At 67.6% G+C, this 57,671-nt stretch carries 46 protein-coding genes (1 of these 46 running past the window's edge); 25 read left to right on the plus strand and 21 right to left on the minus strand.

Features of this window, described 5'->3' with window-relative positions; genetic code table 11:
• Positions 1-166 precede the first annotated feature (166 nt).
• The 3 genes from phbB to ABD767_RS11660 form a co-directional block, all read right to left on the minus strand.
• Complete coding sequence (gene phbB, locus ABD767_RS11650; protein WP_103046094.1) at positions 167-904, minus strand: acetoacetyl-CoA reductase; 738 nt, start codon at positions 902-904, stop codon at positions 167-169.
• Between the two features lie 113 nt (positions 905-1,017).
• On the minus strand, positions 1,018-2,196 hold the full coding sequence (locus tag ABD767_RS11655; protein WP_103046093.1) for an acetyl-CoA C-acyltransferase: 1,179 nt from the start codon (positions 2,194-2,196) through the stop codon (positions 1,018-1,020).
• Positions 2,197-2,236: 40 nt separating this feature from the next.
• Entirely contained in the window at positions 2,237-3,961 is a 1,725-nt protein-coding gene (locus ABD767_RS11660; RefSeq protein WP_103046092.1) for a class I poly(R)-hydroxyalkanoic acid synthase, read from the minus strand.
• Between the two features lie 102 nt (positions 3,962-4,063).
• Here ABD767_RS11660 and ABD767_RS11665 point away from each other — a divergent pair, with 102 nt between their 5' ends.
• A complete protein-coding gene (locus ABD767_RS11665; RefSeq protein WP_103046091.1) occupies positions 4,064-4,339 on the plus strand; it encodes a hypothetical protein in 276 nt (91 codons plus the stop codon).
• Here the strand turns inward: ABD767_RS11665 and pgeF are convergent.
• Complete coding sequence (gene pgeF, locus ABD767_RS11670; RefSeq protein ID WP_103046090.1) at positions 4,259-5,086, minus strand: peptidoglycan editing factor PgeF; 828 nt, start codon at positions 5,084-5,086, stop codon at positions 4,259-4,261. The two genes, ABD767_RS11665 and pgeF, sit on opposite strands and share 81 nt — an antisense overlap.
• Positions 5,087-5,151: 65 nt before the next feature.
• Here pgeF and ABD767_RS11675 point away from each other — a divergent pair, with 65 nt between their 5' ends.
• Positions 5,152-5,847, plus strand: coding sequence for a fumarylacetoacetate hydrolase family protein (locus ABD767_RS11675; RefSeq protein ID WP_103046089.1), 696 nt, complete (start codon positions 5,152-5,154; stop codon positions 5,845-5,847).
• A 32-nt stretch (positions 5,848-5,879) separates the two neighbouring features.
• Complete coding sequence (locus ABD767_RS11680) at positions 5,880-6,428, plus strand: zinc ribbon domain-containing protein (RefSeq protein WP_103046088.1); 549 nt, start codon at positions 5,880-5,882, stop codon at positions 6,426-6,428.
• Between the two features lie 32 nt (positions 6,429-6,460).
• Here the strand turns inward: ABD767_RS11680 and rng are convergent, their stop codons facing one another.
• Both rng and cobA read right to left on the minus strand, forming a co-directional pair.
• Positions 6,461-7,951 carry a ribonuclease G gene (gene rng, locus ABD767_RS11685; RefSeq protein ID WP_103046095.1) on the minus strand — a complete coding sequence of 497 codons (1,491 nt, stop codon included), beginning with the start codon at positions 7,949-7,951 and terminating at the stop codon, positions 6,461-6,463.
• 82 nt (positions 7,952-8,033) lie between these two features.
• The gene (gene cobA / locus ABD767_RS11690; RefSeq protein ID WP_103046087.1) at positions 8,034-8,864 is read right to left on the minus strand and encodes a uroporphyrinogen-III C-methyltransferase; all 831 of its coding nucleotides are present in this window, start codon (positions 8,862-8,864) and stop codon (positions 8,034-8,036) included.
• Positions 8,865-9,266: 402 nt separating this feature from the next.
• On the opposite strand from cobA, the gene ABD767_RS11695 reads away from it, so the two are divergent.
• From ABD767_RS11695 to ABD767_RS11735, 9 genes are all read left to right on the plus strand, one after another.
• Positions 9,267-10,856, plus strand: a complete 1,590-nt coding sequence (locus tag ABD767_RS11695) for a cytochrome D1 domain-containing protein (RefSeq protein WP_425549918.1) — start codon at positions 9,267-9,269, stop codon at positions 10,854-10,856.
• Between the two features lie 12 nt (positions 10,857-10,868).
• Positions 10,869-11,234 (plus strand): c-type cytochrome, encoded by a 366-nt coding sequence (locus ABD767_RS11700; protein WP_344869702.1) that lies wholly within the window; start codon positions 10,869-10,871, stop codon positions 11,232-11,234.
• On the plus strand, positions 11,231-12,439 hold the full coding sequence (locus ABD767_RS11705) for a cytochrome D1 domain-containing protein (protein WP_103046084.1): 1,209 nt from the start codon (positions 11,231-11,233) through the stop codon (positions 12,437-12,439). Before ABD767_RS11700 ends, ABD767_RS11705 begins: the two co-directional genes overlap by 4 nt.
• A gap of 3 nt (positions 12,440-12,442) precedes the next feature.
• On the plus strand, positions 12,443-13,462 hold the full coding sequence (gene ahbB, locus ABD767_RS11710; protein ID WP_103046083.1) for a siroheme decarboxylase subunit beta: 1,020 nt from the start codon (positions 12,443-12,445) through the stop codon (positions 13,460-13,462).
• Positions 13,449-13,934 carry an Lrp/AsnC family transcriptional regulator gene (locus tag ABD767_RS11715; RefSeq protein ID WP_103046082.1) on the plus strand — a complete coding sequence of 162 codons (486 nt, stop codon included), beginning with the start codon at positions 13,449-13,451 and terminating at the stop codon, positions 13,932-13,934. Before ahbB (ABD767_RS11710) ends, ABD767_RS11715 begins: the two co-directional genes overlap by 14 nt.
• A 155-nt stretch (positions 13,935-14,089) precedes the next feature.
• On the plus strand, positions 14,090-14,572 hold the full coding sequence (gene ahbB / locus ABD767_RS11720; protein WP_103045875.1) for a siroheme decarboxylase subunit beta: 483 nt from the start codon (positions 14,090-14,092) through the stop codon (positions 14,570-14,572).
• A gap of 55 nt (positions 14,573-14,627) precedes the next feature.
• Positions 14,628-15,851: a heme d1 biosynthesis radical SAM protein NirJ gene (gene nirJ / locus ABD767_RS11725; RefSeq protein WP_103045874.1), complete on the plus strand. Its 1,224-nt coding sequence runs from the start codon at positions 14,628-14,630 to the stop codon at positions 15,849-15,851.
• Between the two features lie 41 nt (positions 15,852-15,892).
• Positions 15,893-17,506, plus strand: a complete 1,614-nt coding sequence (locus ABD767_RS11730; protein ID WP_103045873.1) for a cytochrome D1 domain-containing protein — start codon at positions 15,893-15,895, stop codon at positions 17,504-17,506.
• A gap of 76 nt (positions 17,507-17,582) precedes the next feature.
• A complete protein-coding gene (locus ABD767_RS11735) occupies positions 17,583-18,293 on the plus strand; it encodes a cyclic nucleotide-binding domain-containing protein (protein WP_103045872.1) in 711 nt (236 codons plus the stop codon).
• 25 nt (positions 18,294-18,318) lie between these two features.
• On the opposite strand, the gene ABD767_RS11740 is transcribed toward ABD767_RS11735, so the two are convergent.
• The 6 genes from ABD767_RS11740 to ABD767_RS11765 all read right to left on the minus strand — a co-directional run bounded on the left by ABD767_RS11740 (position 18,319) and on the right by ABD767_RS11765 (position 23,369).
• A complete protein-coding gene (locus tag ABD767_RS11740; RefSeq protein ID WP_103045871.1) occupies positions 18,319-18,924 on the minus strand; it encodes a Maf family nucleotide pyrophosphatase in 606 nt (201 codons plus the stop codon).
• Positions 18,925-18,953: 29 nt separating this feature from the next.
• Positions 18,954-19,421: a 23S rRNA (pseudouridine(1915)-N(3))-methyltransferase RlmH gene (rlmH, locus tag ABD767_RS11745; RefSeq protein WP_103045870.1), complete on the minus strand. Its 468-nt coding sequence runs from the start codon at positions 19,419-19,421 to the stop codon at positions 18,954-18,956.
• A gap of 21 nt (positions 19,422-19,442) precedes the next feature.
• Positions 19,443-20,198, minus strand: coding sequence for a ribosome silencing factor (gene rsfS, locus ABD767_RS11750; protein ID WP_103045869.1), 756 nt, complete (start codon positions 20,196-20,198; stop codon positions 19,443-19,445).
• A gap of 96 nt (positions 20,199-20,294) precedes the next feature.
• The gene (hemF, locus tag ABD767_RS11755) at positions 20,295-21,242 is read right to left on the minus strand and encodes an oxygen-dependent coproporphyrinogen oxidase (RefSeq protein ID WP_103045868.1); all 948 of its coding nucleotides are present in this window, start codon (positions 21,240-21,242) and stop codon (positions 20,295-20,297) included.
• Between the two features lie 12 nt (positions 21,243-21,254).
• Positions 21,255-22,538 carry a phosphoribosylamine--glycine ligase gene (gene purD, locus ABD767_RS11760; protein WP_103045876.1) on the minus strand — a complete coding sequence of 428 codons (1,284 nt, stop codon included), beginning with the start codon at positions 22,536-22,538 and terminating at the stop codon, positions 21,255-21,257.
• A 111-nt stretch (positions 22,539-22,649) separates the two neighbouring features.
• The gene (locus tag ABD767_RS11765; protein ID WP_103045867.1) at positions 22,650-23,369 is read right to left on the minus strand and encodes a YebC/PmpR family DNA-binding transcriptional regulator; all 720 of its coding nucleotides are present in this window, start codon (positions 23,367-23,369) and stop codon (positions 22,650-22,652) included.
• A gap of 64 nt (positions 23,370-23,433) precedes the next feature.
• Here ABD767_RS11765 and ABD767_RS11770 point away from each other — a divergent pair, with 64 nt between their 5' ends.
• The 5 genes from ABD767_RS11770 to ABD767_RS11790 all read left to right on the plus strand — a co-directional run bounded on the left by ABD767_RS11770 (position 23,434) and on the right by ABD767_RS11790 (position 33,278).
• On the plus strand, positions 23,434-24,954 hold the full coding sequence (locus tag ABD767_RS11770) for a helicase HerA-like domain-containing protein (protein WP_103045866.1): 1,521 nt from the start codon (positions 23,434-23,436) through the stop codon (positions 24,952-24,954).
• Between the two features lie 54 nt (positions 24,955-25,008).
• Entirely contained in the window at positions 25,009-27,639 is a 2,631-nt protein-coding gene (gene mprF / locus ABD767_RS11775; protein WP_103045865.1) for a bifunctional lysylphosphatidylglycerol flippase/synthetase MprF, read from the plus strand.
• 98 nt (positions 27,640-27,737) lie between these two features.
• On the plus strand, positions 27,738-28,367 hold the full coding sequence (gene upp / locus ABD767_RS11780; RefSeq protein WP_103045864.1) for a uracil phosphoribosyltransferase: 630 nt from the start codon (positions 27,738-27,740) through the stop codon (positions 28,365-28,367).
• 54 nt (positions 28,368-28,421) lie between these two features.
• Positions 28,422-30,713, plus strand: a complete 2,292-nt coding sequence (locus ABD767_RS11785) for a TonB-dependent hemoglobin/transferrin/lactoferrin family receptor (RefSeq protein WP_103045863.1) — start codon at positions 28,422-28,424, stop codon at positions 30,711-30,713.
• Positions 30,714-30,980: 267 nt separating this feature from the next.
• A complete protein-coding gene (locus ABD767_RS11790; RefSeq protein WP_103044831.1) occupies positions 30,981-33,278 on the plus strand; it encodes an EAL domain-containing protein in 2,298 nt (765 codons plus the stop codon).
• A gap of 23 nt (positions 33,279-33,301) precedes the next feature.
• Here the strand turns inward: ABD767_RS11790 and sbcB are convergent, their stop codons facing one another.
• The gene (gene sbcB, locus ABD767_RS11795) at positions 33,302-34,738 is read right to left on the minus strand and encodes an exodeoxyribonuclease I (RefSeq protein WP_103044832.1); all 1,437 of its coding nucleotides are present in this window, start codon (positions 34,736-34,738) and stop codon (positions 33,302-33,304) included.
• Positions 34,739-34,822: 84 nt separating this feature from the next.
• Here sbcB and ABD767_RS11800 point away from each other — a divergent pair, with 84 nt between their 5' ends.
• The 4 genes from ABD767_RS11800 (at position 34,823) to ABD767_RS11815 (ending at position 42,966) form a co-directional block, all read left to right on the plus strand.
• Positions 34,823-36,178, plus strand: a complete 1,356-nt coding sequence (locus ABD767_RS11800) for a lytic murein transglycosylase (protein ID WP_344869703.1) — start codon at positions 34,823-34,825, stop codon at positions 36,176-36,178.
• A 114-nt stretch (positions 36,179-36,292) separates the two neighbouring features.
• On the plus strand, positions 36,293-40,282 hold the full coding sequence (putA, locus tag ABD767_RS11805; RefSeq protein ID WP_103044834.1) for a trifunctional transcriptional regulator/proline dehydrogenase/L-glutamate gamma-semialdehyde dehydrogenase: 3,990 nt from the start codon (positions 36,293-36,295) through the stop codon (positions 40,280-40,282).
• 266 nt (positions 40,283-40,548) lie between these two features.
• Positions 40,549-42,051: a sodium/proline symporter PutP gene (gene putP / locus ABD767_RS11810; protein ID WP_103044835.1), complete on the plus strand. Its 1,503-nt coding sequence runs from the start codon at positions 40,549-40,551 to the stop codon at positions 42,049-42,051.
• 111 nt (positions 42,052-42,162) lie between these two features.
• Positions 42,163-42,966 (plus strand): IclR family transcriptional regulator domain-containing protein, encoded by an 804-nt coding sequence (locus ABD767_RS11815; RefSeq protein WP_103044836.1) that lies wholly within the window; start codon positions 42,163-42,165, stop codon positions 42,964-42,966.
• Between the two features lie 97 nt (positions 42,967-43,063).
• On the opposite strand, the gene pbpG is transcribed toward ABD767_RS11815, so the two are convergent.
• The 3 genes from pbpG to leuA all read right to left on the minus strand — a co-directional run bounded on the left by pbpG (position 43,064) and on the right by leuA (position 47,600).
• The gene (gene pbpG / locus ABD767_RS11820) at positions 43,064-44,179 is read right to left on the minus strand and encodes a D-alanyl-D-alanine endopeptidase (protein WP_103044837.1); all 1,116 of its coding nucleotides are present in this window, start codon (positions 44,177-44,179) and stop codon (positions 43,064-43,066) included.
• A gap of 182 nt (positions 44,180-44,361) precedes the next feature.
• Positions 44,362-45,906: a 2-isopropylmalate synthase gene (locus tag ABD767_RS11825; RefSeq protein WP_103044838.1), complete on the minus strand. Its 1,545-nt coding sequence runs from the start codon at positions 45,904-45,906 to the stop codon at positions 44,362-44,364.
• Between the two features lie 32 nt (positions 45,907-45,938).
• Positions 45,939-47,600, minus strand: coding sequence for a 2-isopropylmalate synthase (leuA, locus tag ABD767_RS11830; RefSeq protein WP_103044839.1), 1,662 nt, complete (start codon positions 47,598-47,600; stop codon positions 45,939-45,941).
• A 318-nt stretch (positions 47,601-47,918) separates the two neighbouring features.
• Between leuA and ABD767_RS11835 the strand changes: the two genes are divergently transcribed.
• Both ABD767_RS11835 and maiA read left to right on the plus strand, forming a co-directional pair.
• The gene (locus ABD767_RS11835; protein WP_103044852.1) at positions 47,919-48,932 is read left to right on the plus strand and encodes a fumarylacetoacetate hydrolase family protein; all 1,014 of its coding nucleotides are present in this window, start codon (positions 47,919-47,921) and stop codon (positions 48,930-48,932) included.
• Positions 48,933-48,960: 28 nt separating this feature from the next.
• Positions 48,961-49,611: a maleylacetoacetate isomerase gene (gene maiA, locus ABD767_RS11840; protein WP_344869707.1), complete on the plus strand. Its 651-nt coding sequence runs from the start codon at positions 48,961-48,963 to the stop codon at positions 49,609-49,611.
• 67 nt (positions 49,612-49,678) lie between these two features.
• Here the strand turns inward: maiA and pssA are convergent, their stop codons facing one another.
• The 4 genes from pssA to ABD767_RS11860 all read right to left on the minus strand — a co-directional run bounded on the left by pssA (position 49,679) and on the right by ABD767_RS11860 (position 54,186).
• Positions 49,679-50,518, minus strand: a complete 840-nt coding sequence (gene pssA, locus ABD767_RS11845) for a CDP-diacylglycerol--serine O-phosphatidyltransferase (protein ID WP_103044853.1) — start codon at positions 50,516-50,518, stop codon at positions 49,679-49,681.
• 114 nt (positions 50,519-50,632) lie between these two features.
• On the minus strand, positions 50,633-51,649 hold the full coding sequence (gene ilvC, locus ABD767_RS11850) for a ketol-acid reductoisomerase (protein WP_103044841.1): 1,017 nt from the start codon (positions 51,647-51,649) through the stop codon (positions 50,633-50,635).
• Between the two features lie 92 nt (positions 51,650-51,741).
• Positions 51,742-52,233: an acetolactate synthase small subunit gene (gene ilvN, locus ABD767_RS11855; RefSeq protein WP_103044842.1), complete on the minus strand. Its 492-nt coding sequence runs from the start codon at positions 52,231-52,233 to the stop codon at positions 51,742-51,744.
• Positions 52,234-52,395: 162 nt separating this feature from the next.
• Entirely contained in the window at positions 52,396-54,186 is a 1,791-nt protein-coding gene (locus ABD767_RS11860) for an acetolactate synthase 3 catalytic subunit (RefSeq protein ID WP_103044843.1), read from the minus strand.
• 301 nt (positions 54,187-54,487) lie between these two features.
• On the opposite strand from ABD767_RS11860, the gene ABD767_RS11865 reads away from it, so the two are divergent.
• Together ABD767_RS11865 and ABD767_RS11870 are read left to right on the plus strand one after the other, a co-directional pair.
• Entirely contained in the window at positions 54,488-56,536 is a 2,049-nt protein-coding gene (locus tag ABD767_RS11865; RefSeq protein ID WP_103044844.1) for a M3 family metallopeptidase, read from the plus strand.
• A 50-nt stretch (positions 56,537-56,586) separates the two neighbouring features.
• Entirely contained in the window at positions 56,587-57,165 is a 579-nt protein-coding gene (locus tag ABD767_RS11870; protein WP_103044845.1) for a glutaredoxin domain-containing protein, read from the plus strand.
• 89 nt (positions 57,166-57,254) lie between these two features.
• Here ABD767_RS11870 and rpiA read toward each other — a convergent pair whose 3' ends face one another.
• Positions 57,255-57,671: the 3' portion of a ribose-5-phosphate isomerase RpiA gene (rpiA, locus tag ABD767_RS11875; RefSeq protein ID WP_103044846.1), read on the minus strand. Its footprint extends 276 nt past the window's final position; only the last 417 of its 693 coding nucleotides appear in the window; its start codon lies beyond the right edge, outside the window; its stop codon occupies positions 57,255-57,257.

A 57,671-nucleotide genomic window follows, 5' to 3' on the forward strand; every position in this document is an offset into this window, starting at 1 on the left:
CGGCAAAACATTCGCCGCTTTGTGCTGCCACCTCGCAGACCCGACAGACGTTACCCGCGTGAGGTGCGCATGACCAAGACTCACTACCCCATCAAGAAAAATGCCGCTCAGGCTTAACTGAGCGGCACTGCGCCAAGGCGGGGTTTGTCTTTTCAAGCCGCAGGGCTTACTTCATGTGGAGACCACCGTTGACCGAGAACTCGGAGCCGGTGGCGTAGCCGCCCTCATCGCTGGCCAGCCAGGCAACGATGGAGGCGATCTCGCTGGGCTCGCCCAGGCGCTTGACCGGCACGGTGCCGACGATTTTCTCAAGCACGTCGGGGCGGATGGCCTTGACCATGTCGGTGCCGATGTAGCCCGGCGCCACCGTATTTACCGTGACGCCCTTGGTGGCCATCTCTTGCGCCAGCGCCATCGTGAAGCCGTGCATGCCGGCCTTGGCTGCCGAATAGTTGGTCTGGCCCGCCTGGCCCTTCTCACCGTTGACGCTGGAGATGTTGATGATGCGGCCCCAGCCCTTGTCCACCATGTCGGCGACCACTTGCTTGGTCACGTTGAACATGGAGTTGAGGTTGGTGTCGATCACCCCGTCCCAATCCTCGCGCGTCATCTTCACGAACATGCGATCGCGCGTGATGCCGGCGTTGTTGACCAGCACGTCGATGTTGCCGTGCTCCTCCTTGGCCTTGACGAAGGCGTCGACCGTCGAATCCCAGTCGCTGACATTGCCGACCGACGCGTAGAACGTGTAGCCCAGCGCCTTTTGCTCATCCAGCCATTTCTGGTAATCACGCGTGGGGCCGCAGCCGGCAATGACCTTGAAGCCTTCCTTGTGCAGGCGCTGGCAGATGGCGGTACCGATGCCACCCATGCCTCCGGTGACGTATGCAACTCGCTGACTCATGGCGTTTCTCCTCGTTGGCCTGAAAATACTTGCTCTCTTGCACTGTAGCGGGGTTTGCTGACGCGCCATTTACGGGTAAACCGCCAGTGGCGCGCTCTTGCCAAAGCCGCCCGTCAGCGCTCCAGGGCCAGCGACACACCCATGCCGCCGCCGATGCACAGTGCGGCCAGGCCCTTCTTGGCATCGCGGCGCTGCATCTCGTGCAGCAGCGTCACCAGGATGCGGCAGCCCGAAGCGCCAATCGGGTGGCCAATGGCGATCGCGCCGCCGTTGACGTTGACCTTGGACGGATCGACGCCCAGTTCCTGATTGACCGCACAGGCCTGTGCGGCGAACGCCTCGTTGAGCTCGAACAGATCGACGTCGCCCACGCTCCAGCCCGCACGTGACAGGGCCTTGCGCGAGGCCGGCACCGGCCCCATGCCCATCGTCGCCGGATCGAGCCCGCTGGTGGCGTAGCCGGCGATGCGCGCCAGCGGCTTCAAGCCCAGTGCGGCGGCCTTGGCTGCGCTCATCACCACAACGGCGGCGGCGCCATCGTTGATGCCCGAGGCATTGCCCGCGGTCACGCTGCCTGCCTTGTCGAACGCCGGGCGCAGGCCGGCCAGCGCGTCGGCGCTGGTCTTGCGGTTGAGGTATTCATCGGCATCAAAGACGACCGGATCGCCCTTGCGCTGCGGGATGCTGACCGGGACGATCTCGTCCTTGAAGCGGCCCGCGTCCTGCGCGGCCGCGGCCTTTTGCTGGCTGGCCAGCGCCAGCGCGTCCTGCATCTCGCGCGTGATGGCGTGCTGCTTGGCGACGTTCTCGGCCGTGATGCCCATGTGGTACTGGTTGTATACGTCCCACAGGCCGTCGACGATCATCGAGTCGACCATCTTCCAGTCGCCCATGCGCTGGCCTTCGCGCGAGCCGTTGAGAACGTGCGGCGCCAGGCTCATGTTCTCCTGGCCGCCGGCAACGACGATCTCGCTGTCACCCGCGGCAACCGCCTGCGCTGCCAGCATCACGGCCTTCAGGCCCGAGCCGCAGACTGCGTTGATCGTCAGCGCCGGTGTATGCCGGTCGACGCCGGCGGCCATCATGGCTTGGCGCGCCGGGTTCTGCCCGCAGCCCGCGGCCAGAACCTGGCCCATGATGACCTCGCCGACCTGGTCGAGCCCCACGCCCGCGCGCGCCAGCGCCTCCTTGATGACGATGGAGCCCAGTGTCGTGGCGGGCGTCTTGGCCAGCGCTCCACCGAATTTACCGACGGCCGTGCGCACGGCCGAAACAATGACGATGTCTTGCATGATGGTTCTCTCCTTTGTAAAAATCAACAACGGCGTGCCGTCAGGATTTCTGCTTGACGTAGCGGCCCGGCGCCGGCTCGATCGCCTGGTATTGCGGCGCACGCCCATAGTCCTTGGGAGCGGTTTTTTGCTTGCCCGCATGGCTGGCCAGCCATGCGGCCCAATCGTCCCACCAGCTGCCCGGGTGCTCGGCTGCGCCGTCCACCCAGTCCTGCAGCGCTGCGGGAAATTTGCCGTCCTCGCGCAACCAGTGGCTGCGCTTGTTGGCCGCCGGCGGGTTGATCACGCCGGCGATGTGGCCCGAGGCCCCCATGACGAAACGCTTCTTGCCCGCCAGCACCTGGGTGGACGCGTATGCCGCATCGATGGGCACGATGTGATCCTCGCGCGAGCCGTAGAGATAGACCGGCAGCTTGACCTTGCCCAGATCGAGCTTTTCGCCGCACACGGTCAGCGCGCCGGGCTGCACCAGCTTGTTCTCAAGGTAGAAATTGCGCAGATACCAAGCGTAGAACGGGCCAGGCAGGTTGGTGCTGTCGCAGTTCCAGTACAGCAGGTCGAAGGCCGGCGGCGTCTCGCCCTTGAGGTAGTTGCCGACGACGTAGTTCCACACCAGGTCGTTGGGGCGCAGAAAACTGAACGTGGCGGCCATGTCCTGGCCCTTCATCAGCCCGCCCTGTCCCATTTGCGTCTCGCGCAGCTGCACGAAGGCCTTGTCGATGAACACGTCCAGCACACCGGTTTCGGTGAAGTCCATCAGCGTCGTCAGGAAGGTGGCGCTGGCCACCGTGTCATCGCCGCGCGCGGCCAGCACGGCCAGCGCATTGGCCAGCATGGTGCCGCCCACGCAAAAGCCCAGGGCGTTGATCTGCTTGGCACCGCCGATGCGCTGCACCACGGCGATGGCGTCGAGCACCGCGGCGCCGATGTAATCGTCCCAGGTCTTGTCGGCAAGCGACGCATCGGGATTGCGCCAGCTTACGACAAAGGTGCGCTGGCCCTGCGAGACCGCGTAGCGGATCAGCGAGTTGGACGGCTGCAAGTCCATGATGTAGTACTTGTTGATGCACGGTGGCACCATCAGCAGCGGCCGCTCGTACACCTTGTCGGTCAGCGGCTTGTACTCCAGCAGCTGGAACAGTTCGTTCTCGTAGACCACCGCGCCTTCAGTGGTGGCGACGTTGCGCCCCACCTCGAAATTGCTCTCGTCGGTCATCGAGATATAGCCCTGGCGCATGTCGTGCAGCAGGTTGGCCACGCCCTTGGCCAGGCTGGCGCCCCGGGTCTGCACCGCTTTCTCCAGCGCATCGGGGTTGAGCGCAAGGAAGTTGCTCGGCGCCATTGCGGCCAGCCACTGATCCACGCCAAAGTGGATGCGCGCGCGCGTCTTCTCGTCGGTCTGCACCGCATCGGCCAGGCCTTTGAGTACGCGCTCATTCGTCTGGTAGAGCGCCAGCGCGAAGGAAGCCATAGGATTGGACGCCCAGCCCTGACCCGCAAAACGCCTGTCACGGCTCTTCGCGTCGGGCTCTGGCTGTCCGCTCTGGCTCCACAGGTTTCGGGCGTCCTCCAGATACTGCTGGTGCAACTGGGCCAGCCGCTCAGGGGCGAAAGTAATGGACGGCAGCGGCGGCTGCGCCGACGCTGACCCGCCCGCCTGTGCACTGGTCATCGGCTGCAGCGCCTGCAGCATGCGGCCCCAGTTGTCCTGCACCATGGCCTGGAATTGGCGTGCGCTCTCTTGCCAGTCTGCATCAGAATGCATGGCTTCTCCTCCGACACTTTCTGTTGTTGATCGGGTCATGATATCCGGTGTCACTCCTGAGACAGGGGTTGTGATTAGTATCTTTGACCTATTCCCGTATCCATGTACCTCGTTGCCATTGGCTGGCTCTACATCACCGTGATGATGGCCCTCGCGGAAGCCTTTTCTCCCCACGGTTCGCTGCTGGGTGCGGCCATCACGCTGGTGTTCTACGGCATCCTGCCGCTGTCCATCGTGCTCTACATTCTGGGTACGCCGGCGCGCAAGCGGGCGCTGCGCGCACGCAGCCAGCAGCAGTCACGCCATCCAGATGCTGGCGGCCATGCGCCCGGTGCTGCCGAGCCGGACGCTGTCGCGCCGGTGCGAGAAGAACCGTAGCGGCGCGCCCACCGTGCACCAGTCGGCGCTGCTGTCGTTGCCATAGAGCGCGGTGACGCCTGCGCGCACCAGGTGCTGGCGCGCCAGCGCCGCCAGGTCGGCCAGGTATTTGCCCGGCCGCGCGCCCGGCGCGAAGTGCCGATCCGCCTGCGCGTCCTGCGCGATGAATGCCTGCCGCACCTCGGGCCCCACCTCGAAGGCAGTCGGCCCGATGCAGGGGCCCAGCCACGCCATCAGCGCCAGCGACCCGGGCGATGTCGCGCGCAGGCGCGCCACCACCTCTTCAAGCACGCCGCCCGCCAGCCCACGCCAGCCCGCGTGGGCCGCTGCGACGCAGCTACCCTCTTGATCCGTCAGCAGCACCGCCAGGCAGTCGGCGGCCATGACCGTGCAGGCCACATGGCGCGAGCGCGTCATGCACGCATCGGCCTCCTGGCCCGACGGCGTATTTCCATCCAGCACCTGTACCCGCGTGCCATGCACCTGGCGCAGCCAGGGCAGCCGCACCTGTTCGCCTGCGCCGGCGACGGCCCGCGCCAGGGCGCGCCAGTTGGCCTCGACAGCGGCCGGATCGTCGCCCACGGAGCGCCCCAGGTTGAAGCTGTCCCAGGGTGGTGCGCTGCAGCCGCCCTGGCGCGTGGTGTGCAGCGCATGCACATGGGCGGGGGCCGGCCAGTCGGGGGGCAGCCAATCGCTGGGGATGGAGCCGGGAGTGGCGCTGAAGGCAGGGCTGGAAATGGGTTGCATGGCTGCAAAGCATACGCGGGGCGTGGCACACTGCAAGGCATTGCCCTCTCACGCCCACCCCGCCCATGTCCTACGTGATCGCCCCCCTGCCCCAGGCCTGTGTGCCCGTGCGCGGCAGTGATGCCCTCTTCCCCGTGCATCGCATCTACTGCGTGGGCCGCAACTACGCGGCGCATGCGCGCGAGATGGGATTCACAGGCCGCGAGCCGCCGTTCTTCTTCATGAAACCGGCTGACGCAGTCGTTCCCGCGGGGCCGGACAGCAGCGCACGCATGGCCTATCCGCCACTGACGCAAGACCTGCACCACGAGGTGGAGCTGGTCGTGGCCATCGGCAAGGGCGGGCGCGACATTGCCGCGGCCGACGCGCCCAGCCATGTCTGGGGCTATGCGGTGGGGCTGGACATGACGCGCCGCGATCTGCAGGCCGAGATGAAGAAGCAGGGCCGGCCCTGGTGCATCGCCAAGGGCTTCGACGCCAGCGCACCGATTGGAGCGCTCACGCCCGCGGCCCAGGCGGGCGCCATCGACAAGGCGGGCATCTGGCTGCAGGTCAACGGCCAGGAGCGCCAGCGCAGCAGCATCGATCAGCTGATCTGGAGCGTGGCCGAAACCATCGAACACCTCTCGCGCGCCTGGCAGCTGCAGCCCGGCGACCTGATCTTCACCGGCACGCCCGAGGGCGTCGCCGCGGTGCAGCCGGGCGACACGCTCGAAGCCGGCATCGACGGCCTGGCGCCTCTGCGCCTGCACGTCGCCTGACTCCCGCCCCTTGCGCCCCACTGTCCTCCTGCATGCTCTATCGCCCCCATATTCAGTTTTGCAACCAATGCGGCGCGCCCGTGCAATACCGCGTTCCCGACGACGGCGACACGCGCGAGCGTGCCATCTGCACCGCCTGCGGCACCATCCAGTATGAAAACCCGCTGACCGTGGTCGGCACCGTGCCGGTGCTCGGCGATCAGGTGCTGCTGTGCCAGCGCAACATCGAGCCGCGCAAATACAAGTGGACGCTGCCCGCGGGCTTCATGGAGCTGGGCGAGACCGTGGCCGAAGGCGCGGCGCGCGAAACCGTGGAAGAAGCAGGTGCGCAGTTCACGCTGGGCGCGCTGTTTACGGTGATGAGCGTGCCGCTGGTCGGCCAGGTGCACATCTACCACCTGGCCAGGCTGCACAACGACCGGTTCGACCCCGGGCACGAAACCATCGAGGCGCGCCTGTTCGACGAGCAAGACATCCCCTGGGAAGCACTGGCGTTTCGCACCGTGCGCCACACGCTGGAATGTTTTTTTGCCGACCGCCGCGCCGGCCACTTTGGCGTGCACACGGCGGACATGCGCTGACCGCGGCGGGGCGCCACCGCGCGCAGCGCCTGCTATAGCAGCACGATGTCGTACTGATCCTGTGCCATCACCGTCTCGGCCTGCAGCGAGATCGGCTTGCCGATGAAGTCCGACAGCCCGGCCAGGTGCTGGCTTTCCTCATCCAGGAACAGGTCGATGACCTGCGGCGCCGCGATCACGCGGAACTCGCGCGGATTGAACTGGCGCGCCTCGCGCAGCAGCTCGCGCAGGACGTCGTAGCAGACGCTGCGCGCGGTGCGGATCTCGCCCACGCCGTGACAGGTCGGGCAGGGCTCGCTCAGTATGTGCGCCAGCGACTCGCGCGTGCGCTTGCGCGTGAGCTCGACCAGCCCCAGCGGCGAGAAGCCGCCAACCATGGTCTTGACCCGGTCGCGCGCCAGCTGCTTGCGAAACTCGGCCAGCACCTGCTGCTGATGGTCTTCGCGCAGCATGTCGATGAAGTCGGCAATGATGATGCCGCCCAGGTTGCGCAACCGCAGCTGGCGGGCAATCGCGCCGGCCGCCTCCAGGTTGGTCTTGAAGATGGTGTCGTCGAAGTTGCGCGCACCGACGAAGCCGCCGGTGTTCACGTCCACCGTGGTGAGCGCCTCGGTCTGGTCGATGATCAGGTAGCCACCCGATTTGAGCTCGACGCGCCGCCCCAGCGCCCGCGCGATCTCCTCGTCGATCGCGTACAGGTCGAAGATCGGCCGCTCTCCCTTGTACAGCTGCAGCTTGGCCGCCGCCGCGGGCATGAACTCGCTGCCAAAGAGCTGCAGCGCGGCAAACTGCTCGCGCGAGTCGATGCGGATGCTCTGCGTGGCCTCGCCCACCAGATCGCGCAGCACGCGGCGCAGCAAATCCAGGTCCTGGTGCAGCAGCGACTTGGCCGGCAGGCGCTGCGCCGCCTCCTTGATGCGCAGCCAGGTCTTGCGCAGATAGGCGATGTCCTCGGACAGCTCGGCGTCGCTGGCGTCCTCGCCGTTGGTGCGCAAAATGAAACCGCCGCCCACGCCGCCGTGCGCCTCGTCGCCTACCAGCGCCTGCAGGCGCGCGCGCAGCGCGTCGCGCTCGCCGGACGGTATTTTTTGCGAAATACCGACGTGGTCGTCCTGCGGCAAAAACACCAGCAGCCGCCCGGCAATGCTGATTTGCGTGGACAGGCGCGCGCCCTTGCTGCCAATCGGATCCTTGATGACCTGCACCATCAGCGACTGGCCCTCGAAGACCTGTTTCTCGATGGGCACGGCCGGCTCGCCCTTGCGCGCGAACATCGGCGCTTCGCCGCCTTCCTGGCGCTGCCAGACGTCGGCCACGTGCAGAAAGGCGGCGCGCTCCAGGCCGATGTCGACAAAGGCCGACTGCATGCCGGGCAGCACGCGCGAGACCTTGCCAAGATAGACGTTGCCGACCAGGCCGCGCTCGAGCGCACGCTCGACGTGCAGTTCCTGGATCGCGCCGTTTTCGACCACGGCCACCCGCGTCTCCTGCGGAGACCAATTGATGAGGATGTCTTGTTGCATGGGATCGTGGTGGCTGGGCGCAATGCCGGCCACCTGGGAAATTTCAGGCATTGATCATGCCCGAAACTCGCCCATGCCGGGATTACGCCAGGCCGTGCTCCAGCGCCCGCTGCGCCATGCCAGCGGCCAGCTGCGGCTGCAGCGAGACGACGGAGCCAATCACGATCAGCGCCGGCGCGCGCACGCGCTGCTCGCGCGCCAGCGCCGGCAGCCGCTCCAGCGTGCCGGCGACGGTGCGCTGGCTGGGCAGCGACGCCTGTTCGACCAGCGCGGCCGGCGTGTCGCCGGGCAGGCCGTGGCGCTGCAATTCGCTGCAGATCACCGGCAGATTGCCCACGCCCATGTAGATCACCACGGTCTGGTTGAGCCGCGCCAGCGCCGGCCAGTCCAGCTCCACCTGGCGCCCGGCGCGCAGGTGGCCAGTGGCAAACACCAGCGTGCAGGCATGGTCGCGGTGGGTGAGTGGAATGCCGGCGCAGGCGCCGGCGGCCTGCGCGGCGGTGATGCCGGGCACCACGTCGAACGCGATGCCGGCCTGCGCCAGCGCCATGGCCTCCTCGCCGCCGCGCCCGAAGATGAAGCCGTCGCCGCCCTTGAGGCGCACCAGGCTGCGGCCGCTGCGCGCCAGGCGCAGCATCAGGTCGATGATCGACTCCTGCGGCAAGGTGTGGTGCGAGGCCTCCTTGCCAACGTAGATCAGGTCTGCGTCCTCGGCCACGTAGCGCAGCACGTCCTTGCTCACCAGATGGTCGTAGAGCACCATGCGCGCGCCGCGCAGCGCCTTCACGGCGCGCAGCGTCAACAATTCCGGGTCGCCCGGGCCTGCCCCCACCAGGGTCACGCGCCCGGGACGGGTGGCGGTCTCGGGGGTGTCGGTGGTGCCGAACCAGCGCGCTTGTTCAATAAAGCTCATCGTGATCTCTCTCGTGGCAAGCCTGGAAAGACTGCCCGTGCGGGCTGCCAGTTGTGGGTTTTCCCCGATTGTTCTGACAGCCGATGCGTGCGTCCTTGACCTGGTTCAAGGACATCGCCCTATTGACACTGCGACGATAGGGTCACTCGCAAGAAGAGGGAATGGACAGCTACCTCGGCGAGGGGGTCAGGGCAGCAGCCCGAACCCGCCCAACCGCTGATCCGTGATGCAGAGGACCCACAAATGAAAGACAAGAGGATTGCCAAACTGGTCGCACTGGCCGCCGCCGCTGTCGTGTCCGCGACCGCGCTGACCGCCGTGGCGCAGCAGCCGGCCGAGCCAGGCGCCCCCACCACCGACGTCAAGAGTCCGGAGGCGCAGTTCCGCGGCGCACCGTATTCGATGTCCGGCGAGGAAATGCACCGTGCCGACGATCCGAAGATGCCGGCCATGACGCAAGCCGAGTTCGACCGCGCGCGCCAGATCTACTTCGAGCGCTGCGCCGGCTGCCACGGCGTGCTGCGCAAGGGCGCTACCGGCAAGGCACTGACTCCGGACATCACGCTGGAGCGCGGCACCGAGTACCTCAAGACCTTCATCGCCTACGGCTCGCCGGCGGGCATGCCCAACTGGCTGACCTCGGGTGACTTCGACGAGGCGACCGTGGATCTGATGGCGCGCTACGTGCAGCACACGCCGCCGACGCCGCCCGAGTTCTCGCTCGAGGACATGGAGAAGACCCGCAAGGAGTACATCCCCGTCGCCGAGCGCCCGACCAAGAAGATGAACAAGTACAACATCGAGAACATCTTCTCGGTGACGCTGCGCGACGACGGCACGATCGCGCTGATCGACGGCGATACGAAAGAAATCATCAACATCGTCAAGACCGGCTACGCAGTGCACATCTCGCGCATGGGCGCCAACGGGCGCTACCTGTACGTGATCGGCCGCGACGCACGCGTGAACCTGATCGACCTGTGGATGGAGAAGCCCGACAACGTCGCCGAGATCAAGGTCGGCCTGGAGGCGCGCTCGATCGAGACCAGCAAGTTCAAGGGCTGGGAAGACAAGATCGCGATTGCCGGCACCTACTGGCCGCCCCAGTTCGTGCTGATGGACGGCGATACGCTCAAGCCGCGCAAGGTCGTCGGCACGCGCGGCATGGACATCGACAACGTGTACCACCCCGAGCCGCGCGTGGCCGCCATCGTCTCCAGCCACGAGAAGCCCGAGTTCCTGGTCAACGCCAAGGAAACCGGCAAGATCTGGATGGTCGACTACACCGACCTGACGAACCTGAAGATGACGAAGATCGCCACCTCCAAGTTCCTGCACGACGGTGGCTTCGACAGCACACAGCGCTACTTCCTGACGGCGGCCAACTCGTCCAACCAGATCGTGGTGATCGACACCAAGAAGAGCAAGCTGGAGGCGATCATCGACGTGGGCAAGATCCCGCACCCGGGCCGCGGCGCCAACTTCAAGCACCCCAAGTTCGGCCCGGTGTGGGCTACCTCTGGCTTGGGTGACGAGAGCATCGCCATCATCGGCACCGATCCCAAGGGCCACAAGAGCAACGCCTGGAAGGTCGTGCAGACGCTGGAAGGCCAGGGCGGCGGCTCGCTGTTCATCAAGACGCACCCCAAGTCCAACAACCTGTGGGTCGACACCACGCTCAACCCCGATCCCAAGCTCAGCCAGAGCGTGGCCGTGTTCGACATCCGCGACCTGACCAAGGCACCGCAGATCATCGACATTGCCGCCTGCGCCAACATCAAGGACGACGGTGCCAAGCGCGTGGTGCAGCCCGAGTACAACAAGGCGGGCGACGAGGTCTGGTTCTCGGTGTGGAGTGCCAAGGACAAGCAGTCGGCCATCGTGGTCGTCGACGACAAGACGCGCACCTGCAAGACCGTGCTCGACGACAAGCGCCTGGTCACGCCGACGGGCAAGTTCAACGTCTACAACACCCAGCACGACGTCTACTAAGCCCTAGCTGCCATGCCTGACATGACGCCCATCCTGACCCGCCTGCTGCTGTGCCTGGCCCTGCCCCTGGCGGCGGCGGGCACTGCCAGCGCCCAGACCGAGCCCGCGCCCGAGCGCCAGGCCCAGCTGGTGCACATGGTGCGCCAGGACTGCGGCTCATGCCACGGCATGCAACTGACCGGCGGCCTGGGCCCTGCGCTCACGCGCGAGGCGCTGGCCACCAAACCCGCCGACTACGTCAGCGCCGTCATCCTGCACGGCCTGCCGGACACCCCCATGCCCCCGTGGAGCGCCATGCTCAACGAAGACGAGGCCGCATGGATCGCCCGGCAACTGGTCGGCGGCTTTCCCCTCGAATCCCGGAGTTCTCCCCAATGAAGCGGCGCGCCCTTCTGTCCCTCACGGCCGGCGTCTCCGCGCTGGCCAGCGGCTGCGCGGCCGTCTCCTCCCCCGCTTCCGCGCCCTCCCCGGCCGCCGTGCAAGGCACGGGCGACCTGGGGGTGGTCATCGAGCGCGCCGCCGGCGCGCTCACGCTGGTCAACACCAGCAGCCGCAGCATCTACGGCCGCGTCACGGGTCTTGGCGACCTGTCGCACGCCTCGGTCGTGTTCTCGCGCGATGCGCGCTTTGCCTACATCTTCGGCCGCGACGGCGCGGTCACGCGCGTCGACATCCTCACCCAGCGCATCACCCACCGCGTGCTGCAGGCGGGCAACTCGATCGGCGGCGCCATCAGCGCCGACGGCACGCTCATCGTCGCGCAGAACTACACGCCCGGCGGCATCAAGGTGTTCGACGCCGCCACACTGGAGCTGCTGGCCGACGTTCCGGCCGCCATGGCCGACGGCAAGCGCTCGCGCGTCGTCGGCCTGGCCGACCTGCCCCAGCGCCGCTTCGTCTACAGCCTGTTCGACGCCGGCGCCATCTGCATTGCCGACCTGAGCGATCCGCGCAAGCCGCAGATCACCACGCTGCCCGACATCGGCAAGCAGCCCTACGACGCGCTGGTCTCTCCCAACGGCCGCCACTACATCGCCGGCCTGTTTGGCGAGGACGGCCTGGCCATGGTCGACCTGTGGCAGAGCGAGCCGCGGGTAGCGCGCATCCTGGCCGACTACGGCCGCGGTGAAAAACCGCTGCCGGTCTACAAGATGCCTCACCTGCGCGGCTGGGCGATTGCCGGGCGCCACGCCTACCTGCCCGCCGTCGGGCGCCACGAAGTGCTCATCGTCGACACCAGCACCTGGGCCGAGGTCGGCCGCATTGCCGTGGCGGGTCAGCCGGTATTCGTCATGGCGCGCCCCGACGGGCGCCAGGTCTGGGTCAACTTCTCCGTGCCCGACTACCACCGCGTGCAGGTCATCGACACGCCCAGCCAGCAGGTGGTGCAGACCATCGAGCCGGGCCGCGCCGTGCTGCACATGGAGTTCACGCCGCGCGGCGAATCGGTGTGGATCAGCTGCCGCGACGACAACCGCGTGCAGGTCTACGACACGCACACGCTCACGCTCCAGGCGTCGCTGGCGGTCGACGCGCCCAGCGGCATCTTCTTTACCGCGCGCGCCCAGCGCATGGGGTTCTGAGCCATGGCGGCCCAGGTACGCGCGCACGCCCCGGACCTCGACCTGCTCAACCGCTGGCAGCGCGGCTTTCCGCTGGTCGAGCGCCCGTTCGCCGCGCTGGGCGACGCGCTGGATCTGCCCTGCCCCGCCGTGCGCGACCGCCTCGCCGCGCTGCAGCGCGCGGGCGCGGTCAGCCGCGTCGGAGCGGTCTTTGCGCCGGGCGCGGGCGGCGCCTCCACGCTTGCGGCCATGGCCGTACCGCCCGAGCGGCTCGACGCGGTGGCCGCCGTCGTCTCCAGTCACCCGGGCGTCAACCACAACTACCAACGTGAGCACCAGGTCAACCTGTGGTTCGTCGCCACCGGCGCAGATAGATCCCAGGTCGAGCGGCTGCTGCAGCACATCGAGCGCGATACCGGCCTTGCCGTGCTGCGCCTGCCCATGCTGCGGCCCTACCGCATCGACACCGCCTTCAACCTGCGCGACGAGGGCAGCGAGCACGCACGCCCCACGCGCGCTGCGCCGTCGCAGCTGTCGCCCGGCGACTGGCCACTGGCCGCGCTGGCCGAGCAGGGTCTGCCGCTGGTCGAGCGCCCCTACGGCGCCTGGGCCGAGCAGCTGGGCTGCGGCGCGGGCGAGGTGCTGCAGCGGCTGCAGCAGTGGCTGGATGGCGGCCTGCTGGCGCGTTTTGGCGTCGTCGTACGCCACCACGAGCTGGGTTTTTCCGCCAACGCCATGACCGTGTTCGACGTGCCCGACGACGCGGCCGACCGCTATGGCGACGCGCTGGCGCACCTGAGTGGCGTGACGCTGGCCTACCGACGCGCGCGCGCACCCGGCTGGCACTACAACCTGTACTGCATGATCCACGGGCGCGACCGCGACGCCGTCGCCCGGCGCGTGCGCGAGACCGTCGCCGCCGCCGGTCTGCAGCACACGCCCCACGCGGTGCTGTTCTCGCTGCGCCGCTTCAAGCAGACCGGCGCGCGCCGGTTTGCCGCGCACGCGCCCGTCACTTCGGAGTCCTGCGATGCTCACCCATGAAGACGCCCAGCTGATCGACTACCTGCACGGCGGCTTCCCGCTGGACGACCGCCCGTTCACCGTCGTCGGCCAGGCGCTGGGCTGGAGTGAGGAGCGTGTGATCGAGCGCCTGCAGCAGCTGCTGGCGCACGGCGTGCTCACGCGCTTTGGCCCGCTGTTCCAGATCGAGCGCGCGGGCGGCCAGTTCGTGCTGGCGGCGCTGAGCGTGCCCGAGGAGCGCTTCGACGCGGTCAACGCCGTGGTCAACAGCTTTCCCGAGGTGGCGCACAACTACCGGCGCACGCACCGGCTGAACATGTGGTTCGTCATCGGCGCCGAGTCGCCGGCGCTTGCCAGCGACGCGCTGGCGCGCATCGAAGACGCAGTGGGCCTGCCGGTCTATGCCTTCCCCAAGGAAGAAGAGTATTTCGTCGAGCTGCGCCTGTCGGCGCAGCAGGCATTGGTACAGCAACCTGGAAATATCGAAACATGAAAGCGTGTCTTCGCACCCATGGCGGCGTTGCAAATCCTCGCGATAGCTACGGCTATCGCTGCGGTTTGCGCCTTGCCCTGAGCGCGAATCCATCGCTTTCATTGTGTTCCTCTACTTCCAGGTTGCTGTACTAGCCCAACACAGCGGAGAAACCCATGCAGCAACTGGATCGCTTTGACCGCGACCTGATCGCCGCCACCCAGGGCGGCCTGCCCCTGGTCGCACGCCCCTACGAGGCAGTCGGCGCCATGCTGGGCGTCAGTGGCGAGCAGGTGCGCCAGCGCCTGCAGGCCATGCAGCGCAGCGGGCTGATCCGGCGCATCGGGGCCGTGCCCAACCACTATCGCCTGGGCTATACCGCCAACGGCATGAGCGTGTGGGACGTGGACGACGAGCAGGTCTCGGCACTGGGCCGCCAGGTGGCCGCGCTGCCCGGCGTGTCGCACTGCTACCGCCGCCCGCGCCACCTGCCCGACTGGCCCTACAACCTGTTCGCCATGCTGCACGGCACCGGCCGCGAGGCGGTCGAGCAGCAGGCCGGCGAAGTCGCCGCGCTGCTGGGCGCGGCCTGCCGCGGCCACGACATCCTGTACTCCACGGCCATTCTCAAAAAAACCGGCCTGCGCATCAAAGACTAACCCCACATGCGCCGCCTGCCCTACGCCGGCTGCGCCCCTCACCGATCCGATTGCCATGTTCCGAATCAGCCAGTACATGCGCGAACTCGCGCAAGCCGAGCAAACCGGCCAATACCCCCAGGTGCGCGACCGCCAGGCGCGCGGCCCCGTCGTCATCTGGAACCTGATCCGCCGCTGCAACCTCACCTGCAAGCACTGCTACGCGCTGTCGGCCGACCACGACTACGAGGGCGAGCTCACCTTGCCCGAGGTCTATACCGTCATGGACGACCTCAAGGCCTTTGGCGTGCCGGCGCTCATTCTGTCCGGCGGCGAGCCGCTCCTGCGCCCGGACATCTTCGAAATCTCCGCCCGCGCGCGGGAAATGGGCTTCTACACCGGCCTGTCAAGCAACGGCACGCTGATCGACGCGCCGCTGGCCGAGCGCATCGCCGGCGCCGGCTTCGACTACGTCGGCATCAGCCTGGACGGCCTCAAGCCCACGCACGACAAATTCAGGCGTCTGGACGGCGCCTTCGACCGCAGCCTGGCCGCCATCCGCCACCTGGCGCGCCACGGCGTCAAGGTGGGGCTGCGCTTCACGATGACCGCGCTCAACGCCCACGACCTGCCCAATCTGCTGCAGCTGATGAAGGACGAAGGCGCCAACAAGTTCTACTTCTCGCACCTGAATTACGCCGGGCGCGGCAACATCCACCGCGACAAGGACGCGCACCACCAGAGCACGCGCGCGGCCATGGATCTGCTGTTCGAGCACGCCTGGCGCGACGCGCAGGCCGGCTGCATGGACGACTACGTGAGCGGCAACAACGACGCCGACGGCCCCTACCTGCTGCAGTGGGTGCGCCGCAACCTGCCGCAGTGGGAGAGCGCCCTGCACGAGCGCCTGGTGCGCTGGGGCGGCAACGCCAGCGGCCAGATGGTGGCCAACATCGACAACCTGGGCCATGTGCACCCCGACACCATGTGGTGGCACCACGACCTGGGCTGTGTGCGCGACCGCCCGTTCTCCGAGATCTGGAACGACACCAGCGACCCGTTGATGGCCGGCCTCAAGCAACACCCGCGCCCGGTGCAGGGGCGCTGCCGCGATTGCCAGTATCTGGCGATCTGCAACGGCAACACCCGCGTGCGCGCCCAGCAGCTGACGGGCAACCCCTGGTTCGAAGACCCGGGCTGCTACCTGAGCGACGAGGAAGTCGGCGCGCCCAGCACCCCGTTCACGCCCTCCAAGGGCAAGAGCCGGCGCACCATCAACGTCGCGCCCGCCACTGCCTGACCCTGCATTCCGCACGGCCCCCGCCGGCCGTCACGCACCCGATGAAGACCTTGAAGAACACCCTGCGCCGCGGCGCGCTGGCCCTTGCCGCCGCCTTGCTGCCCCTGGGCGCCGTCCACGCGCAGGCGCCGGTGCCCGATGCAGGCACGGCGCTCGCGCAAGCACCCCGGCTCTACCAGCAGCACTGCGCCAGTTGCCACGGCGAGCAGCGCACCGGCCTGATGGGCCCGGCGCTGCTGCCCGAGAGCCTGGCGCGCATCCGCGCGCCCGAGGTGCTGCGCGTGATCCGCGAAGGCCGTCAGGCCACGCAGATGGGCGGCTTTGCCGACCAGCTCAGCGACGCCGAAATGCAGACGCTGGCCGACTGGGTGCGCACGCCGGTCGTGCCCGCGCCGCGCTGGGAAGAAGCCGATATCCGCGCATCGCGCGAGAGCACGCCGCTGCCCGCCGGCGAACCCGCCACGCCGCTGTGGCAGGCCGACCCGATGAACCTGTTCGTCGTCGTCGAGGCGGGCGACCATCACGTCACGCTGCTCGACGGCGACACCTTCGAGCCGATCACGCGCTTCCAGAGCCGCTTTGCGCTGCACGGCGGCCCCAAGTTCACGCCCGACGGGCGCTACGTCTTCTTCGGCTCGCGCGACGGCTGGATCACCAAGTACGACCTGTACCGCCTGCGCGTCGTCGCCGAGGTGCGCGCCGGCCTGAACATGCGCAACGTCGCCGTCAGTGGCGACGGGCGCTGGGTGATCGCGGCCAACTACCTGCCGCACACGCTGGCGCTGTTCGACGCCGACCTCAACCTGGTCAAGACCTACGACGCGACGACGCTGGACGGCAAGGCCAGCTCGCGCGTGTCGGCCGTCTACGACGCAACGCCGCGCCACAGCTTCATCGTGGCGCTCAAGGACATCCCCGAGGTCTGGGAGATCTCCTACGACGAAAAGGCCGAGCCGATCTATGACGGCCTGGTGCACGACTACAAGATGGGCGAAGGCATTGCCAGGCCCGGCTACCTGAACGTGCGCCGCACGCCGCTGCAAGATCCGCTGGACGACTTTTTCTTCGACCAGCCCTACCGCCACGTGCTGGGCGCCACTCGCCCGGCCAAGGGCAGCCAGGCAGCCAGCGCCCAGGTGGTCAACCTGGACGCACGCGTCAAGGTGGCCGACCTGCCGATCGCCGGCATGCCCCACCTGGGCTCGGGCATCACGTTCGCCTGGAACGGCACCACCGTGCTCGCCAGCCCCAACCTGGGCGGCGGCGCCATCGACGTGATCGACATGAAGACCTGGAAGACGGTGCGCACCATTCCCACGCCCGGCCCCGGCTTCTTCATGCGCAGCCATGAAGACACGCCCTACGCCTGGACCGACTCGATGATGAGCCCCAGCGCGCGCGACACATTGACCGTCATCGACAAGCGCACCCTGGAGCCCGTGGCCCAGGTGCGCGAGCCGGGCAAGACGCTGGCGCACATCGAGTTCACCCGCGACGGCCGCTACGCGCTGGCCAGCGTATCGGAGGCGGACGGCGCGCTCATCGTCTACGACGCAGGCACCTTCAAGGAGGTCAAGCGCCTGCCGATGAACAAGCCCGTGGGCAAATACAACGTATGGAACAAGATCACGCGCAGCGAGGGGACGTCGCACTGAGACGGAGCGCGACAGCGCTGGCAGTTTGACATTTACCAAGGGGGACCACTGGGTTTTCCCTGTACAGTGCGCACCCATGGACGCCGCGCACTTCGACATCCCCCGCTACCTCAGCGCCCTGCCCCTGTTCCAGGAGATGACGCCGCAGGAAATGCAGCGCATCTCCACGGGCTGCCGGTTGCGCAAATACGGCCGCAGCGATCACGTGTTCCACGTCGGCACGCCGTGCGAGGAGTTCCACGTCGTCGTCACCGGCCGCATCAAGCTCTACGCCATCTCGCCGACCGGGCAGGAAAAAGTGATCGAGCTGATCGGCCCCGGCATGTCGTTTGCCGAGGCGCTGATGTTCACCGACCGCCCCTACATCGTGAACGCCCAGGCGCTGGCCGACTCGCTGCTGCTGAGCGTGTCCAAGGACGCGGTGGTGCGCGAGATCGAGAACGACCCGCGCTTTGCCATGCACATGCTCGCCGGCATCTCGCGGCGCCTGCACGGCCTGGTGCACGACGTACAGACCTACACGCTGCACAACGGCACGCAGCGCGTGATCGGCTACCTGCTCAACGCCTTGCCTGAGGAAACGCAAGGCCACCCGGCCAGCCCCAGCCAGGGCATGCGCAGCGTCTCGCTGCCGGTGAGCAAGGCGACGATCGCCTCGCGCCTGTCGATCACGCCCGAATACTTCTCGCGCGTGTTGCACGAGCTGGAGTCCGCCGGCCTGATCCGCATCGACAAGCGCGACATCCACATCCCCGACACCGCCAGGCTGGCCAGCCACACGCTCTGAGTGGCCGCCGGCCGGACTCAGGCCGTCACGGCTCCAGCACCCCCGCAGCGCGCAACAGCTGCGCCGTCTCGAACAAGGGCAAACCCATGATGGCGCTGTAGCTGCCGCTGATGTGCTGCACGAACTGCCCTGCCCGTCCCTGGATGCCGTAGGCGCCGGCCTTGCCCAGCGGCTCGCCGCTGGCGACGTAGGCGTCGATCTGCGCGTGCGACAGCACACCGAAGTGCACCTGCGAGACCGACAGCGCCGCGCTGCGCCGCGCCCCGTGCTGCAGCGCCACGGCGGTCAGCACCTGGTGCGCGCGCCCGGACAGTGCGGCCAGCACGCGCGCTGCGTCCTGCGCATCCTCGGGCTTGCCGAGGATGGCATCGTCCAACGCCACCGTGGTATCGGCACACAGAATGGGCGCGGGCGGCAGGCCGCGGCGCGCGTGGCGGGCAACGGCAGCGTCGAGCTTGAGCGCCGTGACGCGCTGCACATAGGCGGCCGGCGCCTCGCCGGGCAGCACGGCCTCCAGCGCCTCGGCGTCCTCGCCGGCCTCGGCCAGCAGCAGTTCATGGCGCACGCCGATCTGGTCGAGCAACTGGCGCCGGCGCGGGCTTTGCGAGGCGAGGTAGATGAAATCAGGCATGGCGTGCGGGCGATCCGGACGGTGATTTTTCACTCGCGGTGGTAGGGATGGCCGGCATTGACCGACCAGGCGCGGTACAGCTGCTCGATCAGCAGCACGCGCACCATGGCGTGCGGCAGCGTCAGGTCGGACAGGCGGATGCGCTCGTGCGCCGCTTGGCGAAACGCGGGCTCCAGGCCATCGGGCCCGCCAATGACCAGGGCCACGTCGTCGCCGCCCAACTGCCAGTCCTTCAGGCGCACGGCCAGCGCCTTGGTCGTCAGGCTGGTGCCGCGCTCGTCGAGCACGACCACGCGCGTGCCGCGGGGAATGGCCGCCTCGATGCGCGCGCGCTCGGCCGCGTACAGGGTGTCCAGGCTCTTGGAGCCGCGCGGCTCGGTCTTGACCGCCTTGAGCTCCACCTTCAGTTCGGGCGGGAAACGCTTGGCGTAGTCGTCGTACGCCGTTTGCGCCCAGTCGGGCACGCGCTGGCCGACGGCGACGATGAGCAGCTTCATCGGACAGCGTCAGCCGGCGCCCTATTTGCGCGCGGCAGATTTCTTGGCGGCGGGCTTGCCTGCAGCGGTGCGTACCGGCGCCTTCTTGGCCGCAGGTTTTGCAGCAGACTTGGCCCCTGCCTTCTTGGCGACCGGCTTGTTGACCACGACCTTCTTGATCGGTGCCTTGGTTGCTGGGGTCTTTGCTGCAGTCTTGGCGGCAGTCTTTGCCGCGGGCTTGGCCGTGCCGCGCTTGCCGGTGGCTGCCGTGGCCGCTGCCTTCTTTGCCGCAGCCGGGCGGGCCGGGCTCTTCTTTGTGGGGCTCTTTGCCGTGACCTTCTTCGCCGGCGCCTTTTTGGCGGGAGCCCTGGCCGGCGCGCTCGCGTCTTCGGACGCGGTGATCTTGCGCGGCTTGGCGCTGCCCAGCTTCAAGCGCACCGGCTTGTCGCCCCAGATCTCCTCCAGACGGTAGTACTGGCGGATGGCCGGCTGCATCACGTGCACCACGGCCTGGCCGCAGTCGACGATGATCCACTCGCCGTTTTCCTCGCCCTCGGTGCGCGGCTTGTCGAAGCCCGCGTCACGCACCGCGTCGCGCACGCTGGCGGCCAGCGCCTTGGTCTGGCGGTTGGAGCCGCCGGTGGCAACGATCACGCGCTCGAACAGCGGCGACAGGTGCTCGGTATTGAAAACCTGGATGTCTTGTGCCTTGACGTCCTCCAGGCCATCGACGATGGCGCGCTGGAGTTTGGTCACGTCGCGCTTGGCGGCGGCGTCCGATCGGGTCGTGGTGGTCATCGGCGATATGTAGTGCGAGTGGGAAAGAAGGAGCAAAAGGCCGGCAGTGGCTGCAGGCCTTTCATTATGGAGGAAGCATTGCGCCTGTCGTACGGGCTAGAGCCAGTCGCGGCGCGGCAGAAAGCGGCGGGTCAGCTCGGCCTCGGGCGAGCCGTCCTCCCATTGGCGCTGGTAGCTCCAGGCCGCCTGCGGCGGCATGGACAGCAAGATGGACTCGGTGCGCCCGCCCGACTGCAGGCCGAAGTGCGTGCCGCGGTCGATCACCAGGTTGAACTCGACATAGCGCCCGCGCCGGTACAGCTGGAAGTCGCGCTCGCGCTCGCCCCAGGCCATGTCTTGGCGCCGCTCGACGATGGGCAGGTAGGCGCCAAGAAAGGCGTCGCCCACGCTTTGCGTCATCGCCAGGCTGCGCTCCAGGCCAAGCTCGGAAAAATCGTCGAAGAAGATGCCGCCGATGCCGCGCTGCTCGTCGCGGTGCTTCAGGTAGAAATACTCGTCGCACCACTGCTTGAAGCGCGGGTACAGATCCTGGCCAAACGGCGCCAGCGCATCGCGGCAGCTTTTGTGGAAGTGCACCGCGTCCTCTTCGAACGCGTAATACGGCGTCAGATCCATGCCGCCGCCAAACCAGCACACCGCCTCCTGCCCCGGGTGGCCTGCGGCCAGCATGCGCACGTTCATGTGAACCGTTGGCACGTAGGGGTTGCGCGGGTGGAACACCAGTGACACGCCCATGGCCTCGAACGGCGCGCCCGCCAGTTGCGGGCGGTGCTGCGTGGCCGACGCCGGAAGGCGTGCGCCGCGCACGTGCGAGAAGCCGCAGCCGGCGCGCTCGAACACGCGCCCACCTTCGATGATGCGGGTGATGCCGTCGCCCTGCAGCGGCTCGCCCGGCTCCTTGCGCCAGGCGTCGACCAGCGCGCGGGCGCCGCCCTCGCCTTCGGCGGTTTCCAGCGCAGCCATGATGCGCGCCTGCAGCTCTTCAAGATAGGAGCGCACCTGGGCGGTGGTGGCGCTGCTGTGAAACGGGGGAGTGCTCGTCATCGATCGCCGCCTTCAGCCGTTCTTGATGGCGCGATGGCCAATGTCGCTGCGCCACTGCGCACCGTCGAAATGGATGGCGCGCACCACGTCGTAGGCACGCTGCTGCGCCTGGCGCACGTTGTCGGCCAGCGCTGTCACGCACAGCACGCGCCCGCCGCTGGCCTGAAGCTGCCCGCCCACGAGCTGCGTGCCGGCGTGGAACACCATGGCGTCGTCCGCCTCGGGCGCAATGCCGGTGATCGCGTCGCCCTTGCGCGGCGCTTCGGGGTAGCCGGCCGCGGCCATCACCACGCCCAGCGCGGTGCGCCGGTCCCACTGCAGCTCGACCTGGTCAAGCCTGCCGTCCACGGCCGCCAGCAGCACCTCGACGAGGTCGCTCTTCAAGCGCATCAGGATGGGCTGGGTCTCGGGGTCGCCCATGCGGCAGTTGAACTCCAGCGTCTTCAAATGGCCTTGGGCGTCGATCATCAGGCCGGCGTACAGAAAGCCGGTGTACGGAATGCCGTCTTTTTCCATGCCACGGATGGTCGGCAAAATGATCTCGCGCATCGCGCGCGCATGCACATCGGCCGTCACCACCGGCGCCGGCGAATACGCTCCCATGCCGCCGGTGTTGGGGCCGGCGTCGCCGTCCTTGAGCCGCTTGTGATCCTGGCTGGTGGCCAGCGCGCAGACGTTCTTGCCGTCGCACAGCACGATGAAGCTGGCTTCCTCGCCTTCGAGGAATTCCTCGATGACCACGCGCGCGCCGCCTTCGTTGTGCGCCACGCCGTATTTGTTGTCCACCAGCATGAAGTCGACCGCGTCGTGGGCTTCCTTGGCAGTAGCGGCCACGACCACGCCCTTGCCCGCGGCCAGTCCGTCGGCCTTGACGACGATGGGCGCGCCCAGGCGGTCGACGTAGGCGTGCGCGGCCTGCGCGTCGGTGAAGCTCTGGTAGGCGGCCGTCGGAATGCCGTGGCGCTGCATGAAGTCCTTGGAGAAGGCCTTGGAGCTCTCCAGTTGCGCGGCCGCCTGGGTGGGGCCGAAGATCTTCAGCCCGTGGGCGCGGAACTCGTCGACCACGCCTGCGGCCAGCGGCGCCTCGGGACCGACGACGGTCAGTGCAATCTTTTCCTGCTGCGCCCAGGCGCGCAGCTGCTGCACGTCGGTGATGGGCAGGTTCTCCAGGCGCGGCGACAGCGCCGTGCCGCCGTTGCCCGGCGCCACGTAGACCTTGGTCGCGCGCGGCGACTGGGCCAGCCGCCAGGCCAGTGCGTGTTCACGGCCGCCGCCTCCGATCACCAGAATTTTCATCGCGGGCTCCATGCGCCGTCGTCAAAAGAACAAGGCCCCCATGCGGGGGCAGTCAAAAAAGGCCGCGCCATGCGCGGCAGTGCCTGCTGCATTTAGAACGTGTTCAAGGTCTTACAGCGCGGCGTTGTGGTAGACCGCCTGCACGTCGTCCAGGTCTTCGATCACGTCCAGCAGTTTTTGCATGCGCTCTGCGTCCTCGCCTTCAAGCTCGATCGTGTTGTCGGCGCGCATCGTCACCTCGGCCAGCTCCGGCGCCAGGCCCGCGGCGGCCAGCGCATCGCGCACTACTTCGAAGTCTCCGGGCGCGGTCAGCACCTCGATGGCGCCCTCGTCGTCGGCGACCACGTCCTCGGCACCCGCCTCCAGCGCCACCTCCATCACCTGCTCCTCGCTGGTGCCGGGGGCAAAGACGAGCTGGCCGCAGTGCTTGAACTGAAAGGCCACCGAACCCTCGGTGCCCATGTTGCCGCCGTATTTGCTGAAGGCGTGGCGCACCTCGGCCACGGTGCGCACGCGGTTGTCGGTCATGGTGTCGACGATGATGGCCGCGCCGCCAATGCCGTAGCCCTCGTAGCGGATTTCCTCGTACACCAGGCCGTCCACGTTGCCGCAGGCCTTGTCGATGTTGTATTTGATGCGGTCGGCCGGCATGTTGGCCGCCTTGGCCTTGTCCACCGCCAGGCGCAGGCGCGGGTTGGCGTTCAGGTCGCCGCCGCCCTGGCGCGCGGCCACCGAGATTTCACGGATGATGCGGGTCCAGATCTTGCCGCGCTTCTCGTCCTGGCGCCCCTTGCGGTGCTGGATGTTGGCCCATTTGCTGTGTCCTGCCACTGCAGCGTCCTTTATTCATGGAATGATCTAACCTCCGGATTCTACTTTTGACACACCCTCTGCCATGGCCGATCCCCTACTGATTGCACGCAATGCCGCCACTACCTGCCAGCTGCTGCCCCAGCTGGCCAACCGCCACGGTCTGATCACCGGCGCCACCGGCACCGGCAAGACGGTGACGCTGCAAACGCTTGCCGAGCAGTTCTCGCGTATCGGCGTGCCGGTCTTCATGGCCGACGTCAAGGGCGACCTGTCGGGCATCAGCCAGGCCGGGCGCATCGATGGCAAGCTGGCCCAGGTGCTGGCCGAGCGCGGCATAGAGCCGCCCGCGCCGCTGGCCTGCCCCACCACGCTGTGGGACGTGTTCGGCCAGCAGGGTCACCCGGTGCGCGCCACCATCAGCGACATGGGGCCGCTCTTGCTGGCGCGCATGCTGGGGCTGAACGACACGCAGGCCGGCGTGCTCAACTTGGTGTTCAAGATTGCCGACGACAACGGCCTGCTGCTGCTGGACATGAAGGACTTGCGCTCCATGCTGCAGCACGTGGGCGACAACGCCAAGCAGTTCACCACCGGCTACGGCAACATCTCGGCGGCCAGCGTCGGCGCCATCCAGCGCGGGCTGCTGCAGATCGAGCAACAGGGAGGCGACCAGTTCTTCGGCGAGCCCATGCTCGACATCGAGGACTTCATGCAGACCGTGGACGGCCGGGGCGTCGTCAACATCCTGGCGGCCGACAAGCTGATGAACGCGCCGCGCCTGTACGCCAGCTTTCTGCTGTGGATGCTGTCCGAGCTGTTCGAGCGCCTGCCCGAGATCGGCGACCCGGAGGTTCCGAAGCTGGTGTTTTTCTTCGACGAGGCCCACCTGCTGTTCGCCGACGCGCCCAAGGTGCTCGTCGAGCGCATCGAGCTGGTCGTGCGTCTGGTGCGCTCCAAGGGCGTGGGCGTGTACTTCGTCACGCAAAACCCCATGGACATCCCCGACAGCGTGCTGGCCCAGCTGGGCAACCGCGTGCAGCACGCGCTGCGCGCCTTCACCCCGCGCGACCAGAAGGCGGTCAAGGCCACGGCCACCACGATGCGCCCCAACCCGGGGCTGGACATCGAGGCCGCCATCACCGAACTCGCCGTCGGCGAGGCGCTGGTCAGCCTGCTGGACGCCAAGGGCCGGCCGCAGCCGACCGAGCGCGCCTACGTCGTCCCGCCGGGCAGCCAGATCGGCCCGATCACCGACGCCCAGCGCCGCGCGCTGATGGCGCAGTCGCTGGTCGCCGGCGTCTACGACCAGGCGGTGGATCGCGAGTCGGCATATGAGGTACTGCTGCAGCGCAACGCAGCGCCCGCCAGTGCTGCGCCAGGCACCGCAGCGGGCACGCCGGCCCAAGACCCTGCAGCCGGCGGCGGCCTGCTGGGCGACATGGGCACTGCGGTCAAGGAGGCGCTGTTTGGCCGCACCGGCCCGCGCGGCGGCCAGTACGACGGGCTGGTGCAAAGCGTCGTCAAGGGCGAGGCGCGGCGCCTGGGCCGCGAGCTGCTGCGCGGCGCGCTGGGCAGCCTGATGGGCGGCAGCAAGCGCCGCTGAGCGCGTCGCGCGACCCACGCACCCGGCATACCGCGGCGCCTCGTCTTCGTTGCCATGCCCGGCGAGCAAACCACCCCACGCACGCCCGGCCCGCTGCCCGCCAACGGCCCGGGTGCGCAGTCCCACCGCATCGCGCGCCTGCTCGAACCCCATGTACTGGGGCCGATCGTCGGCGCCGTGGCGAGCGTGCTGGCGCTGCTGGCCGTCCACACGATCGGCGCACGCATCCATTTGCGCGACATCCGCGCCGATCTGCTGGCCATGCCGGCAGCATCCATCGTCGAGGCGCTGCTGCTCACGGCCGCCGGCTTTGTGGCGCTCTCCCTGTACGACGTACTGGCCGTGCGCCGCGTGGCGCCGGGCAGGGTGTCGCTGCGCCTGGCGGCGTTTGCCGGCGCCGTCGGCTACAGCTTCTCCAACGCGCTGGGGTTTCACGTCTTCGTCGGCGGACCGATCCGCTACCGCATCTACCAAAGCGCCGGGCTGGACGCGGCCGACGTGGCGCGCATCGTCAGCATCTCGGTGCTCACCTTCGCCGGCGGCCTGGCCACGGTGCTGGGCGCGGCGCTGCTGCTCGACCCACTGGGCGTACCGGCGCTGCACTTGGCTGGCGGGCGGCTGGACCGGGCCGCCGGCGCGGCCCTGCTGGCACTTGTGGCCGCAGCCCTGCTGTGGCTGGCGCGCGGCCACACGCAGGCGCGCGTGCTGGGCTGGACGCTGCTGCTGCCCAGCGCCCCCAGCGCGCTGCTGCAAATCCTGGTCGGCGCCATCGACGTGGGCGCCGCGGCCGCCGTCCTGTACGTGCTGCTGCCCGCGGACGTGGCGCCCGGCTACGCCGCGTTCTTGCTGATCTTCGTGGCGGCGGTCGTCGCCGGCGCCGCCAGTCATGCGCCCGGGGGGCTGGGCGTGCTGGAGGCGACCGTGCTGCTCGGCCTGGGCGCGGGCACCCGCGCCGACGTGCTGGCCGCGCTGCTGGCGTTTCGCGCCATCTACTACCTGCTGCCGCTCATGCTGGGAGCGGCCGCCCTGCTCGGCTTCGAAGCGCTGCAGGCTCGCGCCCGCTTTGCCACGGCCGCGGCGCGCGCCGCCGCGCTGGTGCGCGCCGTGGTGCCGCCGCTGGCCGCGGCGCTGGCGCTGCTGGCTGGGCTGGTGCTGCTGCTGTCCAGCGCCACGCCCACGCTGCACGAGCGCACGCAGCAGCTGCGCCAATGGCTGGCGCTGCCGCTGGTCGAGGCCTCGCACCTGCTGGCCAGCCTTGCCGGCCTGGCGCTGGTGGTGCTGGCGCGCGGCCTGTGGCGGCGCATGGCGCTGGCGCGCAGCGTGGCCGTCGGACTGATGCTGGCCGGCGCGCTGCTCTCGCTGGTGCGCGCGCTGGACTGGGAGGACGCGCTGGTGCTGGCCCTGTGCGCCGCGATCCTGCACGCCAACCGCGGCGCGTTCTACCGCCGCGGCAGCTGGCGCGCGTTCCGCCCCACGCCGGCCGCGGCGGCACTGCTGGCCATCGTGCTGGCGGGCATGGCGGTCGTGGGGCTGTTCGCCTACCGGGGCGTGCCCTACCGCGACGCGCTGTGGTGGGAGTTCGCCTGGCACGGAAACGCGCCGCGCTTTCTGCGCTCCTTGCTGCTGCTGGCCGTCGTGGCGGCGGCGCTTGCGCTGGACGCGCTGCTCAACCGGCCGGCGCCGCCTGCCGCCGCCGGCCAGGGCATTCCGGACGCGGTGCGCCGCATTCTGGCGGGCGCCGGCGACACCCAGCCCAGCGTCGCGCTGCTGGGCGACAAGCGTTTCCTGGTGTCACGCGACGAACAGGCGTTTCTGATGTACGCGCTGCAGGGGCACAGCTGGATCACCATGGGCGACCCGGTGGGCCAGGAAGAAGCCGGGCGCCGGCTGATCTGGCGTTTCGCCGAGCAGGCCGACCGCGCCGGCGCGCGCGCCGTCTTCTACGCGGTGCATCCGGCCTGGCTGCCCACCTACCTGGATCTGGGGCTGGCGCTGCTCAAGATCGGCGAAGTGGCGCGCGTGCCGCTGGCCGGCTTTTCGCTGCAGGGCAAGGCGCGCCAGCCGCTGCGCTACGCACATGGCCGTGCGGCGCGCGAGGGGCTGGAATTCGCGGTCATCCCGAAAGCCGATGTGCCAGCCCTGATGGACGAGCTGCGCGCGGTCTCCGACGCTTGGATGCAGGGCAAGGCCGGGCACGAGAAAGGCTTTTCACTGGGCCGCTTCGAGCCGGCCTACCTGTGCGAATTCGACTGCGCCGTGATGCGCAGCGGCGGCGCGGTCGTCGCCTTCGCCAACCTGTGGCGCAGCGGCGCGCGCGAGGAGCTGTCCATCGACCTGATGCGCTACCGCCCGGGAACGCCTGCGGTGCTGATGGACGCGCTGTTCACCCACCTGCTGCTGTACGGCCGGGCCCAGGGCTACGCCTGGTTCAATCTGGGCGCGGCGCCGCTGGCGGGGCTGGCCGACCATCCGCTGGCGTCCAGCTGGAATCGGATCGGCACCTTCATCTACCGCCGCGGCGACGAGTTCTACAACTTCGAGGGCCTGCGCGCGTTCAAGCAGAAGTTCGACCCGGTGTGGACGCCGCAGTACCTGGCCTGCCGCGGCGGGCTGGTGCTGCCGCAGGTGCTGCTCGACGTGACCTGCCTGATTGCCGGCGGGCCGCTGGCGGCGCTGCGCAAATAGCGCCGCCGCATGCCCCTGCCACCCTGCGGCGCGCCGGACGCGGGCGGCGCCGCCGCGGATAATCACCGGGTTTGCCTACACCCCTGGACAAGAGGACCATGCACAACGTTCACGTCATCACCCACCCCCTGGTGCAGCACAAGCTCACGCTGATGCGCAGAAAAGACGCCAGCACCAACAGCTTTCGCCGCCTGCTGGGCGAGCTCTCGACGCTGATGGCCTACGAGGTCACGCGCGACATGCCGCTGCAGGACATCGAGATCGAGACGCCGCTGGAGACCATGACCGCCAAGGTCATCGACGGCAAGAAGCTGGTGCTGGTGTCCATCCTGCGCGCGGGCAACGGTTTTCTGGACGGCATGCTCAACGTGGTGCCCGGCGCGCGCGTGGGCCACATCGGCCTGTACCGCGACCCGCAGACGCTGCAGCCGGTGGAGTACTACTTCAAGATGCCCTCGGGCATGCACGAGCGCGACGTGATCGTCGTCGACCCGATGCTGGCCACCGGCAACTCGGCCGCCGCCGCGGTGCAGCGCATCCGCGACATGCGCCCGCGCTCGCTCAAGTTCGTCTGCCTGCTGGCCGCGCCCGAGGGCATTGCCACGATGCAGCAGGCCCACCCCGAGGTGCCGATCTACACCGCGGCGATCGACCGCGAGCTGGACGCGCACGGCTACATCCTGCCCGGCCTGGGCGATGCGGGCGACCGCATCTTCGGCACCAAATAACCCCGCCTTCCACCGCCGCCCCGGACATTGCGCTTTTCGCCCCCGTTGCACGACATGCCCCTGCTCCCCACCCGCACCGCACTGAGCCTGGCCGTCGCCCTGGCCTGCCAGACGCTGGCCCAGGCCCAGACCGCCGCACCCGCACCCTCCGCCACGCCAGCGGCGCATGCCGCGCTGCCGATGATGGTGGTCAGCGGCGCGCGCCAGGAGCAGGCGGTCGACGACCTGCCGATGTCGGCCGACATCATCAGCGAGCAGGCGCTGCGCGAGCAGCAAAGCCGCACGCTGCGCCAGGCGCTGCAGGACCTGCCCAACGTCGACGTGCGCAGCAGCCCGGCGCGGCTGGCCGTCAGCGCCGCCAGCAGCGCCTTTGCGCGCGACGGCAACATGGGCGTGAACATCCGCGGCCTGGGCGGCAACCGCGTCTTGATGACCGTCGACGGCATCCGCATGCCGCGCAGCTACGTGTCGCGCTCGGCCATGTTCGACCGCGAATACCTGTCGCTGGAGCTGTTCAAGCGCATCGAGATCATCCGCGGCCCGGCATCGGCGCTGTACGGCGGCGACGGCATGGCCGGCGTGCTCAACTTTGTCACGCACGACCCGCAGGACTTTCTGCAGACCTCGCCGGACGCAGCGCCCAAGGCCATCGGCGGGCGCGTCGCGCTGGGCTGGAGCGAGGAAGACCACGGCTGGACGGAAACCGGCACCGTGGCCGGCCGGGCCAGCGAGCAGCTGCAATGGATGCTGACGGCCTCCGCACGCCAGGCCCGCGAGATGCAGACCATGGGCACCAACCACGCCCAGGACAGCAGCCGCACTGCCGCCGACCCGCTGGACGCGCGCGACCGCGCGCTGCTGGGCAAGCTGGTGTTCAAGCCCGATGCGATGCAGCGCCACACCCTGACGCTGGAGCATTCGGACAAGCGCCAGGACGTCGATCAGCTCTCCAGCCGCGGATTGACAGCAAGCACGGGCAAAAAAATTCTCGACGAGTACAGCAGCAGCAAGATCGAGCGCGACCGCCTGGCCTGGGACGGACGCTTCGGCCTGCGGACCGACTGGGCCGACCACATGCGCGCGGTCGTGTCCTATCAGCAGGCGTCGTCGCGGCGCATCGGCCACAGCTTTTACGAGAACACCAAAACGCCGACCTCCCCGCCCATCACCCACAGCATCCGCGACAACCGCTACAAGGAACGCACCTGGCAGATCGACCTGCAGGCCGACAAGGTGCTGCGCGGCGACGGCTGGTCACACCGCCTGGTCTACGGGCTGGATCACGTGCGCAACGACATCAGCAACCTCTATGACGGCCAGGCGCCGCTGGCGCCCGAGGTCTTTCCGCTCAAGCGCTTCCCGGACACGCGCGAGACCAGCACCGCCGCCTACCTGCAGGCCGAGAGCGACCTGGGCAACTGGACGCTCACGCCCGGCCTGCGCCTGGAGCACTACTCCATCCACGTCAAGAACCAGAACCTGTACTACCCGCCCGCTCCCGAGCCGGCGCGCAGCAAGTCGGGCTCGGCAGTGCTGCCCAAGCTTGGCGTGCTGTACCGCGCCACCGACACATGGAGCGTGTTTGGCCAGTACGCCACCGGCTTTCGCGCACCCGAGGCAGGCCAGGTCAATGACCGTTTTCGAGCCACTGTGGGCGCGACCGACAACTACATCATTGCCAACCCCGACCTGAAGCCCGAGCGCAGCCGCGGCGTCGAGCTGGGCCTGCGCGGCCGCATGCAGCAGTTGAGCGTCGACGCGGTGGTCTTTGCCAACCGCTACTCCAACCTGATCGAAGATGCGCGGCTGATCCAGTCCACGCCCACCAAACAGGTGTTCCAGACCGTCAACGTCGAGCGCGCCCGCATCCACGGCTTCGAGTTCAAGGGCATCTACGACTGGGGCAGCGTCGCGGACGGCCGCCTGCGCACCTCGTTCTCCTACGGCCAGACCCGCGGCAGGGACAGGAGCAGCGGCGCGCCGCTGAACTCGGTCTCGCCCGCGCAGCTGTCGCTGGGCCTGCGCTACGACCGCCCGCAGTGGGGCGTGTACGCCGACGCGCGCCACTACTGGGCCAAGAAGGACAAGGACATCGACCTGGTCTCGATCGGCAACAGCAAGAAAGGCACGACCCAGTTCGCCACGCCCGCGGCCACCACGCTCGACCTGGGCGCGCAATGGCGTTTCCAGAAGAACATGCGGCTGAACGTGGCGCTCAACAACGTCACCGACCGCAAATACTGGCGCTGGCAGGACGTGTACGGCGTGGCCGCCGGCAGCACGGCGCTGGACGCCTACACCCAGCCCGGACGCAACCTGAAGCTGTCGCTGGTCGCCGATTTCTAGGAGTCTGTCGGACTTGGAGCGCCAAAAGCGAGAAGCTGCCCCAGCGAGCACAGTTTTTGCCGAATTTGCAGCCCAATAGCCGAGCTATTGGGCAAAAAGACGGTGGAAAATGGGTCGCTGCGGTCGATTCGCAGCAGGCGATTTCCAAGTCCGACAGGCTCCTAGCAACGCTGGCGACGGCGGTGCAAGGCGCCCGCCGCCCCTGCACACGCCCCGCCAAACGTCAACAATGCTGCACCGCGTCGCTGTGGTTATCGACAAGCGCGCATGCATCCAGATAATGCCGGGATGGAGACCGCCTCGTCGCTTCCTGACGATCTCGACCCCGAATCCCCCCGCGCATCCCTGACCGAGCCGCCCAAGGGCCTATCCCTCGCGCAGCTGCGAGCACAGCTGCGCGAGGCGCATGCGCGGCTGCACCAGGTACAGGTTCAGCTGCAGGCCCGCCAGGAGCAGCTGGACGCCAAGGAGCAGGCCCTGCAGGCGCTGGCGCGCGAGTCGACCGCACAGGCGCGCCAGCACCGCTGCGCCGAACAGGTCGCGCGCCTGGCGCAGCTGGGCCACTGGCAATGGGACGCCGGCAGCGACACCCTGGCCTGGAGCGACGAGACCTACCAGTGCTTTGGCTACGCGAGCGGCCAGATCCAGCCGACGCTGGCGCTGTTTCTCGATCACGTGCTCGAGCGCGACCGCCAGCGCGTGAGCGACCTTCTGCAGCAAGTGCTGCGCCAGGCCGACCCGCAGCGCCCGCGCAGCGTCGAATTCGGCTTTCGGCGCGCCGACGGCGCCTGGCGCGTCGGCCGCCTGCTGGGCGAGGCGCGGCGCGACGCCGAGGGCCACGCGCTGAGCATCTCGGGCGCCTTGCAGGACATCACGGAGCTGCGCCATACCGAGCAGCTGTTTCACGCCGCCTTCAACGCCAGTCCCATGGGCACCATCGTCTCGCGCCTGGGCGACGGCGTGTTCCTGGACGTCAACGACCGGTTCGCCGCCTCGTTCGGCTGGAGCGCCGCGCAGGCCCGGGGCCGCAGCGGGCTGGATCTGAACCTGTGGGTCGACACGGTGGTGCGCGACCTGTGGCGCGAGCAGCTGCGCCAGCACAGCATGCTGCCCAACTTCGAGACCCAGTGGCGCCACCGCAGCGGCGAGGTGCGCCAGGTCAGCCTGTCGGCGCAGCGCATCGACGTGGACAGCGAGCCGCTGGTGCTGACCTTCGTCAACGACATCACCGCGCACAAGCAGGCACAGGCGCGCGTCGATTTCCTGGCGCACCACGACCCGCTGACCGGGCTGCCCAACCGCGTGCTGTTTCGCGACCGCTTCGAGCTGAGCGCCGCGTGGGCGCGCCAGCTGGGCCACAAGATGGCGCTGCTGAACCTGGATCTGGATCACTTCAAGACCATCAACGACACGCTGGGCCACCCCGCCGGCGACCAGGTGCTGCAGCAGGTGGCTCAGCGCCTGCAGCAGGTGGCGGGCAGCACCAGCACCATCAGCCGCCAGGGCGGCGACGAATTCTTGATCGCGCTGGGCAGCATCCAGGACGAGCAGCGCATCTCGCACATCGCCGCCCAGGTGATCGCTGCCATGACCGCTCCGCTGCACACCGGCGGACAGGAGCTGGAGATCAGCCTGTCGATGGGCATTGCCGTGTGGCCCGACGACGGCGAGGACTTCGACACGCTGCTGCAGTGCGCCGACACCGCGCTCTACCAGGCCAAGGCCGCAGGGCGCGACACCTGGCGCTTCTACACGCCGGCGATGAACGAGCAGGCGCTCGAGCAGTTGCAACTGCGCACGCTGCTGCGCCGCGCGCTGGAGCAGCGCCAGTTCGTGCTGTACTACCAGCCCCAGATCGACCTGGCCAGCGGCGCGCTGGTGGGTGTGGAGGCGCTGGTGCGGCTGCAGCGCGAGGACGGGGCCATCATGGCGCCGGGGCAGTTCATCGCCGCGGCCGAGGACAGCGGTCTGATCGTGCCGCTGGGCGAATGGGTGCTGCGCGAGGCCTGCGCCCAGGCCATGCGCTGGCAGCAGCAGGGCCTGCCCGCGCTGACCGTGGCGGTCAACCTGTCGGCGGTGCAGTTTCGCCGCGGCGACCTGCTGCACAGCGTGACGCAGGCGCTGACCGACGCGGGGCTGGCGCCGCAGCGCCTGGAGCTGGAGCTGACCGAATCCATCCTGATCGACGACGCCGAGCAGATGATCGACCAGCTGCGCCGCCTGAAGGCGCTGGGCGTGTGCCTGTCAATCGACGACTTCGGCACCGGCTACTCCAGCCTGGCCTACCTCAAGCGCCTGGCGGTGGACAAGCTCAAGATCGACCAGTCGTTCGTGCGCGACATTGCCGGCGACCCGGACGACGCGGCCATCGTGCGCGCCATCATCAGCATGGCGCGCAGCTTGAAGCTGCAAGTCATTGCCGAAGGCGTGGAGACCGCCGACGCCGCCACGCTCTTGCGCATGCACCAGTGCCATGAGGCCCAGGGCTGGCATTTCGCCCGGCCCATGCCTGCGCAGGATCTGCCGGGCTGGCTGGAGCAGTACCAGGGCCGGCGCGGCGCCTGACACCGGGCGCGCAGCGCCGCAATTCAACCCAGGTCGGGCGCAATGCCCTCGGCCCAGTCGTAGACCGCCTCCAGAATTGCCTGGCCGCGCTCGTCGGCCTGCCCGGCCAGCGTGTCGAGCTGGGCGAACAGCGCGTCGAAGGTACGCGCGCCGGCGGCACCGTCGACCAGCCGGGCCGCGCACCAGTCCTGCCAGCGCTGCTGGTCTTCGTCGCCCAGCGTCTCGGGGAAGTTGCGCGCGCGCCAGCGCCAGGCGAGCTCGGCCAGGCGCGCATCGTCGAAGCCGGTGCGTGCGTGCGCCAGCTCTGCCGGCGGCGTATCGCGCAAGCGCTGCAGGCGGCGGCGATCTTCGTTGCCGACGAAGCCGCCGTACAGATCCAGCTCGGGATCCACGTCTTGCTGCGCCGGGCGGCGAAACACTTCGGCCCAGATGGCGCTCATGTCGGGCAGCGCGCGCGCGGCCTGCGCGTGGCGCGCGGCGGCCTCCAGGTCGATGCCCCAGCGCTCGGCCAGCTGCGGCGTGAGCGTGTTGAGGTTGCCCACGACCATCGGCGACTTGTTCAGGTGCACGCTCTTGAGCGGCAGGCGCTGCACGCCCTCGGGCAGGTCGGCCTGGCGGGTGAACAGGCGCTGCGCGATCGTGGCCGCATCGAGCTGCGCCAGCTCCGACGGGTCGTGCGCCAGGTTCCAGGCCAGCAGCTCGTTCTTGTTGCCCGGGTGGCTGGCCAGCGGCCACATCACGGCCAGGCAGCCCTGCTCGGCCGGGAACATGCCCGAGACATGCAGGAACGGCCGCGCCTGGTCGGCGCTGGCGGGCAGGCGCAACTCAGCCAGCACGCGATCCTTCTTGTGCAGCGCCAGCGCAAAGTCGAACAGGCGCGGGTTGTGCTGGCGCACCAGCCGCGCCAGCGCAATGGTGGCGCGCACGTCGGACAGCGCGTCGTGCGCCGCCTCGTGCGCCAGGCCGTTGGCGGCGGTGAGGTGTTCCAGCCGAAAGCTGGTGCGCCCCTCGTGCTGCGGCCAGACCATGCCGTCCGGGCGCAGCGCGTAAGCCATGCGCACCACGTCCAGCAGATCCCAGCGCCCGCAACCGTTCTGCCACTCGCGCGCATAGGGGTCGATCAGGTTGCGCCAGAACATGAAGCGCGTGATCTCGTCGTCGAAGCGAATCGTGTTGTAGCCCACGCCAATCGTGCCCGGCTGCGCCAGTTCGGCCTCGATGCGAGCGGCAAATTCGCTCTCAGGCAGGCCTTTCTGCAGGCACAGCTGCGGCGTGATGCCTGTGATCAGGCAGGCCTGCGGGTCGGGTAGATAGTCGGGCGCGGGCCGGCAGTACAGCATCAACGGCTCGCCGATCTCGTTGAGCGCTGCGTCGGTGCGGATGGCGGCGAACTGCGCCGGGCGGTCGCGGCGCGTGTCGGTGCCAAAGGTTTCGTAGTCGTGCCAGAGAAAAGTGTGCATGCGTGCAAAAAGTTGAAAAACCGCGAGCCCGAGGGCGCGATCCCGCCAGTATGCCCGCACCAAGACGGCACAATGGCGGACACCATGCGCATGCTCCAAGCCTCCACCGCCCTGCTGGGCCTGGCCATCGTCGCCGGCTGCGCCAGCACCCAGACACACAGCGAAGAAGCCGCTGCCGCCGCCCCCGCTCCCGCTTCCACCACCGCCGCTACGCCACAAACCACACCTGCGGCCTCGCCCGAAACACCGGCAGCAGCTCCCCCGCCCCAGGTTGCGCCCGCTCCTGCGCTGGACTTTGCCGGCTGGATCAAGGCCTTTGCCCGGCAGGCGCGCGATGCGGGCATCAGCGAGGAGACGCTGGCGCAGACCCTGGAGCAGGCGCAGTGGCTGCCGCGCGTGGTCGAGCTCGACCGCGCCCAGCCCGAATTCGTGCGCCCGCCCTGGGTGTACCTGGACAACGCAGTCTCCAGCCTGCGCATCACGCAGGGGCGCAAGCAGATGCAGTTGCACGCGCCGGCGCTGCAGGCAGCCAGCGAGCGCTACGGCGTGCCGGCCGCCATCGTCACCGCCATCTGGGGCATGGAGAGCAACTACGGGCGCAATTTCGGCAGCTTTCGCACCGTCGACGCGCTGGCCACGCTGGCCTTCGACGGGCGCAGGCGCAGCTGGGCGCGCAACGAGCTGATGGACGCGCTGCGCATCGTCGACCGCGGCGAGGCCGCCGCCTCGGCGCTGATCGGCTCCTGGGCCGGCGCCATGGGCCACACCCAGTTTCTGCCGTCGGTCTACCTGGCCTACGCGGTCGACGCCGACGGCGACGGCCGCCGCGACATCTGGGGCAGCGTGCCCGACGTGGTTGCATCCACCGCGCACTACCTGGAAGTGGCCGGCTGGCGCAGCAGCGAGCCCTGGGGCACCGAGGTGCAACTGCCCGCCGGATTCGACTACGCCCGTGCCGAGCTGAGCACGGTGCAAGCAAGCCGCGACTGGGCCGGCGAAGGCGTGCGCACGCCGACGGGCGCACCGCTGCCGGCGCTGGAGAAAGCCTCGATCCTCGCGCCCGCCGGCGCGCTGGGCCCGGCCGTACTGGTCGGCGGCAACTTCCGCGCGCTGCTGCGCTACAACAACTCGATCAACTACGCGCTGGCCGTGGCGCTGCTGGCCCAGCGCATCGAAGGCGGCCCCGACCTGCTGGCACCCTGGCCGCGCACGCTGGCGCCCTTGACGCGCTCCGAGGTGCGCAGCCTGCAGCAGGGCCTGAACCAGCGCGGCATCGACGCCGGCACCGCCGACGGCGTGATCGGCCCGGCCACGCGCGCCGGCGTGCGCCAGCTGCAGACCGCGCTGGATCTGCAGCCCGCCGACGGCTATCCCACGCAGGCGCTGCTGCAACGCCTGCGCACCCTGCCGGAGCCGGAAAACGGGCAATCCAGTCCATGAATCCAAGGGTTGCACCAAGGGTTTACCCTGTTTTCTTCTTTTTCCCAATCCTGGATATTCCAGGTCTTGCATCAGGTTGCACCCGCAGCCTGGCTCATTGGGAATCGGAAGATCATGTCCACGACGGTTGGCATCAAGGTTGATGACACTTTGCGCGAACGCATTCGCGCCGCGGCCCAGCAGCTGGGCCGCACCCCGCACTGGCTGCTCAAGCAGTCCATCGTCCAGTACGTCGACGCACTGGAACGAGGTGCAACCAGCATCCCGATCCTGATTCCCGGCCAGGAAGAGTCCGAACAGGACAGCCAGGAAGTTGCCAGCTCGGCGTCCAGTGAGGTGCAACCCTTTCTGCACTTCGCCCAGTCGGTGCTGCCGCAGACGCCGCTGCGCGCCGCCATCACAGCCGCCTGGCACCGCCCCGAGACCGAATGCCTGCCGGCGCTGCTGCCGCTGGCGCGCGTGAGCGACGCCGAGCAAGCCACCAAGGTGCGCGAGCTGGCGGCCCGGCTGGTCCAGGGCCTGCGCGATGCGCCCGTGGCCAGCGGCGTGGCCGCGCTGGTGCAGGAGTTCTCGCTGTCCAGCCAGGAAGGCGTGGCGCTGATGTGCCTGGCCGAGGCGCTGCTGCGCATTCCCGACCGCGCCACGCGCGACGCGCTGATCCGCGACAAGATCAGCCGCGGCGACTGGCGCTCGCACGTCGGGCGTTCGCCGTCGATGTTCGTCAACGCCGCCGCCTGGGGCCTGGTGCTGACCGGCAAGCTGACCGCGACGACCAGCGAGAACAACCTCTCCTCGGCGCTCACGCGCGTCATCGGCAAGGGCGGCGAGCCGCTCATCCGCCAGGGCGTGAACCACGCGATGAAGCTGATGGGCGAGCAGTTCGTCACCGGCCAGAACATTGCCGAGGCGCTGGCCAACAGCCGCAAATACGAGTCGCAAGGCTTTCGCTACAGCTACGACATGCTGGGCGAGGCGGCCACCACCGAGGCCGACGCACAGCGCTATATGCAGGCCTACGAACAAGCCATCCACGCCATTGGTGCGGCGTCGAGCGGGCGCGGCATTTTTGAAGGCCCGGGCATCTCGATCAAGCTGTCGGCGCTGCACCCGCGCTACACCCGCGCGCAGTACGAGCGCGTCATGGGCGAGCTGCTGCCGCGCGTGCTGCGCCTGGCCGAGCTTGCCAAGCAGTACGACATCGGCATGAACATCGACGCCGAGGAGGCCGACCGCCTGGAGCTGTCACTCGACCTGCTGGAGGCACTGTGCGCAGCGCCCACGCTCAAGGGCTGGAGCGGCATCGGCTTCGTGGTACAGGCCTACCAGAAGCGCTGCCCGCAGGTCATCGACTACCTCATCGACTTGGCGCGGCGCAGCCGCCGCCGGCTGATGGTGCGCCTGGTCAAGGGCGCGTACTGGGACAGCGAGATCAAGCGCGCGCAGCTCGACGGCCTGGCCGGCTACCCGGTCTACACACGCAAGGTCTACACCGACGTGAGCTATCTGGCCTGCGCCCGCAAGCTGCTGGAGGCGCCCGACGCGGTCTATCCACAGTTCGCCACGCACAACGCGCAGACGCTGTCTTCCATCTACCACCTGGCCCAGACCGTGGGCGGCAGCTATTACAGCGGCCAATATGAGTTCCAGTGCCTGCACGGCATGGGCGAGCCGCTGTACAGCCAGGTCACCGGCAAGTCGGCCGAGGGCAAGCTGGCCCGCCCCTGCCGCGTCTACGCGCCGGTGGGCAGCCACGAGACGCTGCTGGCCTATCTGGTGCGCCGCCTGCTGGAAAACGGCGCCAACACCTCGTTCGTCAACCGCATTGGCGACGCAAGCATCCCTGTGGCCGAGCTGGTGACCGACCCGGTCAGCGACGCGATGCAGATCGCAAGTCAGGAAGGCCGCCTGGGCGCGCCCCACCCGCGCATCCCGCTGCCGCACGATCTGCTGATGCAGGGCGACCAGCCGCGCGCCAACTCGCAGGGCATCAACCTGGCGCACGAGCAGCAGCTGGCGTCGCTGGCCGCGGCGCTGCTGCACAGCACCAGCCAGCTATGGCTTGCCGCACCCGCGGGCACGCCGCTGCCGGCCGACCCGGCTGCCGCCCCCGGCTGGCAGGCCATGCGCAACCCGGCAGAGCTGTCCGACATTGTCGGCTGGGTGCACGAAGCCACGCCCGACGAGGCCGAGGCCGCCGCCCAGACCGCCACGCAGACCGCGCCCATCTGGGCCGGCACGCCGCCCGCGGCGCGCGCCGATGCGCTGGCACGCGCGGCCGACCTGCTGGAGCAGCGCAGCCAGGTGCTGATGGGATTGATCATGCGCGAGGCGGGCAAGACGCTGTCCAACGCGGTGGCCGAGATCCGCGAGGCCGTGGACTTTTTGCGCTACTACGGCGCGCAGGTGGCCGCGCAGTTTGACAACGCCCGCGAGCGCCCGCTGGGCACCATCCTGGCCATCAGCCCGTGGAATTTTCCTCTGGCCATCTTCACCGGCCAGGTGGCCGCGGCGCTTGCCGCCGGCAACGCCGTGCTGGCCAAGCCGGCCGAGCAGACGCCGCTCACCGCCGCCGCCATGGTCGCCATCCTGCACGAAGCGGGCGTGCCCCAGGGCGCGCTGCAGCTCGTGCCTGGCCAGGGCGAGACCGTGGGCGCCGCACTGGTAGCCCACCCGCTGGTAGCGGGCGTGATGTTCACCGGCTCGACCGACGTGGCGCGCCTGATCGCCGGCCAGCTCAGCACCCGCCTGTCGGACAGTGGCCACGCCATTCCCCTGATCGCCGAGACCGGCGGCCAGAACGCCATGGTCGTCGACTCGTCGGCGCTGGCCGAGCAGGTCGTCGGCGACGTGCTGGCCTCGGCCTTCGACTCGGCCGGCCAGCGCTGCTCGGCGCTGCGCCTGCTGTGCGTGCAGGAGGACGTGGCCGAGCGCCAGCTCACCATGCTGCGCGAGGCGCTGCAGGAATGGGCCATGGGCAACCCCGACCGTCAGAGCACCGACGTGGGCCCGGTGATCGACGCGCCAGCGCGCGCGCAAATCGAGGAGCACATCGCAGCCATGGAACAGGCCGGACAGAAAGTCACCCGGGTGCAGCACCGGGGCGAGGCGCTCAACGGCCACTTCGTCGCGCCGACGATGATCGAGATCGACTCTGCCCGCCGCCTGACACACGAGGTCTTTGGCCCGGTACTGCACGTGATCCGCTACCAGCGCGACGACATCGACGCGCTGATGGCCGACATCAACGCGACCGGCTACGGCCTCACCTTCGGCATCCACAGCCGCATCGACGAGACCATCGACCACCTGAGCAGCACGATTGCCGCGGGCAACGTCTACGTCAACCGCAACGTGATCGGCGCGGTCGTCGGCGTACAGCCCTTTGGCGGCATGGGGCTGTCGGGCACCGGCCCCAAGGCGGGCGGCCCGCTCTACCTGTACCGCCTGGTGCAAGGCCAGCCCAGCGCCGCGCTGGCGCCGCTGCCGCGCACGAGCGACGAGACGCAGCAGCCCAGCCTGCAGCTGCTGCAAAAACTGCAGCAAACAGTGCTGCCCGACATGGACGCCACCCAGGCACGCAACGCCTGCGACGCGGCACTCACTGCATCGCGCCTGGGCGCCAGCTGGCTACTGCCCGGTCCCACCGGCGAGAGCAACCGCTACCGCCTGCTGCCGCGCGGCCCCGTCTGGGCCTTGCCCGCCACGCCGCTGGGCCTGGTGCACCAGGTGGCCGCGGCGCTGGCCAGCGGCAATACCTGCCACGTGGTGCTGCCCGAGGCCGACAACGGCTGCGCCGCCGCCTGGCAGGCGCTGCGCGCCGCCGCGGGCGACGCCGCAGCCGCCTGGCTGCATGAAGCCCGGGCGGACGACATGGCGCAGGCGCCGATGGCCGCGCTGCTGTTCGAAGGCGACGGCGACGCGCTGCTGCCACTCAACCACCTGGTCGCCACGCGCGCTGGCGCGTTGGTGCGCGTCGAGAGCCGTCGCAGCGACGAGCTGGCCGCCGGCCTGGGCTACGACCTGGCGGCGCTGGTGCACGAGCAGTCGATCAGCACCAACACCGCCGCCGCCGGCGGCAACGCCCAGCTGATGACCATGGCCTGAGCGGATCCATTTCAAAACTTGATTAGAAACGAACCTCGGATGCTCACTCTTACTCCCTCCCCCTCTGGGGGAGGGTTGGGGTGGGGGCCTGCAACGCCCGCGTGTCTATGTCGGCACGTCACTGGCGCACAGGCCCCCTCCCCGCCTTCCCCCAGAGGGGGAAGGAGTTTGTGACAACTTGCTAATCAAGTTTCAAAAATACAAACGAAAACCCGATCTGGCACCCGCGCCACAAGCGCGGGCAGCCGACTTTTGAGAGAAACACCATGCAATTTTCCTGGAACGACCCCACGGCGATCATGTTCGCCATCTACCTCGTCGCGATGCTGGGCATCGGCGCGCTCGGCTACCTTGGCACGAAGAACCTGTCGGACTACATCCTGGGCGGCAGAAGCCTGGGCAGCTTCGTCACCGCGCTGTCGGCCGGCGCCTCGGACATGAGCGGCTGGCTCTTGATGGGCCTGCCCGGCGCGGTCTATGTCGCCGGCCTGTCCGAAGCCTGGATCGCCATCGGTCTGACCGTCGGCGCCTACCTGAATTGGCGCCTGGTCGCTGCGCGCCTGCGCCTGTACACCGAGCGCGCGGGCAACGCGCTGACGCTGCCCGACTACCTGGCCAACCGCTTCGAGGACAAAAGCAATCTGCTGCGCATCGTCACGGCCATCGTCATCCTGGTGTTCTTCACGCTGTACTGCGCCTCGGGCGTGGTCGCCGGCGCGCGCCTGTTCGAGAACATGTTCGGCATGCCCTACGGCGTGGCGCTGTGGGTGGGCGCGGCCTGCACCATCGCCTACGTGCTGATCGGCGGCTTTCTGGCGGTAAGCTGGACCGACACCATCCAGGCGTCGCTGATGATCACCGCGCTGATTCTGGCGCCCATCATGGCGTGGCTCGCGGTTCAGGGGCAGTTGCAGCCGGGCCAGGATCTGGGCAGCATCGTCGCCGCCGAGCAGTTCGACCTGTTCAGGGGCGCAAGCTTCATCGGCATCGTCTCGCTGCTGGCCTGGGGCCTGGGCTATTTCGGCCAGCCGCACATCCTGGTGCGTTTCATGGCTGCATCTTCGGTGCAGGCCATTCCGGCCGCGCGGCGCATCGGCATGACCTGGATGGTGCTTTGCCTGGCCGGCGCGGTGGCCGTGGGCTTCATCGGCATCCCCTACTTTGCGCTCAATGAAGCGGGCGCCGCCGCAGTCAACGCCAACGGCGAGACCGTGTTCATGGAAGTGGCCAAGCAGCTGTTCAACCCCTGGATCGCCGGCGCGTTGCTGGCGGCCATTCTGGCCGCGGTGATGAGCACGCTGTCGTGCCAGCTGCTGGTGTGCTCCAGCGCGCTGACCGAGGACATCTACCGCGCCTTCCTGCGCAAGAACGCCAGCCAGAAGGAATTGGTGTGGATCGGCCGCGCCATGGTGCTGGTCGTCGCGCTGATCGCCATCGCAATCGCCAGCAACCCCGAGTCCAAGGTGCTGGGAATGGTCAGCTATGCCTGGGCCGGTTTTGGCGCGGCATTCGGGCCGGTCATCATCCTGTCGCTGTTCTGGGGCCGCATGACGCGCAACGGCGCGCTCGCCGGCATCGTCGTCGGTGCGGTGACGGTGCTGGTCTGGAAGCAGTTCGGCTGGCTGGGCCTGTACGAGATCGTCCCGGGCTTCTTCCTGGGCATGTTCTCGACCATCGTGGTCAGCCTGGCGGGCAGTGCGCCGTCGTCCAGCATGCAGGCGGCGCACAGCGCGGTGCTGCAGGAATTCAAGCGCATCGGCGCACGCTGAAGCCCCGTTGCGCCCTGCCCGGCGCTGCTCACGCAGGCCGGGCGGCACCGCGTTCTGCGCAATCGCTTTTCACAAGATAAGATAGGGCGCTTTGTATCCGGTGCTTTTGCCATGAAGAAACGACCTGAGGACATGCCCACCAAGCCCACGGTGCAGGTGCTTGAGCGCATGTTCCAGTTGATTGACGTTCTGGCCTCGCGCGAAGAGGCCATCACGCTCAAGGAAATCAGCGAGCGCACAGGGCTGCATCCCTCGACCACGCACCGCATCCTCAACGACCTGGCCATCGGCCGCTTCGTCGATCACCCCGAATCGGGCAGCTACCGTCTGGGCATGCGCCTGCTGGAGCTGGGCAACCTGGTCAAGGCGCGGCTGTCGGTACGCGACGCCGCAATGGCGCCGATGCGCCAGCTGCACAAGCTGACCCAGCAGCCCATCAACCTGAGCGTGCGCCAGGGCGACGAGATCGTCTATATCGAGCGCGCCTACAGCGAGCGCTCCGGCATGCAGGTGGTGCGCGCCATCGGCGGCCACGCGCCGCTGCACCTGACATCGATCGGCAAGCTGTTCCTCGCCGCCGACGACCCGCAGCGCGTGCGCGCCTACGCCACGCGCACCGGCCTGCCCGGGCATACACACAACAGCATCACCCAACTGGCCGCACTCGAGCGGGAGCTCGCCAAGGTGCGCCAGCATGGCGTGGCGCGCGACAACGAGGAACTGGAGCTGGGCGTGCGCTGCATGGCAGCCGGCGTCTATGACGACCAGGGCGAGCTGGTGGCCGGCCTGTCGGTCTCGGCCCCGAGCGATCGCCTCAACGAAAGCTGGCTGTCCAAGCTGCAGGCCAGCGCGCACGACATCTCGCTGGCGCTGGGCTACCACCCCCAGGCAGGCGCGCACAAGGCGCGGCGCTGACACGGCGGCCGTCGCGCGGCGGCACCGGCCATCCGGCGCAGGAATTTTCAACGAGGAAAGAGCGTGACCATGCTGTGCAGCATGGCGCGCGGGCGCATCAACCTTGTGCCGGCCCCTGCAGGTGCGGCGTCTGCGACAGCTGGTGCGGCAGCAGCGGCTCGGCCGCCGACATGTGCTCCACCCAGCTGCGCACGCGCTGCGCGTCGCCCAGCCGGCTGAACTTGCCCGCCGAGTCCAGGAACACCATGATCAGCTTGCGCCCGGCCACCTCGGCCTGCATCACCAGGCAGCGGCCCGCCTCGGAGATGTAGCCGGTTTTCTGCAGGCCGATCTCCCATTCCGGATTCTTCACCAGCCTGTTGGTGTTGTTGTACTGCAGCGTGCGCTGGCCCACCGCAATCTCATAGCCGGGCGACGTGGTCAGCTCGCGCAGCAGCGGATCTGCGTGCGCGACGTTGACCAGCGTCGCTAGGTCGTGGGCGCTGGACTGGTTGTTCTTGGACAAGCCGGTCGGCTCGACGTAGCGGGTGTCCATCATGCCCAGCAGCGTGGCCTTGGCGTTCATGCGCGCGACGAAGGCCTGCATGCCGCCGGGATAGGTACGCGCCAGCGCATGGGCCGCGCGGTTCTCGCTGGACATCAGCGCCAGGTGCAGCAATTCGGCGCGCGTCAGCGTCGTACCCACGCGCAGGCGCGAGCTGCTGCCCTTGATCGTGTCCACGTCGTCCTGGGTGACCGTGATCTGCTCGTCCATCGGCAGGTGGGCCTCGGAGATCAGCAGGCCGGTCATCAGCTTGGTCAGCGAGGCGATCGGCAGCACCGCGTTTTCATTCTTGCTCAGCAGCACCTCCTTGGTGTCCTGGTCCATCACCAGGGCCACGCTGGAGTGCAGATTCAGCGGATCGTCGACCTTGTTGAGCCCCGCCAGCTGGCCGTAGGACAGGCGCGCCGGCACTGCCGTGTGCGCAGCGACCTTGCGCACCGACGCCCGGGGTTTGGTGGTGCGCGCCTTGGCGACCGCCTGGCGTGCCGGTTTGCGCGCGGTCTTGGTGGCCGTGCTGCGCTGCTTGGCCTTGGGTGCGGGCGCGCTCTTGTGGGCCACGGCTTTTTTGGCCGGAGCCGCCTGCACCTGGGGTGCCTGCAGCGCAAGTCCGAGCGCGATGGATGCAACAAAAGGGATGAAACGGGAGGCAATGCGTGGGCGGGCAGGCATCCAGGGCTCCAGGCAACAAACAACAATGAACAATTGCATGCAAGTGTACAGAGATAAGAAAAGCCGCGCAAGATCAATATCTTGCGCGGCTTTATTCAGTAGTCACCTGAATAACGGGCGTTAACCTGTGTTTTTCAACAGATCATCAATTGCTTTCTTGCGGTTTCGGTGCTCCGCGCGCATCACACGCCCTGGGCAGGCACGCGGTCGGTGTGGCTTTGCAGGCGGTTGAGCGCACTCAGATAGGCCTTGGCCGAGGCGACGATGATGTCCGGGTCGGCCCCCACGCCGTTGACCACGCGGCCGGCGCTTTGCAGCCGCACGGCCACCTCGCCCTGGCTCTCGGTCGATCCGCTGATCGCATTGACCGAATACAACACCATCTCGGCGCCGCTGTTGACATGCGCCTCGATTGCGCGCAGCGAGGCGTCGACGGGACCGTTGCCCTCGGCCTGGCTGCGCACTTCCTTGCCGTCGACGGTGAAGACGATGGTGGCATGCGGGCGCTCGCCCGTTTCGCTGTGCTGCGCCAGCGATACGAAGCCGTACTGCTCCTTGACGCTGGAGATGCTCTCGTCATTGACCAGCGCGAGGATGTCCTCGTCGAAGATCTCGCTCTTGCGGTCGGCCAGTTCCTTGAAGCGGGCGAACGCGGCGTTGACCTCCATCTCGCTGTCGAGCTCCACGCCCAGCTCCTGCAGGCGCTGTTTGAAGGCGTTGCGCCCCGACAGCTTGCCCAGCACGATCTTGTTGGCGCTCCAGCCCACGTCCTCGGCGCGCATGATCTCGTAGGTGTCGCGCGCCTTGAGCACGCCGTCCTGGTGGATGCCGCTGGCGTGGGCAAACGCGTTGGCCCCCACCACGGCCTTGTTGGGCTGCACCGTGAAGCCGGTGATCTGGCTGACCATGCGGCTGGCGGCGACGATGTGCTGGGTGTCGATGGCAACTTGAAGGCCGAAATAGTCGCGCCGCGTCTTGATCGCCATCACCGCCTCTTCCAGCGAGCAGTTGCCCGCGCGCTCGCCCAGGCCGTTGATCGTGCATTCGATCTGGCGCGCGCCGCCGATCTTCACGCCCGCCAGGCTGTTGGCCACGGCCATGCCCAGGTCGTTGTGGCAGTGCACGCTCCAGATGGCCTTGTCGCTGTTGGGCACCTTCTCGCGCAGCGTGCGGATGAACTCGCCATACAGCTCGGGAATCGCATAACCGACGGTGTCGGGAATGTTGATCGTCGTCGCGCCCTCGTCGATCACCACCTCGCATACACGGGCCAGAAAATCGATGTCGCTGCGGTAGCCGTCTTCGGCACTGAACTCGATGTCGTCCATCAGGTTGCGCGCAAAGCGCACCGACAGGCGCGACTGCTCCAGCACCTGCTCGGGCGTCATGCGCAGCTTTTTCTCCATGTGCAGCGGGCTGGTGGCGATGAAGGTGTGGATGCGCCCGCGCTGCGCGCCCTTGAGCGCCTCGGCGGCGCGCGCGATGTCGCGGTCGTTGGCGCGCGACAGCGAGCAGATCGTCGAGTCCTTGATCGCACGCGCAATCGCCTGCACGCATTCGAAGTCGCCGTTAGAGCTGGCGGCAAAGCCGGCCTCGATCACGTCCACCTTCAGGCGCTCGAGCTGGCGCGCGATGCGCAGCTTCTCGTCGCGCGTCATGCTGGCGCCGGGCGACTGCTCGCCGTCGCGCAAGGTGGTGTCGAAGATGATGAGTTTGTCGGAGCTCATGGGGATTGCCTCTGGCTGGTAAAGATAGGACTTTAAGCGACTGCGGCCTGCATCTGCGGCACGCGCTGCAGGCCCGAAAGAATGGCGCGGATGGAGGCGGAGACGATGTTGGCGTCCATACCCACGCCGTACACCGTGCGGCAATCGTCGATGCGCATCTCCATATAGGCCACGGCCTTGGCGCCCGCACCCTCGCCTATGGCGTGCTCGCTGTAGTCGAGCACGCGCACACGGCGATCGAGCGCCGAGGAGATGGCCTGCACGAAAGCGTCGATGGGCCCCGTGCCTTCGCCCTCGACCTCCATGGGCCCGCCCTGCCACTGCAGGCTGGCCTGGAGCGAAAAGCCGCCCTCCTGCTCCTGCATGCGATACGTCGGCGCGGCCACGGACTGGAAGCGGTATTCGCGCTGGAACAGGCGCCAGAGGTCGCCCGCCGTCAACTCCTTGCCGCTGGCGTCCATCTCGCGCTGCACGGCCCGGCTGAATTCGATCTGCAGGCGCCGGGGCAGCTGCAGGCCGTATTCGCTCTCCAGCAGATAGGCAATGCCGCCCTTGCCCGACTGGCTGTTGACGCGGATGACGGCCTCGTAGCTGCGGCCCAGATCCTTGGGGTCGATCGGAAGGTAGGGGATGGCCCAGACGTCCCCGTCCCGGCGCTCGGCAAACGCCTTCTTGATCGCGTCCTGGTGCGAGCCCGAGAACGAGGTATAGACCAGGTCGCCCGCATACGGATGGCGCGGGTGCACGGGCAGCTGGTTGCAGTGTTCGACTTCTGCACGGATCACATCGATATCAGAGAAGTCGAGGTTGGGCGAGACCCCTTGCACGTAGAGATTGAGCGCGACGTTCACCAGGTCGAGATTACCGGTGCGCTCGCCATTGCCGAAAAGACAACCCTCCACCCGGGCGGCACCAGCCATCAACGCCAGCTCTGCAGATGCGGTGCCCGTGCCACGGTCGTTGTGCGGATGCACGGACACCACGACATGGGGCCTGTCGGCGAAACGGCGGCACATCCATTCGATCTGGTCGGCGAACACGTTGGGGGTGCTGTTCTCCACCGTGGTGGGCAGGTTCAGGATGATGGGCCGACCGGATCCCCAGGCGGCGATTGCCGTCTCACAGGCCTGCAGCGAGACCTCCAGCTCGGCCATGCAAAAGACCTCCGGCGAATACTGGAGTGCCCAATCGGTCTCGGGTTGAGCGTCGGTCAGGCGTTTGATCTGGCCTACGCTGCGCTCGATGAGCGCCATGACTTGCGGCACGCTCATGCCGAAGACCACGTCACGCCACACTGGTGCTACAGCGTTGTAGACATGCACGATCGCCTTGCGGGCACCGTGCAGCGATTCGATGGTGCGTGCAATGAGCTCCTCCCGCGCGGGCGTCATGACCTGGATGGTCACATCGTCGGGAATACGCCCTTCATCGATGAGCTTGCGCACGAAGTCAAACTCCACCTGAGACGCAGCCGGAAAGCCCACTTCGATTTCCTTGAAGCCGATCCGCACCAACAGATCGAACATGCGCAGCTTGCGCTGCAAGTCCATGGGCTCGATCAAGGCCTGATTGCCATCGCGCAAATCCGTGGACAGCCAGATGGGCGCCTTCTTGATCACCGCATCGGGCCAGGTGCGGTCTGCAAGGCGCACGGGGGCAGTCGGGCGGTACTTGGTGGCGGGGTTCTGCAGCATCGGAGCGCTCTCTTTCGTGGAACAAGGAAACGAATCTGGCCAGTGCTCCAGCGACCCCGAGAAAAACAGAAACGGCCCGTCGCTGGTGCTACGGGCCGTGAAAGTAGGTGTGTCTATGTGCGACTGTACGCGCGCTACCCTGCCTGCCCGTGGGACAAGTTCAGTAGTAGGACTAGGGACAGCGACGACATGCGGGCAACTCTAGCACAAAAGTGAACACTCTCTAGGAGACCATATGATTCTCCAGATGCGGCACTCTTTTTCATTGACGGATTGCCGGCGCAGATCCCCATCGGCCCTACGCCAAGGAGAATGAACATCAAACTCGCAACCCTGCAGCAAGGCGGCCGCGACGGCACTCTGGTCGTCGTCAGCCGTGACTTGAAGCGCTGCCGCGCCGTGCCCGCCATCGCCCGCACCATGCTGGCCGCCATGGACGAATGGGACAGCGTGGAGCAGCAGCTTCGCCAAGTCTACGAGGCCCTGAACAGCGGCACGCTCGAAGGCAATTGCTTCGACCAGGCTGCCTGCCACAGCCCGCTGCCGCGCACCTGGCAATGGGCCGACGGCTCGGCCTACATCAACCATGTGGAGCTGGTGCGCCGCGCGCGCAACGCCGAGGTGCCCGAGAGCTTCTACGCCGATCCGCTGATGTATCAAGGCGGCAGCGACGGCTTCATCCCACCGCGCGGCACCGTGGTGGCCAAGGAAGCCTGGGGCATCGACTTCGAGGCCGAGGTCAGCGTGGTGACCGGCGACGTGCCCCAGGGCGCGACGCCCGAGCAGGCCGCCCGCGCCATCCGACTGGTGATGCTGGTCAATGACGTTTCGCTGCGCAACCTGATCCCGGCTGAACTAGCCAAGGGCTTTGGCTTCTTCCAGGGCAAGCCCGCCAGCGCCTTCAGCCCCGTAGCCGTGACGCCCGACGAATTGGGCGATGCCTGGCACGACGCCAAGGTGCACCTGCCGCTGGTCGTGCACCTCAATGGCCAACTCTTTGGCAAGCCCAACGCGGGCGTGGACATGACGTTTGACTTCGGCCAGCTCGTCGCCCACGTGGCCAAGACACGCAACCTGTGCGCCGGCTCCATCGTCGGCTCGGGCACGGTGTCCAACAAGCAGGGCGACCTGTGGGGCTCTTCGATCGCCAATGGCGGCGTGGGCTACTGCTGCCTGGCCGAGGTGCGCACCTACGAGGCCATCGAACAGGGCAAGCCCACCACGCCCTTCATGAAGCAGGGCGACATCGTGCGCATTGAGATGTTCGACGACCAGGGGCAAAATATTTTCGGCTCGATCGAAAACCAGGTGCAAACACATGCTGCCGTCTGAAACCACACCATCGCCCGCGCATTCCGGGCTGCAGCTCTACTCTTACTTTCGCAGTTCCGCGGCCTATCGCGTACGCATCGCCCTGGCCCTCAAGGGCCTGTCCTACGAGACCATTCCCATTCACCTGCTGAAAGATGGCGGCCAACAAAATGCCAGCCACTACCGCAGCATCAACCCGCAAGGCCTGGTGCCCGCATTGCAAACCGCTGAAGGCGGGCCGGTGCTGGCACAGTCGCTGGCCATTCTGGAATACCTCGACGAGACCTATCCCGAGCCCGCCCTGCTGCCGGCCGACGCTATGGGACGCGCGCGCGTACGGGCCATTGCGCAAATGGTGGCCTGCGATATCCACCCACTCAACAACCTGCGCGTGCTGCGCTATCTGGTGCGCGACCTGGGACTGAGCCACGAACAAAAAGACGCCTGGTACGCCCACTGGATCGCGCTAGGCCTGCAGGCGGTCGAAGACACGCTGGCGCGCAGCAGCGACACCGGCCGCTTTTGCCATGGCGATACGCCGGGCCTGGCCGACTGCTGCCTGGTGCCGCAGTACGCCAACGCCCAGCGCGCCGGTTGCCCGACGCAGCCCTACCCGACCATCGAGCGCATCGTGAGCAACTGCCAGGCGCTGCCGGCCTTCGTGCAGGCCGCGCCGCAGAACCAACCCGACGCGGACTGAACGCCCAGCCGCCCGCCAACGGGAAAGGCGCGTACTCGCAGCGCTGCCGCGCCGCGCAACTTTCCCATCAGTGGTGCAGCCCCTGCTCGTCGGGCTCGTCGGTGGACGTGCTGATGACGCTGGTCGGCTGGCCCTTGGAGCGACGCCAGAAATACACGACATAGCCGCTCAGGCCATAGAGCACGAAGACGCCGAACAGCACGGTGGGCGGGTGCAGGTTGACGATGGCAAAGGCGAGCGCGATCAGCACGATGGCGGCAAACGGAACGGTCTTCTTCATGCGCACGTCCTTGAAACTGTAGAACGGCACGTTGGTCACCATGGTCAGGCCAGCGTAGAGCGTGAACGCGAACATGATCCAGCTGATCTGCAGCCAGCTCAGCCACTCGCCATCCTGGCCTTTTTGCACGTCCAGCTCGGTCATCAGCCAGATGAAACCCGCCACCAGCGCCGCCGCCGCGGGCGACGGCAGGCCCTGGAAATAGCGCTTGTCGACCACACCGGTATTGACGTTGAAGCGCGCCAGGCGCAGCGCAGCGCAGGCGCAGTAGACGAAGGCGGCGAACCAGCCCCAGCGGTGCAGATCCTGCAATGCCCAGATATAGGCGACCAGCGCCGGCGCCGCGCCAAACGACACCATGTCCGACAGCGAGTCCATCTGCTCGCCGAACGCGCTTTGCGTGTTCGTCATGCGCGCCACGCGCCCGTCCAGGCTGTCGAACACCATGGCGCAAAAAATGCCGATGGCGGCCAGGTCGAAGCGGCCATTGACCGCGGCGATGATGGCGTAAAACCCGCCGAACAAGGCGGTCAGCGTGAACAGATTGGGCAAGATGTAAATGCCCTTGCGACGCTTGCGCACCACCACGCCAGCCTGCGGGTCGACCGCGTCCTTGCGATCATCCATGTGATCCACTCCACGGCCCGCGTCGGCGCGCAGCGCCAGCGGGCAAAAACACAAAAGTGTAGTGTGATGCAAAAAGGCCACCGAAGTGGCCTTGGAAAGCTGCGATGCAGGCAATCAGTTGCGCGTTTGGTCAACCAGCTTGTTCTTGGCGATCCAGGGCATCATGGCGCGCAGCTTGCCGCCGACTTGCTCGATGCTGTGGTCGGCCAGGTTGCGGCGGCGGGCCGTCATGCTGGGATAGTTCAGGCGGCCTTCCTGGATGAACATCTTGGCGTATTCGCCGTCCTGGATGCGCTTGAGCGCGTTGCGCATGGCCTTGCGCGACTCTTCATTGATGACCTCCGGGCCGGTCACATACTCGCCGTACTCGGCGTTGTTGCTGATCGAGTAGTTCATGTTGGCGATGCCGCCTTCATAGATCAGATCGACGATCAGCTTCAACTCGTGCAGGCACTCGAAGTAGGCCATCTCGGGCGCGTAGCCGGCCTCGACCAGCGTCTCGTAGCCCATCTTGATCAGCTCGACCGCGCCGCCGCACAGCACGGCCTGCTCGCCAAACAGGTCGGTCTCTGTCTCTTCCTTGAAGGTGGTCTCGATGATGCCGGCCTTGCCGCCGCCGTTGGCCATGGCGTAGGACAGGGCCAGGTCGCGCGCCTTGCCCGACTTGTCCTGGTGCACGGCCACCAGGTGGGGCACGCCGCCGCCCTGGGTGTAGGTGTTGCGCACCGTGTGACCGGGAGCCTTGGGGGCAACCATCCACACGTCCAGGTCTGCGCGCGGCACGACCTGGTTGTAGTGCACGTTGAAGCCATGGGCGAATGCCAGCGACGCGCCCTGCTTGATGTTCGGCTCGACGTTGTTCTTGTAGACCTCGCCGATCTGCTCATCGGGCAGCAGGATCATGACCACGTCGGCTGCCTTCACTGCGTCGTTGACTTCCAGCACGTTCAGCCCGGCCTTGCCGACCTTGTCCCAGCTGGCGCCGCCCTTGCGCAGGCCGACTACGACTTTCACGCCGCTGTCGTTGAGGTTTTGCGCGTGCGCGTGGCCTTGCGAGCCATAGCCGATGATGGCGACGGTCTTGCCCTTGATGAGGGACAGGTCACAGTCTTTATCGTAGAAAACTTTCATGGTTGCTCCGGTTGAAATTGTGTTGGGGCGTTGAAGGAAAGAGAAGAATTGTGTTGCAGCCGCCGTGGCCGCTGCACGGATGGGATCAGGGATCAGACGCGCAGAATACGCTCGCCGCGGCCGATGCCGCTGGCACCGGTGCGCACGGTCTCCAGAATGGCGGTGCGATCGATGGCCTGCAGAAAGGCGTCGTTCTTGGCCTGATCACCGGTCACCTCGATGGTGTAGCTCTTGTCGGTCACGTCGATGATGCGCCCGCGGAAGATGTCGGCCATGCGCTTCATCTCCTCGCGCTCCTTGCCGACGGCTCGCACCTTGACCATCATCAGCTCGCGCTCGGCGTACGAGCCCTCGGTCAGGTCGACGACCTTGACCACCTCGATCAGGCGGTTCAGATGTTTGGTGATCTGCTCGATCACGTCGTCCGATCCCGCCGTTTGGATGGTCATGCGCGACAGCGACGCATCCTCGGTGGGTGCCACGGTGAGCGACTCGATGTTGTAGCCACGGGCAGAGAACAGCGCCACCACACGGGACAGCGCGCCAGGCTCGTTCTCCAGGAGAACGGCAATGATGTGTTTCATGTCAGATTCCTCTTTTTGCGACGGCAGACGATCCGAAACGGGTCGCAGAAAACTGCCGTTTTTCGCTGCCCTCCCCCGGCGCCGGTAAGCGCCAGGCTTGGCAGGCAATAGATTCGTCCAGGGGGAATGGCCGGGCACTGCGCACCCGGCCGCTTAGGCGATTTACAGGTCTTCGGCTCCCAGCAGCATCTCGGTGATGCCTTTGCCGGGCTGAACCATCGGGAAGACGTTCTCGGTCGGGTCGGTGCGGAAATCGAGGAACACGGTGCGATCCTTCAACTTGCGCGCCTCGTGCAGCGCACCTTCGACGTCCTGCGGACGCTCGATCAGCAGTCCGACGTGGCCATAGGCCTCGGCCAGCTTGACGAAGTTGGGCAGCGCATCCATGTAGCTGTGGCTGTAGCGCCCCGAGTACTGGATTTCCTGCCACTGGCGCACCATGCCGAGGTAGCGATTGTTCAGCGACACGATCTTGATCGGCGTGTTGTACTGCAGGCAGGTGGACAGTTCCTGGATGTTCATCTGCACCGAACCCTCGCCGGTGATGCAGAACACCTCGGCCTGCGGCTTGGCCAGCTTGATGCCCATTGCATACGGAATGCCGACGCCCATCGTGCCCAGGCCACCGGAGTTGATCCAGCGGCGCGGCTCCTCGAAGCGGTAGTACTGCGCGGCCCACATCTGGTGCTGGCCGACGTCGGACGTGATGTAGACATCGTCGTCCTTGGTCATGTTCCACAGCGTCTCGACCACGTGCTGGGGCTTGATCACGTCCTGGTTGCCGTGGTCGTACTGCAGGCAGTCCTGGCTGCGCCAGCCTTCAATGCGCTCCCACCAGGCGGCCAGCGCCGACGCGTCGGGCTTTTGCTTGGCTTCGCGAATCATCGCGATCAGCTCGCTGAGCACTTCCTTGACGTCGCCGACGATCGGAATGTCGACCTTGACGCGCTTGGAGATGCTCGACGGATCGACGTCGACGTGGATGATCTTGCGCTCGACCTGCGCGAAATGCTTGGTGTTGCCGATCACGCGATCGTCGAAGCGCGCGCCAACGGCGAGCAGCACGTCGCAGTGCTGCATGGCGTTGTTGGCCTCCACCGTCCCGTGCATGCCCAGCATGCCCAGGAACTTGCGGTCGCTGGCCGGATAGGCGCCCAGGCCCATCAGCGTGTGCGTGACCGGATAGCCCAGCATGTCCACCAGCTGGCGCAGCTCACCACAGGCATTGCCCAGCAGCACACCGCCACCCGTGTAGATATAAGGGCGCTTGGCGTTCAGCAACAGCTGCAGCGCCTTGCGGATCTGCCCGCTGTGGCCCTTGCGCACCGGGTTGTACGAGCGCATTTCTATCGTCTTGGGATAGCCGGCAAACGCCGTCTTGTGCAGCGAGACATCTTTCGGGATGTCGACCACCACGGGGCCGGGCCGCCCGGTGCGCGCAATGTGGAAGGCCTTCTTCATCGTCAGCGCCAGGTCGCGCACGTCCTTGACCAGGAAGTTGTGCTTGACGATGGGGCGCGTGATGCCGACGGTGTCGCACTCCTGGAATGCATCCTGTCCGATCGCCGCCGTGGGCACCTGGCCGGCGATGACCACCATCGGAATCGAGTCCATGTAGGCGGTCGCGATACCGGTCACCGCGTTGGTCAGGCCGGGGCCGGAGGTGACCAGCGCAACGCCCACCTCGCCGGTGGCGCGGGCATAGCCGTCCGCGGCATGCACTGCCGCCTGCTCGTGGCGCACCAGCACGTGCTGGATGCTCTCTTGCTTGTACAGCGCGTCGTAGATGTACAGGACGGCGCCGCCCGGATAGCCCCAGATGAAGGGCACGCCCTCGGCCTCCAGGGCCTTGACGACGATTTCGGCGCCCATCAGCTCGGGCTGGGCGGCGTCGGAAGAAGAGGGGGCGCTTGCTGCGGCTGCCGATGCGATTTCGGCATGGGAGATTTTCATGATCAACCTTTGCGAATTTCTCTAACGAAAAACCTTGGGTGCTCCTCGTACGGACTCTTGTGAAGCCGCCTGGGAACTTGAGGCCTCGGCCATGGGCGTCGAAGGTATGCGCCGAACCGGGACCCGTTTGCCTTGTTTGGGAACGAAGGCGCATTATTGCACTGCACAACGACTTTTTCCCACTGAGGCGCAAAAAATCGACCGCGCGCGGCGTGCAGCACAATTGCAGCGACAGGCTTTTCGCCCGCGTCCCGCATCTCCATGGCTTGAGCTTGCGGCAAACACCCCCATCTGAACGCCCATGAACAGCGCTTGCAACAACAACCCTCTTCTCGACTTTTCCGGCGCCATCGCCTTCGACCGCATCACGGCGGACGACATCGCCCCGGCCCTGGATACTTTGCTGGCACGCGCCGAACAGGCGCTGCAGACCGTCACCACGGCCGGCTTTGCCCCTGACTGGAACGGCGTAGCCAGGGTGCTTGACGTGGCCACGGAGCAGTTGGGCCGCGCCTGGGGCGTAGTCAGCCACCTCAGCAGCGTGATGGACACGCCTGCGTTGCGCGCCGCCTACAACGAGGCGCTGCCGCGCATCACCGCGTTCTGGACCCGGCTGGGCTCGGACGAGCGCCTGTACGCGCTGTACAAGGCAATGGACGTGCAAAAACTCAACGCCGAGCAGCGCCAGGCGCTGTCCAACGCGCTGCGCGGCTTCCGCCTGTCGGGCGCCGAGCTGCAGGGCAAGGACAAGGAGCGCTTTGCCCAGATCCAGGAAGAGCTGGCAGCGCTGCAGCAGAAATTCAGCGAGAACGCGCTGGACGCAACCGACGCCTTTGCCTACTACGCCAGTGAAGACGAACTGGCCGGCATGCCCGACGACGTGGTGCAGGCCGCCCGCGTAGCCGCCCAGGCCGACGATAAGGACGGCTACAAGCTGTCGCTGAAGATTCCCTGCTACCTGCCCGTGATGCAGTTCGCCCACAGCCGCACGCTGCGCGAACGCATGTACCGCGCCTACGTCACGCGCGCCTCCGACCAGGCCGAGGGCGATGCCAAGGGCTTTGACAACAGCGCCGTGATGCACGACATCCTGAGGCTGCGCCGCGAAGAAGCGCGGCTGCTGGGCTATGCCAACTTTGGCGAGGTGTCGCTGGTCGCCAAGATGGCGGACTCGCCCGCGCAGGTCATCCACTTTCTGCGCGACCTGGCGCAGCGCGCGCGCCCGTTCGCCGAGAAGGATCTGCAGGATCTGCGCCGCTTTGCCAGCGAGAAATTCGAACTGTCCGACCCGCAGGCCTGGGACTGGCCCTACATATCCGAGCATCTCAAGCAGGAGCGCTACGCCTTCAGCGAGCAGGAGGTCAAGCGCTATTTCCCGGCGCCCAAGGTGCTCGCCGGCCTGTTCAAGATCGTCGAAACCCTGTTCGAAGTGGCGATCCGCCGCGACGAAGCGCCCGTCTGGCACCCGGCTGTCGAGTTCTACCGCATCGAGCGCGACGGCAAGCTGGTCGGCCAGTTCTATCTGGACAAGCCCGCGCGCAACGGCAAGCGCGGCGGCGCCTGGATGGACGACGCGCGCAGCCGCTGGCTGCGCGCCGACACCGGTGCGCTGCAAACGCCCGTGGCCTACCTGGTGTGCAACTTTGCCGAGGGCGTGGATGGCAAGTCCGCGCTGCTCACGCACGACGACGTGATCACGCTGTTCCATGAATTCGGCCACGGCCTGCACCACATGCTCACGCGCGTGAGCGAGCACGACGTCTCGGGCATCAGCGGCGTGGAGTGGGACGCGGTCGAGCTGCCCAGCCAGTTCATGGAAAACTTCTGCTGGGAATGGGAGGTGCTGCGCCACATGACCGCCCATGTCGACACCGGCGAGCCCCTGCCGCGCGCGCTGTACGACAAGATGGTCGCCGCCAAGAACTACCAGGCCGGCATGCAAACGCTGCGCCAGATCGAATTTTCACTGTTCGATATGCTGCTGCACACCGGCGAGGACGCCACGCCCGACATCCAGGAGCTGTTGACCCGCGTGCGCGACGAAGTAGCGGTGCTGCAGCCGCCCTCCTTCAACCGCATGGCGCACACCTTCAGCCACATCTTCGCCGGCGGCTATGCGGCGGGCTACTACAGCTACAAATGGGCCGAGGTACTGTCGGCCGACGCCTACGCCGCCTTCGAAGAGACCATGCAACCGGACGGCACGCCCAGCCTGGAGACCGGACGGCGCTACCGCCAGGAAATCCTGGAAGTGGGCGGCAGCCGCCCGGCAATGGAGTCGTTCAAGGCGTTTCGCGGGCGCGAGCCGACGCTGGACGCGCTGCTGCGCCACCAGGGTATGGCCGCCTGACACGGCAGCCGCGCCGTGCACCACTGCGCTCGTTGAGGAGCCAAGCCACGATGACCATGACCCGCAAACAGCTCACCCACCTGGCCCTGTGCGCGCTGGTCGCGGGCGGCGTCCTGCAAGGCGCGTGGGCCCAGCCCGTGTATCGCATCATCGGGCCTGACGGCCGCGTCACCTTCACCGATCGGCCGCCTACCGAAGCGAGTACCGAGGTACGAACCGCGGTCACGGGCAATCCATCCAATGCAGCTGCCGACGCGAGCTGGCCCGCCGCACTGCGCCAGGCGGCACAGCGCTACCCGGCCACGCTGTACACGGACGCGGTCTGCGCACCTTGCGACGCAGCGCGCAGCTACCTGCACGAACGCGGCATTCCGTTTGCCGAACGCACCGTCAGCAGCAACGCCGACATCGATGCCCTCAGGCGCCTGAGCGGAGACGCCCAGCTGCCGGTGCTGGCGCTGGGGTCGGAGCAGCTCAGAGGCTTTGAGCGCAGCGAATGGGCACGCTACCTGGATGCGGCCGGCTATCCGGCGCAGTCGCAACTGCCCGCCGACTATCAGCGCCACGCCGCTGGTACCGGTCGCGCAGGAACGGCGCCAGCCTCCGGCCAATGGCAGCGATGGTGCTAAAGCTGCCAATCCACACGAAGAAAACGCCCCGCAGCCAACGCCAGCCAACCCGGCCGGCATCGTCTTCTGACGACGCAGCCCACGCCGCGTCAGTGTCGGTAAGTGATCGTCTGCACGCCTTCGCTGGTGGCCAGCAGGCAGACGCTGGCCTTCTGGTGGGCAAACACGCCGACGGTCACGACGCCGGGCCACTGGTTGACCTCGCTCTCGAAGCCCAGCGGATCGGCGATCGACAGCCCATGCACGTCCAGAATGTGCTGGCCGTTGTCGGTCACCAGCGGCTGGCCGTCGCGCATGCGCAGCACCGCCCGTCCGCCCAGTGCAGCGCAGCGGCGCACGACATGCTGCGTGGCCATCGGAATCACCTCGACCGGCAGCGGAAACTTCCCCAGCACCTCGACGCGCTTGGACGCGTCGGCAATGCAGATGAAGCGCTCAGCCAGCGCCGCGACGATTTTCTCGCGCGTCAGCGCCGCGCCGCCGCCCTTGACCATGTAGCCGCGGCC

The organism is Comamonas faecalis, from assembly GCF_039538025.1.
GTDB lineage: Bacteria > Pseudomonadota > Gammaproteobacteria > Burkholderiales > Burkholderiaceae_C > Comamonas_C > Comamonas_C faecalis.

Bases quoted from the DNA above. Each gene is read 5' to 3' on its own strand.
- ABD767_RS11660 (WP_103046092.1), bottom strand. From the start codon at position 3,961: ATGCATTCTGATGCAGACTGGCAAGAGAGCGCACGCCAATTCCAGGCC.
- ABD767_RS11825 (WP_103044838.1), bottom strand. From the start codon at position 45,906: ATGAGCTCCGACAAACTCATCATCTTCGACACCACCTTGCGCGACGGC.
- sbcB (WP_103044832.1), bottom strand. From the start codon at position 34,738: ATGCACACTTTTCTCTGGCACGACTACGAAACCTTTGGCACCGACACG.
- ABD767_RS11705 (WP_103046084.1), top strand. From the start codon at position 11,231: ATGAAGCGGCGCGCCCTTCTGTCCCTCACGGCCGGCGTCTCCGCGCTG.
- cobA (WP_103046087.1), bottom strand. From the start codon at position 8,864: ATGAGCTTTATTGAACAAGCGCGCTGGTTCGGCACCACCGACACCCCC.
- rlmH (WP_103045870.1), bottom strand. From the start codon at position 19,421: ATGAAGCTGCTCATCGTCGCCGTCGGCCAGCGCGTGCCCGACTGGGCG.
- pbpG (WP_103044837.1), bottom strand. From the start codon at position 44,179: ATGCCTGCCCGCCCACGCATTGCCTCCCGTTTCATCCCTTTTGTTGCA.
- rng (WP_103046095.1), bottom strand. From the start codon at position 7,951: ATGCAACAAGACATCCTCATCAATTGGTCTCCGCAGGAGACGCGGGTG.
- ahbB (WP_103046083.1), top strand. From the start codon at position 12,443: ATGGCGGCCCAGGTACGCGCGCACGCCCCGGACCTCGACCTGCTCAAC.
- ABD767_RS11770 (WP_103045866.1), top strand. From the start codon at position 23,434: ATGGCCGATCCCCTACTGATTGCACGCAATGCCGCCACTACCTGCCAG.
- ABD767_RS11735 (WP_103045872.1), top strand. From the start codon at position 17,583: ATGGACGCCGCGCACTTCGACATCCCCCGCTACCTCAGCGCCCTGCCC.
- ABD767_RS11715 (WP_103046082.1), top strand. From the start codon at position 13,449: ATGCTCACCCATGAAGACGCCCAGCTGATCGACTACCTGCACGGCGGC.
- ABD767_RS11655 (WP_103046093.1), bottom strand. From the start codon at position 2,196: ATGCAAGACATCGTCATTGTTTCGGCCGTGCGCACGGCCGTCGGTAAA.
- ABD767_RS11730 (WP_103045873.1), top strand. From the start codon at position 15,893: ATGAAGACCTTGAAGAACACCCTGCGCCGCGGCGCGCTGGCCCTTGCC.
- nirJ (WP_103045874.1), top strand. From the start codon at position 14,628: ATGTTCCGAATCAGCCAGTACATGCGCGAACTCGCGCAAGCCGAGCAA.
- upp (WP_103045864.1), top strand. From the start codon at position 27,738: ATGCACAACGTTCACGTCATCACCCACCCCCTGGTGCAGCACAAGCTC.
- phbB (WP_103046094.1), bottom strand. From the start codon at position 904: ATGAGTCAGCGAGTTGCATACGTCACCGGAGGCATGGGTGGCATCGGT.
- ABD767_RS11695 (WP_425549918.1), top strand. From the start codon at position 9,267: ATGTCCGGCGAGGAAATGCACCGTGCCGACGATCCGAAGATGCCGGCC.
- ABD767_RS11675 (WP_103046089.1), top strand. From the start codon at position 5,152: ATGTCCTACGTGATCGCCCCCCTGCCCCAGGCCTGTGTGCCCGTGCGC.
- hemF (WP_103045868.1), bottom strand. From the start codon at position 21,242: ATGACGAGCACTCCCCCGTTTCACAGCAGCGCCACCACCGCCCAGGTG.
- pgeF (WP_103046090.1), bottom strand. From the start codon at position 5,086: ATGCAACCCATTTCCAGCCCTGCCTTCAGCGCCACTCCCGGCTCCATC.
- purD (WP_103045876.1), bottom strand. From the start codon at position 22,538: ATGAAAATTCTGGTGATCGGAGGCGGCGGCCGTGAACACGCACTGGCC.
- ABD767_RS11800 (WP_344869703.1), top strand. From the start codon at position 34,823: ATGCGCATGCTCCAAGCCTCCACCGCCCTGCTGGGCCTGGCCATCGTC.
- ilvC (WP_103044841.1), bottom strand. From the start codon at position 51,649: ATGAAAGTTTTCTACGATAAAGACTGTGACCTGTCCCTCATCAAGGGC.
- ABD767_RS11790 (WP_103044831.1), top strand. From the start codon at position 30,981: ATGCATCCAGATAATGCCGGGATGGAGACCGCCTCGTCGCTTCCTGAC.
- rsfS (WP_103045869.1), bottom strand. From the start codon at position 20,198: ATGACCACCACGACCCGATCGGACGCCGCCGCCAAGCGCGACGTGACC.
- ABD767_RS11785 (WP_103045863.1), top strand. From the start codon at position 28,422: ATGCCCCTGCTCCCCACCCGCACCGCACTGAGCCTGGCCGTCGCCCTG.
- putP (WP_103044835.1), top strand. From the start codon at position 40,549: ATGCAATTTTCCTGGAACGACCCCACGGCGATCATGTTCGCCATCTAC.
- ABD767_RS11700 (WP_344869702.1), top strand. From the start codon at position 10,869: ATGCCTGACATGACGCCCATCCTGACCCGCCTGCTGCTGTGCCTGGCC.
- ABD767_RS11680 (WP_103046088.1), top strand. From the start codon at position 5,880: ATGCTCTATCGCCCCCATATTCAGTTTTGCAACCAATGCGGCGCGCCC.
- ABD767_RS11860 (WP_103044843.1), bottom strand. From the start codon at position 54,186: ATGAAAATCTCCCATGCCGAAATCGCATCGGCAGCCGCAGCAAGCGCC.
- pssA (WP_103044853.1), bottom strand. From the start codon at position 50,518: ATGGATGATCGCAAGGACGCGGTCGACCCGCAGGCTGGCGTGGTGGTG.
- ilvN (WP_103044842.1), bottom strand. From the start codon at position 52,233: ATGAAACACATCATTGCCGTTCTCCTGGAGAACGAGCCTGGCGCGCTG.
- ABD767_RS11665 (WP_103046091.1), top strand. From the start codon at position 4,064: ATGTACCTCGTTGCCATTGGCTGGCTCTACATCACCGTGATGATGGCC.
- leuA (WP_103044839.1), bottom strand. From the start codon at position 47,600: ATGCTGCAGAACCCCGCCACCAAGTACCGCCCGACTGCCCCCGTGCGC.
- ABD767_RS11870 (WP_103044845.1), top strand. From the start codon at position 56,587: ATGACCATGACCCGCAAACAGCTCACCCACCTGGCCCTGTGCGCGCTG.
- ABD767_RS11865 (WP_103044844.1), top strand. From the start codon at position 54,488: ATGAACAGCGCTTGCAACAACAACCCTCTTCTCGACTTTTCCGGCGCC.
- ABD767_RS11815 (WP_103044836.1), top strand. From the start codon at position 42,163: ATGAAGAAACGACCTGAGGACATGCCCACCAAGCCCACGGTGCAGGTG.
- putA (WP_103044834.1), top strand. From the start codon at position 36,293: ATGTCCACGACGGTTGGCATCAAGGTTGATGACACTTTGCGCGAACGC.
- ABD767_RS11740 (WP_103045871.1), bottom strand. From the start codon at position 18,924: ATGCCTGATTTCATCTACCTCGCCTCGCAAAGCCCGCGCCGGCGCCAG.
- ahbB (WP_103045875.1), top strand. From the start codon at position 14,090: ATGCAGCAACTGGATCGCTTTGACCGCGACCTGATCGCCGCCACCCAG.
- mprF (WP_103045865.1), top strand. From the start codon at position 25,009: ATGCCCGGCGAGCAAACCACCCCACGCACGCCCGGCCCGCTGCCCGCC.